This is a genomic window from Methylobacterium planeticum (genome assembly GCF_008806345.1).
Classification (GTDB): Bacteria; Pseudomonadota; Alphaproteobacteria; order Rhizobiales; family Beijerinckiaceae; genus Methylobacterium; species Methylobacterium planeticum.
Map to the genome: position 1 here is coordinate 1 of NZ_VZZJ01000015.1, position 55181 is coordinate 55181.

A 55181-nucleotide genomic window follows, 5' to 3' on the forward strand; every position below is an offset into this window, starting at 1 on the left:
TCGTGCAGCGCACGCCCCGCGGGCGCGTCCTCACCCCCCACGCCTTCCGCCATATGGGGCTGCCCGAGGCCCGGCGCGAGCCGAGCAGCCAGTTCGGACTGTTCGCGGGCGATCCGGACGCGGAGTGAGTCCGCGAGCGTTATGCTAGGCTGCGCCCGCAGCCGCGTGCCGGAGCCCAGGATGTCCGCCAGCCGATCCTTCAGCGTGACCCTCACCGACGACCTCGCCAACCTCGTCCGCGAGAAGGTCGCGGCCGGCGAGTATGCCAGTGCCAGCGAGGTGATCAGCGACGGCCTCGCCGCCCTGCGCGAGCGGGACCGGGCCGTCGAGGATTGGCTGACCGCACGGGTGGGCCCCGCCTATGACCGAATGATGCAGGACCCGTCCGCCGCCATCCCGGCGGATGACCTGCGCCGCCTGTTGAGCGAGGGAAGCGCGGGCACTGAAGCCGGCCGATGACGTCCCGCGTGCGTTTCAGCCCCGAGGCACGGGATGATCTGCTCGCCCTTCGACGCTATATCGCCGGGGAGGCGGGGGCCGCCGCCGCCGCCGCCTTCACGGAAGCGATCGTGGCCTATTGCGAGAGCTTCGCGACCTTTCCCGAGCGTGGACGCCGACGGGACGACATCCGTCCGGGTCTGCGCGTTATCGGATTCCGCCGCCGTGCCACCATCGCGTTCGCGCTGCACGGCACGGACGTCCTCGTCCTCGGCGTGCTCTACGCCGGGCGCGACATCGAACGAGCCCTGCGTGACCATGACCCGTGACGCCGTAATGCCGGATGCCCGGAAGGCCGGTTTCGAAACCTTCGGCTCCAAGGCCCCTGGTGCCGGGACCTCCGGTGTCAAGTCGACCTGCGGAGCGTGGCCGCGCCTGCGCGTGAGCGCCGCGTGACGGCGTTCGACTGGACCGGCGCCCACGCGCTGCCCGTGCGGGTCTATTACGAGGACACCGACTTCTCGGGCTTCGTCTACCACGCGAGCTACCTGCGCTTCATGGAGCGCGGGCGCACCGAGCTGCTGCGGGGGCTGGCCGGCGACCAGTCCGACCTGCACCGGGACGCGGACGGGCTCGTCTTCGTGGTGCGGCGCATGGAGATCGACTATCTCAAGCCCGCCCGCATGGACGACGCGCTCACGGTGCTCACCGGCACGCGCGAATTGCGCGGGGCCTCCATGCACCTGACGCAGGCGGTGCGGCGCGGGGCGGAGATCCTGGTGCGGGCCGAGGTGGTGGTGGCCTGCGTGCGCGAGGGCCGGGCGATCCGCCTGCCCGAATCCCTGCGGCGCGCCCTGTCGCGCCCCGTCGCCGGGCGCAACCAATCCTTAACCTTGCTGGCCCCCTAACTCGTTCGCTCAAGGTGGGGCGCGGAGCTTCGAAGCTCGGCCCTTACTTTCGACAGATTCAACCGCGATTCCCCAGGATATCGCTCGTTGATCTGAGTGGAGCGCGTGGGCCGTCCCGCCGCCGCGGTGCGGCCGCCCGGGGACTTGAGGATCTCGCCATGAACCCAGCTGATGCCATGCAGGCGGCGCAGGCGCCCGTCGCCGACATGACGCTGCTCGGCCTGTTCCTGCAGGCCCATTTCGTGGTGAAGCTCGTGATGCTGGGCCTGCTCGGCGCCTCGGTCTGGTGCTGGTCGATCATCGTCGACAAGACGCTGCTGTTCCGCCGCACCAAGGCGGAGATGGACGCGTTCGAGGACGCGTTCTGGTCCGGCCGCTCCCTGGAGGAGCTCTACCGCTCCTTCAACGACCGCCCGGCCACGGGCCTCGCCGCCCTGTTCGTCGCCGCGATGCGGGAGTGGAAGCGCTCCTTCGAGGGCTCGGGCCGGCAGATCCAGTCCCTGAGCCAGCGCATCGACAAGGTGCTCGACGTCACCATCCAGCGCGAGGTCGAGCGGCTCGATTCGCGCCTCCTGTTCCTCGCCTCGATCGGCTCGGCCGGGCCCTATATCGGCCTGTTCGGCACGGTCTGGGGCATCATGACCGCCTTCACGTCGATCGCGGCCTCGAAGAACACCTCCCTGGCGGTCGTGGCCCCGGGCATCGCCGAGGCCCTGTTCGCCACCGCGATCGGGCTGTTCGCGGCGATCCCCGCGGTGCTCGCCTACAACAAGCTCCAGGCCACCGTGGCGAAGTCGCAGTCGCGCCTCGAGGGCTTCGCCGACGAGTTCTCGGCGATCCTGTCGCGCCAGATCGACGAGCGCCTCTCGGTCGCCGCCTGATCCGCATCCCGGACCGATCCGCCAGCACACGAGGACGAGCCACATGGGCATGGCCCACGGAGCCGCGCAGGGCGGCAAGCGTCGCCGGCGCGGCCGGCGCAGCACCGGCGCCATCAACGAGATCAACATGACGCCGTTCATCGACGTCGTGCTGGTGCTGCTCATCGTCTTCATGGTGGCGGCTCCGATGATGACGGTCGGCGTGCCCCTCGACCTGCCGCAATCCAAGGCGAGCCCGCTCAACTCCGATTCGAAGCCGGTGACGCTCTCGATCCGCCAGGGCGGCCAGATCTTCCTCGGCGAGGACGAGCTCACCGACGACACCATCGTGCCGAAGCTCACCGAGACCGCGAAGTCCGGCTTCGAGGAGCGCGTCTTCGTGCGCGGCGACAAGCGGGTCGATTACGGGCGGGTGGCCCAGGTGATGGCGATCGTGACCGGCGGCGGCTTCAAGAAGGTCGCCCTCGTCACCGAGCCCGACCAGCGGTAACGGGCCCCCGCCGTGGCGTTCTCCTTCGACCGCAGGGAACCGGGTGTCTGGATCTCCGCCGGCCTGCACGCCGCGGTGCTGGTCCTCGCCCTCGTGGGCATCTCGACCGAGGTCCTGCCCGAGGCGCAGGAGGGCGTGCCCGTCGAGGTGATCACCGAGAACCAGTTCTCCGAGATCACCAAGGGCGAGCGCAACGCCGACAAGCCGATGCCGAACGCCGCGACCCGCGCCGACCGCAAGGCCGACACGGTCGAGGAGCGCGAGCCCGAGAACGCCAAGCGCGACGCGCCCGCGGCCCCGACCCGCACCGCCGACATGAAGCTCGCCAACGCCGACGAGATGCCGCTGCGCTCGAACGAGCCCGACCCGGCCGAGGACGCGAAGGCCAAGGCCGCCGAGAAGGCCGCCGAGAAGGCCGAGCAGCAGAAGGCCGCCGCCGCCAAGGCTGCCGCCGAGAAGGCCGAGGCCAGGAAGGCGGAAGCCAAGGCCGAGGCTGCCAAGGCCGAGACTGCCAAGGCGGCCGCCGAGAAGGCGGCTGCGGAGAAGGCGGAGGCCGCCAAGCGCGAGCAGCTCGACAAGCTGATCGAGAAGCAGGAGGCCGAGGCCGAGGCCGCCGAGGCGAAGGCCAGGGCGGAGGCCGCCGCCAGGGCGAAGGCCGACGCGAAGGCCAAGGCGGAGGCCAAGGCGAAGGCGGAGGCGAAAGCGGAGGCGGACGCCAAGGCGAAGGCGGAGGCGAAAGCGGAGGCGGACGCCAAGGCCAAGGAGGCCGAGCGCCAGAAGGAGCTCGCCGAGGCGAAGGCGGAGGCCGAGCGCGAGAAGGCGGAGGCCGCCACCAAGGCCAAGGCGGAGGCCGCCGCCAAGGCGAAGGCCAAGGCGATGGCGGACGCGAAGGCCAAGGCGGATGCCGAGGCCAAGGCGAAGCGTCAGGCCGAGCTCGCCGAGAAGTTCAGCGCCGGCGACATCCGGCAGATGCTCGCCTCGAAGGCGCCCTCGCAATCGACGGGCGCCACCGGCCACGAGGTCCAGCGCACCGCCTCCCTGGGCGCCGCCACCGGTACGGCCCAGAAGCTGTCGCCCTCCTTACGCGACGCGCTGGTGGGCATGTTGCAGCAGCAGATCGAGCGGTGCTACTCGGCCCCGCCGGGCGCCGCGCAGGGCGTCGTCCTGCCGATGCTCGACATCCGCCTGAACCCGAACGGCTCGCTCGCGGCCGAGCCCCGGATCATGCGGGGCGGCGCCAGCGCCGTCGACCAGTCGATCGCGCAGGCCGCGTTGCGCGCGGTGCGGCGCTGCGCGCCCTACAAGATCCCGGCCCAGTACGCGCCGTATTACAACGACTGGAAAGCCATCAACGCGGAGTTCGAGTTCTCGGCGGCCTGAACCGGCCGCAACGGCCTGAACCAGCCGCTCCTCCGGGACATCCCGTCCCAGACAGCTCAGTCCTTCCCGGGAAATCAGCCACAGCCATGCCTCATTGCCCGTTCCCCCGGCGCCGCACCGTCGCGACGCTGCTCGCCGCCCTCGCGCTCGCCCTCTTCGGCGGGATCGCGGGCGGCATGAACCCGGCCCAGGCGCAGCTGCAGCTGCGCATCGGCGGCGGCGCCTTCCAGCCGATGCCGATCGCCGTGACAGACTTCTCCGGCGACCCGAGCCTCGGCAGCCTCGTCTCCAGCGTGGTGACGAACAACCTGCGCCGCTCGGGCTACTTCACGCCCCTCGACAAGGCGAAGTTCCCCGAATCCCCCGCCTTCGACGCGGCGCCGGGCTTCGAGAAGTGGCGCGGGGCCGGGGTGCAGGGCCTCGTGACCGGGCGGGTCTCCCGCGACGGCTCGGGCCGGCTCAAGGTCGAGTTCCGCCTCTGGGACGTGACCTCGGGCCAGCAGATGACGGGCCAGCAATACGCCACCGACCCGGCCAACGCCCGGCGCACCGGCCACCTCGTCTCGGACGCGGTCTACACCAAGATCACCGGCCTCGGCCCCTGGTTCGACAGCCGCATCGCCTTCGTGGACGAGTCGGGCCCCAAGGAGAACCGGCGCAAGCGCCTGATGGTGATGGACCAGGACGGCGCCAACGTGCGGGCGCTGACCACGGGGGAGACCTCGATCGTGGCCCCGCGCTACTCGCCCGCCACCCAGGACATCGCCTTCATGGCGCAGGCGACGGGCCACCAGCCCCGCATCCAGGTGATCAACCTCGAGACCGGCTCGCGCCAGGCGGTGGGCAACTTCGAATCGATGAGCGCGAGCCCGCGCTTCTCGCCGGACGGGCGGCGCCTCGTGCTGAGCGTGCAGCAGGGCGGCAACGCCGACATCGTCACCATGGACCTCGCCTCGAAGGCGCAGCGCCCGATCACCAGCGGCATGGCCATCGACACCTCGCCGACCTACGCGCCGGACGGCTCGCAGATCGTGTTCGAATCCGACCGCGGCGGCTCGCAGCAGATCTACGTGATGGGCGCGGACGGCTCGAACCCGCACCGGATCTCCTTCGGGGAGGGCTCGGCCTCGCAGCCGGCCTGGTCGCCGCGGGGCGACCTCATCGCCTTCACGCGCCAGCGCAAGGGCGGCTTCGCCATCTGCGTGATGAAGCCCGACGGCTCGGGCGAGCGGGTGCTGACGGAGGGCTTCCACAACGAGGGCCCGACCTTCGCGCCGAACGGCCAGTACGTGCTGTTCTTCCGCGATCCGGGCGGCCAGGGCGGCGGCAAGCTCTACATGGTCGACATCACCGGCCGGGTCGAGCAGCCGGTGCCGACCCCCTCCTACGCCTCCGACCCGACCTGGTCGCCGCTGCTGGCCGGGAAGTAGGGACGCGGGGGCAGCTTGCGGGCGCGAGCCGGTCCGGGTCGCCGCCCGCTTCGGCGGGTCGGGTGATCAGGCTCGGCGCCATCGCCCGCAGGGCGCGGGGGATCGCCGCCGGCGTCAGCGGTCACGCCCCGGTCAGGAGCCGGTCGCGGGCCTTCAGGGCCGGGAACAGGCGGCCCCAGAGCAGGGCCACCAGCAGGGTGGCGAGGCCGCCGGCCACCACCGCCGGCACGGCGCCGATCAGCGCCGCGAGCGTGCCGGATTCGAACTCGCCGAGCTCGTTCGAGGCGCCGATGAAGACGGTGTTCACCGCCGAGACCCGGCCCCGCATGGCATCCGGGGTCTCGCCCTGCACGAAGGTCTGGCGCACGTAGACGCTGATCATGTCGGCCGCACCCGTGAGGAACAGGCAGGCCATCGACAGGGGCAGCGAGCGGGACAGGCCGAACACCGCGATCGCGATCCCGAACACCGCCACCGCCTGCAGCATCCGGATCCCGGCCCGGCGCTGCAGGGGCCGGTAGGCGAGGAGGATCGCCATCAGCACGGCACCTGCCGCCGGCATGCTGCGCAGGGCGCCGAGGCCGAGGGGGCCGACATGCAGGACCTCGGCGGCGAAGATCGGCAGCAGCGCGGTGGCACCCCCGAGCAGCACCGCCACGAGGTCGAGGCTGATGGCGCCGAGCACCACCGGCTGGGCCCAGATGTAGGACAGGCCCGCCGACAGGGTCGCCCAGGTCACGGGCGGGCGCTCGGTGACGGGGGCCGGGCGGAAGCGGATCGCCGCCACGAGGGCGCTCGCCAGCGCGAAGCTGAGGGCGGCCCCCCCGAACACCACCGCGGGCCCGAGGGCGTAGAGGAAGCCCCCGAGGGCCGGGCCGAGCACCGAGGCGCTCTGCCAGAGGGAGGCGTTCCAGGCGATGGCGGGGCCGAACAGGTCCCGCGGCACCAGCGTCGGCAGCAGGGCCTGGAGGGCCGGGTTGGCGAAGGCCCGGGCGGTGCCGACCGCCACCACGAGGGCGTAGACGGGCCAGACCGCGCCGCTGCCGAATTCGGCCACCGCGAACAGCGCGAGGCTCGCGGCCGCCTGCACCCCGAAGGCCAGCGCCGCGACGAGGCGGCGGTCGTAGGTGTCGGCCACGTGCCCGGTGATCAGGGCGCAGAGGATCGCCGGCAGGAAGCTCGCGAGGCCGACGAGCCCGAGGGCCAGGGCCGAGCGGGTCAGGTCGTAGACGAACCAGCCGATCGCCACCGCCTGCATCTGGTAGGCGAGGCCGGTGAGGAAGCGGGCGGCCCCGAACAGGCGGAAATCGCCGTTGCGGAAGACGACCCAGCCGGAAGTGGTGCGCGCGAGCATGGCTCGCGTGCTGAACGGCCGAGGTCGCCGCGTCAAGCGCGGAGGCCATTCGCGGAGGCCAGCATCGGCGTTCCGGTCGCGACCTTGCGCCAGTGGGAGCATCGCCGGCGGCATCCGCAGGGTCCGGCGCGCGTCCTCCTCGCCCTGCTCGACAAGAACCCGCTCCTCGTCGAGGAGACGCTCGGTCAGCCCTCCTGACCCCTAATCCTTGGTCGCGGCCGCCTCGGCGCCCGCGCTCCGCCCGCCCGTGATCGGCGCCAGCGGCTCCAGGGCGGCGAGCACCGTGCCCTGGGTCAGGAGCTGCGGCAGGATCGCGGGCTCGGCGCCGGCGCCGTACAGGAGGTAGAGCGGCACGCCGCTGCGGCCGTGGCGCTCGAGGAGGCGGGTGATCTCGGGGTTCTGGTTGGTCCAGTCGCCCTTGAGGTAGGTGACGCCGCGGATCGCCAGGGCGGCGCGGACCGCGTCGGTGGCGAGCGCCGTGCGCTCGTTGACCTGGCAGGTGATGCACCAGGCCGCCGTCAGGTTGACGAAGACGGGCCGTCCCTCCGCCCGCAGGGCGTCGAGGCGGCCCTGCGTGAAGGGCTCGATCCCCTCGGCATGCCGCGCCGCGGCGCCCGCGGCGGCGTCGCGGTCGAGGATGACGGTCAGCCCGCCGACCGCCACCAGGGCGGCGCCCGCGAGGCCGCGGGCGAGGCGCCCCGTGAGCGTCGGAGCCTGGCGCCCGCGCTCCCAGATCCAGGCCGCGAAACCGACGAGGACGAGGCCGATCAGGGCGGAGAACAGCCCCCCGGGCCCGACCTGCTGCGACAGGACCCAGACGAGCCAGGCGACGGTGGCGTAGACCGGGAAGGCGAGGATGCCCTTCAGGGTCTCCATCCAGGCGCCGGGGCGCGGCAGCCGCCGCAGGGCTCCGGGGAAGACGGTGAGGAGCAGGAAGGGCAGGGCGAGGCCGAGGCCGAGGCTCGCGAAGATCGCCAGGGCCGCCGCCGCCGATTGGGTCAGGGCGAAGCCCACCGCCGCGCCCATGAAGGGGGCGGTGCAGGGGGTCGCCACCACGGTGGCGAGCACCCCGGTGAAGAAGGAGCCCTCCAGTCCCGCCCGCCGGGTCAGCCCGTCGCCGATCCCGGCGAGGCCGGAGCCGAGATGCACCACCCCCGACAGGCTGAGGCCCATCCCGAACAGCAGGTAGGCGAGGCCCGCCACCACGATCGGCGATTGCAGCTGGAAGCCCCAGCCGATGCCCGACCCCCCGCTCTTGAGGCCGATCAGCAGGCCCGCGAGCCCCACGAAGGCCGCCAGCACCCCGGCCGTGTAGGCGAGGCCGTGCAGGCGCACCCGCGCCGGGCCCTCGCCGGAATGGCGCACGAGGCTCAGCACCTTGATCGACAGGACCGGGAAGACGCAGGGCATCAGGTTGAGGAGGAGGCCGCCCAGGAAGGCGAGCCCGGCGGCGCCGAGGAGGCTCAGGCCCTCCTCGGGCGCGGGGACCCGCGCCGGCTCCGCGACGGCCGGGATGCCCCCGCCCGCGACCGCGGCGGGCGCCTCGCCGAGGGCGAAGGCCCGCCGCACCGGGCCCGCCTCGGTCTCCTGCTCGACCGAGAGCACCCCGGGCAGGTCGCTCGGGGCGGGGTCGGCCGGGACGGCCCGCGTCAGGGTCAGGCGCAGGCCCTGCGGGTCCAGCGCGAGGTCCTGGGGCGCGGCGTTGTCGAGGGCCGTCTCGGAATAGGGGAAGAAGACCGCCGCGCGCACCCGGTCGAGGCCGGGCGCGTCGAGGCTGAGGACGAGCCGGTCGCCGGCGCTGGCGAGCCGGACGGGCCCCGGCGCCGGCCCCGGCAGGGCCGCGCGGGCCCGGGCGAACAGGGCCGGGTCGGTGGCGCCGGGACTGGCGCCGGGGCTGGCGCCGGCGCCCGCCACCGGCAGGGTCAGGCTGAGATCGGCCGAGCCCGGCACGCATTCCTGGGCGCAGACCAGGTAGGTCAGCCGGCCCGAGAGGCGCGCCGGCTCCGCCGGGTCGAGGCTCGGCGGCGGCGTCACCGTGACGAGGAGCAGGGTCTCGCCCGCGTAGCCGAAGTTCATCAGGGTCGCGACCGGGATGCGCTCGGGCACCGGCCACTGGATCGCCCCGGCCGAGAACCCGGCGGGCAGGGTCCAGGTCACCTCCGGCGGCAGGCCCGAATCGCCGGGATTGCGCCAGTAGACGTGCCAGCCGGGCTTCATCGCGAGGCGCAGGGCGAGGGTGAAGGGCTCGCCCGCCCGCACGGCGGCGGGCTCGGCCACGAGGCTCGCCCGCACGAGGTCGGCGGGCGCTGTCAGCCCCTGCGCCGCGGCGCCGGTGAGGCCGAGGAGGAGGACGAGGAGGGAGAGAAGCCGGGTCATCGGGCCCTTACGCGCGCCGGGCGGGCGCGGTTACGCGGAGGGCGCGAGCTTAGGGGGTTTCCGGGCCGGGCGGAACCGCGGCCCGGGCGGAGCGCGGTCGCAGGGGCGGGAACCCCGCCCCGCCTCACCCGAGCGGGCGCGTCGCCCGCTCCAGCCAGGCCCGCGTCTCCGGATCGAGCTCCGGGCCGAGGACGTCGCGCAGGCGGGCGTGGTAGGCGTCGAGCCAGGCGATCTCGCCCGCGTCGAGGAGGGCGGTCTCGATCAGGCGGCGATCGTAGGGGGCGAGCGTCAGGGTTTCGAAGCCGAGCATCGGCCGCTCGCCGCCCGGGATCGTGCGGGGCTCCACCAGGACCAGGTTCTCGGTGCGGATGCCGTAGGCGTTCGCCTTGTAGTAGCCCGGCTCGTTCGACAGGATCATGCCGGCCTTCAGCGCCACCGTGCCGGTCTTGGCGATGCGCTGCGGGCCCTCGTGGACCGACAGGAAGGCGCCGACGCCGTGGCCGGTGCCGTGGTCGAAATCGAGGCCCGCCTGCCACAGCGGCACCCGGGCGAGCGCGTCGATCTGCGCCCCCGTCGTGCCCTCGGGGAAGACCGCGCGGCCGATCGCGAGATGGCCCTTGAGCACGCGGGTGAAGCGGTCGCGCATCTCCGGGCTCGGCGCGCCGACCGCCACGGTCCGGGTGATGTCGGTGGTGCCGTCGGCGTATTGCGCCCCGGAATCGATCAGGAACAGCTCGCCGTCCCGCACGACCCGGTCGGTCGCGCGGGTCACCCGGTAATGCACGATGGCGCCGTTCGGCCCCGAGCCCGAGATGGTCGGGAAGGAGACGTCCCGCAGGAGGCCGCCCGCGGCGCGGAAATCCTCCAGCGCCTCGACGGCCGCGATCTCGCCGAGGCCGCCCCCGGCCGCCGCCGCGTCGAGCCAGGCGAGGAAGCGGGTCACCGCGACCCCGTCCCGGCGGTGGGCGGCGCGGGTGCCGGCGATCTCGGCTGCGTTCTTGACCGCCTTCATGGCGGTGATCGGGTCGGGGCCGACATCGGCGACGCCGCCCGCCGCCCCGACGAGGTCCTTGAGGGCGGTGGCGCCGGTCGCGGCGTCGAGGCGGATGCGGCCCCTGGCCTGCGCCCCGAGCCCCTCCGCGAAGGCGGCGCGGGGCGCGAGGTCGGCGAGCGGCTCCAGGGCGGCGCGGGCCTCCGGGGTCAGCGCCGGGGAGGTGAGGTAGAGGCGCGGGCGCCCGTCGCGGGGCAGGATCGCGTAGCCGAGCGCCAGCGGGGTGTGGCCGATGTCGCCGCCGCGCAGGTTGAAGGCCCAGGCGAGGTTGTGCGGGTCCGAGATCACCAGGGCGTCGCTGCCGGCCTCCGCGAGGGCGGCGCGGATGCGCGCGAGCTTGTCGGTCGCCGCCTCGCCCGCGAGTTCGATCGGGTGCGCCGCCACCGGGCCCGCCGGGGGCTTCGGCCGGCCGGCCCAGGCAGCGTCGACCGGGTTTTCCGCGACCGGGCGCAGGCTCGCGCCGGCCTTGGCGGCGGCCCGCTCCAGCCGGGCGACGCCGTCCGGCGTATGCAGCCAGGGATCGTAGCCGAGGACCGCGCCGGGGTTCAGCGCCCCGGCGAGCCAGGCCTCCGGCGTCGTCGCGGCGACCGGCACCACCGCGAAGGTGCCGGTCTCGACCTGATCCGGGGCCTGCAGGGTGTAGCGCCCGTCGACGAAGAGCGCCGCCCGGTCGCCGAGCACGATCGCGGTGCCGGCCGAGCCCGTGAACCCCGTCAGCCAGGCGAGGCGCTCGGCGTTGGCGGGCACGTACTCGGATTGGTGCTCGTCGGCGCGGGGCACCACGAACCCGTCGAGGCCGGCCTCGCGCAGGGCGGCCCGGAGCGCCGCGGCGCGCTCGGGGCCCTTGCGGTGGCTCGGATCGTCGAAGGTCTGGAAGCGGCGGCGCGTCATGGCGCAAGGGTTACGTCGCGGGCTGCGCCGCCGCAACCGGGCGGCCCGGCCCGACGCGCGGGCCCTCAGCGCGGGCGGGGGGCGGCGCCGCCGCGCCGGAGCACCAGCGTGGCCCAGCCCTCGATCACGCCCTTCCGGGCGAGGCGCAAGCCCTGGTGGCCGTAGGTCGAGAGGATGCCGGGGACGTCCCGCTCGATCAGGCCGGACAGGACCAGCGTGCCGCCCTCGGCCACGACCGCGGCGAGCGAGGGGGCGAGGCGCTTCAGCGGCCGGGCCAGGATGTTGGCGAAGACCACGTCGAACCGGCGCGGGCGGCGGGCGAGGGGATGCTCGACGCCGGGGCCCCGGTAGAGGCGCAGGTTCGGCCCGAGGCCGTTGAGCCGGGCATTGGCGCGGGCGGTCAGGACCGCCACCGGGTCGAGGTCGCCCGCGATCACGGGGGCGCGGGCGGGCGGGCGCAGGGCGCGGGCCGCCGCGAAGGCGAGGATGCCCGTGCCGGTGCCGACATCGAGCACCCGGGCCGGGCGGCCCCGCTTCAGCACCTCCGCGAGGGCCCGCAGGCAGCCCAGGGTGGTGCCGTGGTGGCCGGTGCCGAAGGCGAGGGCCGCCTCGATCTCGATGGCGAGGTCGTTGACGCGCACGTGCTCGCGGTCGTGGGCGCCGTGGACGAGGAAGCGCCCGGCCCGGACCGGCTTCAGCCCCTCGAGGGAGGCCCGCACCCAATCCTGCTGGTCGATGGTCTGGAAGCTCGCGGCATCGGCCTCGTCGCCGACGACGGGGCGGATCAGGTCGCGGACCATGCCCTCGTCGGGGGCGTCGGCGAAGTAGGCCTCGAGGCGCCAGGTCACCCCGTCCGCGTCCTCGAAGGCCGCCACCGCCGTCTCGGTCGGGTCGAACATCTCGCCGAGGAGATCCGTCATGGCCCGGGCCGAGCGCTCGTCCGTGAGGAGGCGCAGCACGTGGGTCGGGCGATGGGGCGGCAGGCCTTCGAGCATGGGGCGCTCTAGCACCCGCGGGCACGCGCCGCCAGCACGGACGAGAGGCCCCGGCCAGCGCACACGGATGCGGCAAATTGTTTAATCGATAGGCGCTAGCGTGGCTGGAACCGCGTGCCCGATGCCGCGTTCACGCTGGCTTCCACTGCCGCCGCACCCGACGCGCCGGTGCTGCGAGGCCCGGACAGGCACGCGGGTGCGAAGGGTTTCGCGGCGTCGTCCGGCCGGTTCGCCCCGGGAGGGCGTATCGTCCCTGAAGGTTCGTGTAGGCGTCATGACATCCAGCCGCTCCGGCCGCCGCGCTCCGGTCGTCCTCAGCCAGAAGCAGGCGGCCCGGCGGCGCCGCGGACGCGAGGGCGCGCTCGGTGCCGAGGCCCTCGACGCGCCCCTGCCGGGGCCGCTCCTGGTGCTGCTGAGCCGCCTGCACCGGGCCGAGCACGCGCGGCCGGAGGGCCGGCCCGGCGAGGCGCCCTCCCGCGACGAGGACCTAGGCGGCGAGCGGGCGGTCCCACGCTAGGATTCCGGTTGGCCGACAGGAAACCGGCGCTTGTCCGCCCGGCCCATCTCCCTATGATCGCCCCGGATTCCGGCCGGCCCCGGCGGCCCGGCGGCGGCACGAGGCTCGGCCCATGATATCGACGCGACGGTTCTGGCTCGCGGGCGCGCTCGCGCTCCTGCTCGGCATGCCGGCGGCCCGCGCGGAGACGCCCGTCGTGGTCTTCGCCGCCGCGAGCCTCAAGAACGCGGTGGACGATGCCGCCGCGGCCTGGGCCCGGGAGACCGGGCACAGCGCCCGGGTCTCCTACGCGGCCTCGAACGCGCTCGCCAAGCAGATCGAGGCGGGGGCGCCCGCCGACGTCTTCATGTCCGCCGACCTCGCCTGGATGGATTACGCCGAGAAGGCCGGCAGCCTCCGGCCCGGCAGCCGCAGCAACCTGTTGCGCAACGGCCTCGTGGTGGTGGCCCCGAAGGACTCGGCCGTGCGCCTCGACCTCAAGCCCGGCCTGGACCTCGCCGCGGCCCTGGGCGAGGGCCGCCTCGCGGTCGGCAACGTCGAGGCGGTGCCGGCCGGCAAGTACGGCAAGGCCGCGCTCCAGGCCCTCGGCGCCTGGGACGGGGTCAAGGACCGGCTCGCCCAGGCCGAGAACGTGCGCGCCGCGCTCCTGCTGGTGGCGCGGGGCGAGGCGCCGCTGGGCATCGTCTACGCCACCGACGCCGCCTCGGACCCGGGCGTGCGCGTCGTCGCGACCTTCCCGGCCGAGAGCCACCCGCCGATCGTCTACCCGGTGGCGCTCACCGGGGAGTCGCGCAACCCCGAGGCCGCCGCCTTCCTGAGCTACCTGAAGAGCCCGGCCGCCCGGCCCTTCTTCGAGCGCCAGGGCTTCACGGTGCTGGGCGGGGCGGGCGAGAAGTTCTGACCGCCCGGCCCCGATCCGCGCCGTCCCGAGCCGCGCCGTGCCCGGCCTCACCCCCGACGAGTGGACCGCCGTCGCCCTGAGCCTCCGGGTGGCGAGCGTGGGGATGCTCGCGAGCCTCCTGCCGGGGCTGGCGGTGGCGTGGCTGCTGGCGCGGCGGGACTTCCCGGGCCGCGCCCTCCTCGACGGGCTGGTGCACCTGCCGCTGATCCTGCCCCCGGTGGTGACCGGCTACCTCCTGCTCCTCGCCTTCGGGCGCAAGGGCATCCTCGGGGGCTGGCTTTCCGAGATCGGCATCGTCTTCGCCTTCCGCTGGACCGGCGCGGCCCTCGCCTGCGCGGTGATGGGCTTCCCCCTGATGGTGCGGGCCATGCGCCTCTCGATCGAGGCGGTGGACCGGGGCCTGGAGCAGGCCGCCGCCTCCCTCGGGGCGCCGCCGCTCGCGGTCTTCCTCACGGTGACGCTGCCCCTCAGCCTGCCCGGGATCCTGGCCGGGGCGGTGCTGGCCTTCGCCAAGGCGATGGGGGAGTTCGGCGCCACCATCACCTTCGTGTCGAACATCCCCGGCGAGACCCAGACCCTGCCCTCGGCGATCTACACCCTGACGCAGGTGCCGGGCGGGGAGGGGGGCGCGCTGCGCCTGACGCTCATCTCGGTGGGGCTCTCGATGGGGGCGCTCCTCGCCTCCGAATGGCTCGCGCGCCGCGTCGGCCGCCGGCTCGCCGCGTGAGCGTCGCCGCCGACGGCGTCGCCGTCTCCCTGGCGCGGCGCCTCGGCGCCTTCTCCCTCGACGTCGCCTTCACGACGGGGCCGGGGCTCACCGCCCTGTTCGGCCGCTCGGGCTCGGGCAAGACCAGCGTCATCGGCCTGATGGCGGGGCTCGGCCGGCCGGATCGCGGCCGCATCGCGATCGGCGACGAGGTCCTGCTCGACACGGCGCGCGGCATCGACGTGCCGGTGCACCGGCGCCGCATCGCAACGGTGTTCCAGGAGGCGCGCCTCCTGCCCCACCTCACCGTCCGGGGCAATCTCGGCTACGGCCGCTTCTTCGCGCGCCGGCGCCCCGGCCCGGCGGTGTCCACCGGAACGGTGGTGGAGATGCTCGGCATCGGGCATCTCCTGGAGCGCCGGCCGGCGGGTCTCTCGGGGGGCGAGCGCCAGCGGGTCGCGATCGGCCGGGCCCTCCTCGCCAAGCCCCGGCTCCTCCTGATGGACGAGCCCCTGGCCGCCCTCGACGAGGCCCGCAAGGCCGAGATCCTGCCCTATATCGAGCGCCTGCGCGACGAGGCCGGGGTGCCGATCGTCTATGTCAGCCACGCGGTGGCGGAGGTGGCGCGCCTCGCCGGCACCGTGGTGGTGCTGGAGGAGGGCCGGGTCGCCGCCGCGGGCCCCGCCGGCCTGATCCTGCGCCGGGCCGACCTCCTGCCGGCCCATGCGGGCGAGGCCGGCGCCCTCCTCGACATGGTCGTCGCCGCGCAGGACCCCGCGGGCGGCCTGACGCATCTCTCGGGCGCGGCCGGCCCCCTGGTGGTGCCCCACCTCGCCCGGCCGCCCGGGGCCCGGGTGCGGGTCCGGGTTCCCGCCCGCGACGTGCTGGTCGCCACCCAGGCCCCGGCCGGGCTCAGTGCCCGCAACGTGCTGCCGGGCCGGATCGCCGCCCTCGACGCGCGCGGGCCCGCCGTGATGGTCGAGATCGACTGCAACGGGGTCACGCTCGCCGCCCGCCTCACCGGCGCCTCCGTCCTGGCGCTTGGCCTCGCCCCGGGCCTCCCCGTCTTCGCCGTCATCAAGAGCGTGGCCTTCGACCCCACGGAGGTCGGCTCCCGGGCGGTCGAGATCTGACCCGCGGCCCGCGGGGCCCGAAACGACGGTCTGGCGCGAACGGAGGCGCGCCCCACCTCTCCCGTCCGGGAGTGGTCGAATCCGCGATAGCGGAACAGGTGAGGGGTGCGACCTCTCCGGACAGCGCGCTCCCTCACCCCGGCCCGCTCCGCGGGCAAACCTCTCCCGCCCGGGAGAGGGGGCGCGGCGCGACACCCGGGCCAGCCCGGATGTCGCCGCGTCATCTCGGGTTCGACCGCCCTTCCGGAACGACGACCTGGCGTGACCGGCGTGCGCCCACCTCTCCCGTCCGGGAGAGGTCGAGTGCGCGGCACGCGCACCGGGTGAGGGGTGCGACGCATCCGGACAACGCGCCTCCCTCACCCCAACCCTCTCCCGCACGGGAGAGGGGGCGCGGCGCGACAGCTGGGCGCGTTCGCATGTGTGCGCAATCCTCCCGGAGCTGCCCGGGGGAGCCCGGAGCGGCCCCGCACGATCGATCGGATACGCCCGCACAGGCCTCTCCCGCACACTTCGCGGCCTCCGTCGCTTTTCCCCGCGGCGGGCGGCTCCCCATTGGCGGAAATTGGTCTAAACAGCCCCTCGACAGGACCGGGCGCCCGCGCACGGTCGGACGCGTATCGAGAACAGGCGATGACCGGCTTCGACACCCTGCCCCTGACCCGCCCCGCCTCGCAGCTCGTCACCATCTTCGGCGGGTCCGGCTTCCTCGGCCGCCACGTGGTGCGGGCGCTGGCCAAGCGCGGCTATCGCATCCGCGTCGCGGTGCGCCGGCCCGACCTCGCCCTGTTCCTGCAGCCGCTGGGCAAGGTCGGGCAGATCGTGGCCGTGCAGGCGAACCTGCGCTACCCGGACTCGGTCGCCCGCGCGGTCGAGGGCTCGAGCGTGGTGATCAACCTCGTGGGCATCCTGCAGGAGGCCGGCGCGCAGAGCTTCTCCAGGCTCCAGGCCGACGGCGCCGGCGAGATCGCCCGGCAGGCGGCGCGGGCCGGGGCGGCGATGATCCAGGTGTCGGCCATCGGCGCCGACCCGGACTCGGCCTCGGCCTACGCGCGCACCAAGGCGGAGGGCGAGGGGCAGGTCTTCGCCGCCTGCCCGGACGCGATCGTGTTCCGGCCCTCCCTGGTGTTCGGCCCGGGCGACAGCTTCTTCAACCGCTTCGCGAGCCTCGCGCGCGCCCTGCCGGTGCTGCCGCTCGCCGGCGCCGAGACCCGCTTCCAGCCCGTCTTCGTCGGCGACGTCGCCGAGGCGATCGCCCGCGCGGTCGAGGGGCGGGTGCCGGCCGGCAAGGTCTACGAGCTCGGCGGCCCCGAGATATCCACCCTGGAGCACCTCGTCCGCTACATGCTGGAGACGGTGCAGCGCCGCCGCGCCGTGGTGGCGCTGCCGCTCCCGGCCGCCAAGATCCAGGCCCGGATCATGGAGATCGCCAACACCCTGACCCTCGGCCTGTTGCCGGACGAGCTGAAGCTGACCCGCGACCAGGTGATCCTGCTCCAGACCGACAACGTGGTCTCGGAGGCCGCCAAGGCCGAGGGGCGCAGCTTCGAGGCGCTCGGCATCCTCCCGACCGCCGCCGAGGCGGTGGTGCCGGGCTACCTCTGGCGCTTCCGCAAGGCCGGCCAGTTCGCCACCGGGCGCGGCACGGAGAGCCAGGCCGAGATCCCCGACACCCTCACGCACGCGCCCCTCGATCCCGGCTCGCAGCACCGCCCGGGCCGGGCCAGCGGCCCCGCCATCGGGCCGGACGCCGCCAAGCCGAGCCAGATGGGCACCCGCTGGGGCAGCCGGCGCTAGCCGCTCAGCGGATCCGCTCGGGCCGGGCCGGCGCCGGCAGGGCGCCGCGCCGGCTCAGGCCCTTGTGCAGATGCACCATCAGGGCGATGCCGAAGAGCGGCGTCAGCAGGTTGACCACCGGCACCACCATCAGGCCGGCCAGCAGGCAGCCCGCCGCGATCGTGGTCGCCCCGTAATGCTTGCGCATCGCCGCGGCCTCGGGGAGCGGCCGGAACCGGGCCGCGGCCATCTCGAAATATTCCCGGCTGAGGAGGTAGGCGTTGGCGGCGAAGAAGGCCACGACGCCCACCACCGGCACGAAGAACAGGATCAGGGCCGCGAGGTTGACGAGGAGCGCGAGGCCGGCGAAGCGGAGGGCGTAGAACATGGCCGGCCCGAAGGGCAGCGCCCGGCCGGGGGGCTCCCCCGGGAAGTCGGTGCGCTCGACGATCTCGGCCGCGTCGTCGAGGAAGAAGCTCGCCACCAGGATCGACACCGCCGGCATGATGTAGGCGAGGGCCACGAACAGCCCGGCCCCGGCCAGGAAATACGCCAGCGTGTCGAGGAACGGGTAATCCGCCGAGATGTGGTGGCTCGCCTGGAACCACTGGATCAGGCGCGTCAGCCCGAACCAGATCAGCACCAGGAGCCCGACGGTGAGCGCCAGCGACTTCCACAGGATGGCGCGGAGCGGCGGCGAGAACACCTGCCGCAGGGCGGCGAAGGCCGCTTGGATGAGCATGATGGTCCTCTCCGCTGATGCCCCGCAGGGTTAAAGAGGAGGCCGACCCCCTCGCGCAAGCCCGATCTGCGCGCCGGATCGTCCGGGGCCGACCCCGCCCGGGGGTCGAGCCGCCGATGCCGGCCCCGCGCCCCGCCGGACCGTGACAAGAGCCCCCGACAGGAACCGAGAATGCCAACGCCGCCCGCGCACGCCCACCACCGCCCGAGCCACCGGCCCCGCCTCGCCCCCCTGCCCGCCGATCCCGACGTCGTGGTGATCGGGGCGGGGGCGGCCGGGATCGCGGCGGCGCGGCGCCTCGTCGCGCGGGGCCGCAGCGTCGCGGTGCTGGAGGCCCGCGACCGGGTCGGGGGCCGCGCCGTCACCACGCTGCTGCGCGGGCACGCGGTCGATCTCGGGGCGCATTGGCTGCATGCGGGCCCGATCAACCCCCTGGTCCGGCTCGGCCGGGCCCGGGGCGAGCCCCTGCGCCGGGCCGCGCAGGAGAGCCATGTCTGGGTCGGGCGCCGGCCCGGGCGCCCGGACGAGGCCGCGGCCTCCGCCCGCGCCTTCGCGCTGGCCGACCGCGCCATGACGGCGGGTGCCGCGGAGGCCGGCCCGGACCGGCCGGCCGCGGGCGCGCTGCCGCCGAGCCTCGGCCCCTGGGGGGCGCGGGTGGCGCTGGTCCACGGCCTCGTCTCGGGGCTGCCCCTGCGGGAGGTCTCGCTCCACGACTTCCCCAGCATGGAATACGGCGACAACTTCTTCATGGCGGGCGGCTACGGCGCGTATCTCGGCCGCCTCGCCGACGCCCTGCCGATCGCCCTCGGCAGCCCCGTCACGCGGATCGACTGGTCGGGGCCGGGGGTGCGGGTCGAGACCGGGGCGGGCCGGACGATCGAGGCCCGGAGCGCGATCGTGACGCTGCCCGTGATGGTGCTGCGCGAGGCGGTCGCCTTCGCGCCGGCCCTGCCGCCCGGGACCCGGGCGGCGATCGACGGCTTCCGCACCGGCATCTACGAGCACGCGGTGCTGCACTGGCCGTCGAGTCCGTTCCGGGGCGCCGACCGGCTCGCCAGCATCGTGGGCGGGCGCCACCACCCGCCCGGCCTGCTGGCGCGGCTCGACGGCACGCCCTTCCACTACTTCGAGCTCGACGCGCCCTCGGCCGCCGCGATCGACGCCCGGGGCGGCGGGGCGGACGCGGTGCGGCGCTTCGTGCGGGCGGTGCTGGCCGAGCATTTCGGCCATGCCCGCCTGCACGACCTCGCGATTCCCGCCGTCAGCGAATGGCGCGGCGACCCCTGGTCGCGGGGCTCCTGGGCGGTGGTGCCGCCGGGCCATGCGGGGGCGCGCCAGGCCCTGCAGGCCCCCGTCGGCGGGCGGATCTGGTTCGCCGGCGAGGCCCTGTCGCGCCTGCAATGGGGCACGGCCGGGGGCGCCTACGAGGAGGGGACCCGGGCGGCCGACGCGGCCGCGGACGCGCTCTGAGCCGCCGCCCCCGGGCCTTGCGGCGCGGGGCCCGGGATGCCACGCCTCCCGGGCAGCGGCGCGGCGGCGCGGGTGGGAGCACGCGGCATGAACGGGATCGAGGCGATCGGCTATCTCGGCACGGTGCTGACCGTCGCGGCCTCGGCCATGAGCACCATGATCCCCCTGCGCATCGTCGCCCTGATGGCGAGCGTGGCGGTGATCACCTACGGGTTCCTGATCGGCAGCATGCCGGTGGTGCTGACCGAGGCGATCCAGATCCCCTTCAACGCCTTCCGGCTCTACCAGATGGTACGCCTCGTCCGGGACGCGGAGCGGGCGGCGGACGGGGACCTGTCGCTCGACTGGCTGAAGCCCTTCGGGCAGGGGCGCCGCTTCCGGGCCGGCGAGACCCTGTTCCGCGAGGGCGAGCCGGCGACCGAGCTGTTCTACGTCGAGAGCGGGCTGTTCCGCATCCCGGAGCACGCGATCGCGGTCGGGCCCGGCGCCATCGTGGGGGAGCTCGGCATGCTCTCGCCCGGGAACCTCCGCACCGGCTCCCTCGTCTGCGTGGCGGATGGCAGCGCCCGCTGCATCGCCTATTCGGAGGTGAGGCAGCTCTACTACCAGAACCCCGAATTCGGCTTCTACTTCCTGAAGCTCACCAGCGAGCGGCTGTTCCAGAGCGCGCGCCGGCAAGGTCCGGGGCAGGGTGCAGGTCAGGTTGCAGGTCAGGGGCGGGTGCCCGCCGGGACCGGGATGCTCTGAGGGACCCTCACGGCTCCTGGCGCATGAAGCTGTCCGGCGTGCCGGTGCCCTCGGTGACGAAGCGGATGTCGCGGGGCTCGCGCCGGGGCGTGTCGACGGAGAGGAACACCACCGGCTCCTCCAGGATCTCCGGCACGGAATGGACGACGCCGCGCTTGAACACCACGAGCTTGCCGGCCCCGACCTCCACCGGCGCGTCGTCGCCGAACCGCATGCGGCAGCGGCCGGAGAGCACGTAGAGGTACTCGTCGCAGCTCGCATGGGTGTGGGGCGGCGTCGGCCGGTAGACCCGGAACACCCGGGCGCTCGCCGCCGCGTCCTCGGTGAAGCGGTGGTCGGCCACCATCGTGTCGGAGGTCTCGGGCAGCCCGGCCACCGCCGCGGCGACGTCGAAGACCGCGTGGGCCAGGGGGGCGGCGGACCTGCGTGCGGGGCTCTCGGGTAAAGGGGTCTCGGTGTCGGGCCGCATCGCGTCGTCCTCCTGCGCCCCGGTCCGGCCTCAGAGCATGCTCGGCAGGATCCGGTCCGGCGGGCGGTGGCCGTCCATGAAGGTCTTGATGTTGATGATGACCTTCTCGCCCATGTCGACGCGGCTCTCGAACGTGGCCGAGCCCATATGGGGCAGGAGCACGACCTTGCCGTTGCGGGCGAGCTTGACGAGGCGGGGGCTCACCGCCGGCTCCTGCTCGAACACGTCGAGGCCGGCCGCCGAGATCTCGCCGGCCTCGATCAGGCGGGCGAGGGCGTTCTCGTCGATCACCTCGCCGCGGGCGGTGTTCACCACGATCGCCTCGGGCTTCAGGAGCTTGAGGCGGCGGGCCGAGAGCAGGTGGTAGGTGGCGGGGGTGTGCGGGCAGTTCACCGACACGATGTCGACCCGCGCCAGCATCTGGTCGAGGGATTCCCAGTAGGTCGCGTCGAGGTTGTTCTCGATCGGGGCCGGCACCCGGCGGCGGTTGTGATAGTGGATCTGCAGGCCGAAGGCCTTGGCGCGGCGGGCGAGCGCCTGGCCGATCCGGCCCATGCCGACGATGCCGAGGCGCTTGCCGGTGATGCGGCGGCCGAGCATCCAGGTCGGCGACCAGCCCGTGCTCCAGTCGTCGTCCGGGATGATGCGGGCGCCCTCGGTGACCCGGCGGGCCACCGCCAGGATCAGCGCCATGGTCATGTCGGCGGTGTCCTCGGTCAGCACGCCCGGCGTGTTGGTGACCGTGATGCCGCGCTCCAGGGCCACCCCGACATCGATGTGGTCGACCCCGTTGCCGAAATTCGCGATCAGCCGCAGGTTCGGGCCGGCCTGGGCGAGGAGGCCGGAATCGATCTCGTCGGTGACGGTGGGCACCAGCACGTCGGCCTCGCGCATCGCCGCGGCCATGGCCTCCTGCGAGAGCGGCTTGTCGTCGTGGTTGAGCCGCGTGTCGAAGAGCTCGCGCATGCGCGTCTCGACCGCGTCCGGCAGGCGCCGCGTCACCACAACGAGCGGCTTGCGCTTCAACGACGACATGACCCCTCCCCCGCCGGCGATTGAGCTTCTGGCGCCCGGCACGGCCGCATCTGGCGTCCGGCACGGCCGCATCGCGGGGCCTGCCCCCGTCCGTCGGCCGGCGGACCGGGCGGCGGGTCGGTTTCAGGCTCCGTTAACCAGCTTCCGCCAGACAAGTCCGGACGGCGCCGCGCCCATCCGAGAACGGGCCTCCGGCCTCTCTACCAGAGAGGGGGCGGAACACAATGTGGGTTTCGATTCTCGGTGGGTTTCGATTCTCGGTGGGTTTCGGCGCTGGGTGGGTTTCAGGTCCCGGCGAGCCCGGGGATCCGCGCGGCGCGACGCCGAGGGCCGATGCGCCGGCCGTGATTCGGTCGTGCGGGATGAGGAGGGATACGATGCGCCGGACGGCAGGTCTCGTGGTCGGTCTCGCCGCGCTCGCGGCCCTGGCAAGCTCCGGCGCCCCGGCATCGGCCGCCCCGGCGCCGCTCCCGGACGTGGCGGTCGGCCCCGTCACCAAGCTGCCCCTGCCGCGCTATGCCAGCCTCAAGACCGACCGGGTGAACCTGCGCGAGGGTCCCTCGAAGGACCACCGCACCCTCTGGGTGTTCCAGCGCGCGGGCCTGCCCGTCGAGATCGTGGCGGAGTTCGAGACCTGGCGCCGGATCCGGGATTCGGAGGGCACGGAGGGCTGGGTGCTGCACTCGCTCCTGTCGGGGCGGCGCACCGCCATCGTGATCGCCCCGAAGGGGGCCGACAAGGCCGCGCCGATCTCCCTGCGGGCCCGCGCCGACGAGGGCGCCGAGGACGAGGCGCGCCTCCAGGCCGGCGTGCTCGGCAGCGTCAAGAGCTGCACCGGCAGCTGGTGCCGGCTGATCGTGGCCCTGCCGGGCAAGCGCGGTGACGTCGACGGCTACATCCGCCAGGACCGGCTCTGGGGCGTCTACCCGAACGAGAGGGTCGACTGAACGCGAGAAGGCCCGGTCTCGCGACCGGGCCTTCTCGCCGCGATATCGACGTCTGGTGCAGATCAGGCCTGGCGGTTGCCGCCGCGGCGGCGCAGGCGCACGATGACCTCGACGCCGGCGATCTCCATGCCGGGGGGCGCCTCGGGCAGCGAATCCACCGTGATGCCGCAATCGGGCATGTCCAGCACCTGACCCTCGTCCTCGAGGTAGAAGTGGTGGTGCTCGCTGGGGTTGGTGTCGAAATAGGCCTTCGACCCGTCGAGGGCGAGCTGGCGCAGCAGACCGGCTTCCGTGAACTGGTGCAGGGTGTTGTAGACGGTCGCGAGGGAGACCGGCACCTTGGCGCGCATGGCCTCGTCGTAGAGCATCTCCGCCGTCAGGTGGCGGTCGCCGCGCCCGAACAGGAGCCAGCCGAGGGAGAGGCGCTGGCGCGTCGGGCGCAGGCCCGCGCGGCGCAGGCGGTCCCGCAGGTCGGAGAGGGGACAGCCGCGGCGGCCGGCAGCCCCGGCGGCCTCGCCCGGGAGGGAGGAGGACCGCGCGTTGAGGACGGCCTGCAGGGGCACCAGATCTGACATCGGCGGGACTGAACGCTCGCGAACGGACGGGAATTTGGGACGTAGTATATTGGACGCGCCGCCCTGCTGCAACCCAAGCCCTGCCGCAAACCAAGCCCTGCCGCAACCCAAGCCCTGCCGCGGCGTCCCGCGTCCGACCCAGGAGGAGACCCGCGTGACGCGCACCGACACCTCGCCCGCCTCCGTCCGTGAGGATGGCCGCCACGCCCGGGACCGGGGCGACCCCGCCGACGCCAACCCGCACCCGCCGGGGAGCGCCGAGCACGACCTCTGGCGCCGGGGCTGGGAGAGGCCCGACGACGAGGGCAACGCGGCCGGGAAGGCGGCGCGCGGCGGCGAGGGCTGAGCCCCGGCCCGTCGCTCAGCCTCCCGGGTCAGGTCTCCCGGGTCAGGTCTCCCGGGTCAGGTCTCCCGGGTCAGGTCTCCCGGGTCACGTCTCCCTGGCGGCGAGGGGGATCAGCCCGGCGAGCACCGCGATCGGCAGGGCGAGGCAGCCGAAGGACAGGGCCGCCACCCCGAAGGCGCCCGCGACGGCCCCGGCCGCGAAGGCCGCCACCGCCGGAAGCATGCGGCCGAGCCGCCCGCGCGCGGCCGCCCCCGCTCCGCCCGGGGCCGCCCCGAGGCGCAGCACGTCCACGGCGTCGATCACCGCCTGGGTCACGTTCACGGTCATCACCGTGGTGGCGGCGAGATGCGCCAGGGAGAGCCGCGCGATGGCGTTCTGGACGCCCATCGCGGCGACCCCGAGCATGCCGACCACGATCGCGTCGAGCCCGTCCGCCGCGCGCAGCGGCGTCAGCGCGAGGCCGACGCCGCAGAACAGCCCGAGGAGCAGCGCCTGCAGGCCGAGGAGCCAGCGCAAGGGGGCGATGCCCCGCCGCTCCAGCGCCAGGGCGATCAGGCGCGTCGCCGCCACCGCGATCACGAAGGCCGGCAGGGCCAGGAGCTTGGCGATGACCCCGCTCGAGGTCGAGACCAGCTCCGCCCCGATCAGCACGAAGTTCCCGGTCACGTGCGAGGTGAACAGGCCGAACAGGGCGACGAAGCCCGCCGCGTCGACGAAGCCGGCCACGAAGCCGAGGCCGATCCCGGTGGCGAGGTCCCGGCGGGCCCGCGACCCCGCGGCGGGCGGCGAAGCGACTCCCTTGGCGGAGGGCGAGGATGCCGGGATGGAGGATCGCGCGGTCAGGGCCAGGAACTCCCGCGGGGCTGTCGGTCGCTCGGCCGCGCCCGGATCCGGCGCGGCCACGGCGCCACGCATGCAGCCCGGAGATCAGAAATGCAATTTCAAAGCGGAGAAGGCGGCGCGGCGCCCCGACCGGCCCCTCCGGCGCGGCCGGATCCGAGGGGCCCGGGAGGGCCCGGCTTTGATGGCGCTTGCCCCCTGTGCTAACGAGGCCGCGGTTTTGCCCCGCGGTGCGGCCGGCCGATCGGCGACCCCGCGCGGCCCGCATCCCCCTCAAGCCGAGGACCGACCCGACTTCATGCCCTCCGACTCCGACCAGACCGCCCCGCAAGCCCCCGCCCGGGCATCGCGCTACAGCTACGAGGACCTGCTGGCCTGCGGGCGCGGCGAGCTGTTCGGGGCCGGCAACGCGCAACTGCCCCTGCCCCCGATGCTGATGTTCGACCGCATCACCTCGATCGGCACCGAGGGGGGCGCCCACGGCAAGGGCCATGTCCGGGCCGAGTTCGACATCCGGCCGGACCTCTGGTTCTTCGGCTGCCACTTCAAGGGCGATCCGGTGATGCCGGGCTGCCTTGGCCTCGACGCCCTCTGGCAGCTCGTCGGCTTCCATCTCGGCTGGCTCGGGGCGCCGGGCCGCGGCCGGGCGCTCGGCGTCGGCGAGGTGAAGTTCACCGATCAGGTGCTGCCCAGCGTCAGCAAACTCGTCTACAATGTCGACCTCAAGCGCGTGCGGCAGGGCAAGCTCGTCCTCGGCATCGCCGACGGCACGGTCGAGGCCGACGGCAAGCGCATCTACGAGGCCCAGGACCTGCGCGTCGCGCTGTTCCAGTCCTGAGGCCCCACGGGGCCGCGGAGCGCGGCCACAGGGCCGCGGAGGGCGGCCAAAGGGCCGCGCCTCGATGAGGATCGGCCCGCCCCGGATTGGCCTCCCGAGATCGTGCGGGGCCGAACGCCCGCCCTGCGGGCACGGGACCCCTGCCCGGGCGCCGGTTGAGATTAGGCCCGCGCCGTCCTACGTGACCGGAGCGCGACGCGCGGGCAAGCGTCGCGGCGGAGAAGACAGGTTTTCATGCGCCGTGTCGTGATCACCGGGATGGGCATCGTCTCATCCATCGGCAACAACACCCAGGAGGTCCTGGCCTCGCTGCGCGAGGCGAGGTCCGGCATCGTCCGCTCGGCCTCCTACGCCGAGCACGGCTTCCGCAGCCAGGTCGAGGGCGCGCCGACCCTCGATCCGGAGGGCGTGGTCGACCGGCGCGCCATGCGCTTCCACGGCGGCGGCACCGCCTGGAACCACGTGGCGATGGATCAGGCGATCCAGGATGCGGGCCTCGAGGCGGGGGACGTCTCCAACGACCGCACCGGCATCATCATGGGCTCGGGCGGCCCCTCGACCCGGGTCATCGTCGAATCCGCCGCCATCGCCCGCGAGAAGGGCCCCAAGCGCGTCGGCCCCTTCGCGGTGCCGAAGGCGATGTCCTCGACGGCCTCCGCCACCCTGGCGACCTGGTTCAAGATCAAGGGCGTCAACTACTCGATCTCCTCGGCCTGCGCGACCTCGAACCACTGCATCGGCAACGCCGCCGAGGTGATCCAGGGCGGGCGCCAGGACATCATCTTCGCGGGCGGCTGCGAGGACCTCGACTGGACGCTCTCGGTCCTGTTCGACGCCATGGGCGCCATGTCGTCGAAGTACAACGACACCCCGTCCCGGGCCTCCCGCGCCTACGACGCCAACCGCGACGGCTTCGTCATCGCGGGGGGCGCCGGCGTGCTGGTGCTGGAGGAATTGGAGCATGCCCGGGCCCGCGGCGCCCGGATCTACGGCGAGATCGCCGGCTACGGCGCGACCTCGGACGGCCACGACATGGTGGCCCCCTCGGGGGAGGGCGCGGTGCGCTGCATGCGCCAGGCGATCGAGGGCCTGAAGGGCGCGCGCATCGACTACATCAACCCGCACGCCACCTCGACGCCGGTCGGCGACGACAAGGAGATCGAGGCGATCCGCGAGGTCTTCGGCCGGGGCGAGGCCTGCCCGCCGATCTCGGCCACGAAGTCGCTCACCGGCCACTCCCTCGGCGCCACCGGCGTGCAGGAGGCGATCTACGCGCTCCTGATGATGCAGAACGGCTTCCTCTGCGAGAGCGCCCATATCGACGAGCTCGACCCGGCCTTCACCGACATGCCGATCCTGCGCGAGCGCCGGGACAACGTGCCGCTCGGCCACGTCCTGTCGAATTCCTTCGGCTTCGGCGGCACCAACGCGACCCTGGTGCTGAAGCACATCGACGCCTGAGCCCGGACGAGACCTGAAGAAACGGTTTCGCCCGGCCCCGCCCCGGGGTCGGGCGGAACCGAAATATCGAGACTGCGTTTTTCCGGTAACAGATTCGGGAAATCGCGCAGATGCTCTGGCTCGTCCTCGGGACCCTCGGCGGCCTCACCCTCGCGGGGATCGCCGGCATCTACGCGAAGCAGGTCCTGATCGACGACGCGAAGTCGGAGACCGAAGGGTACTTCTGAGGCGATTCCAAGCCCGGCCGCACCCCCAAGCCCGGCCGCGCCCTCAAGCCCCCGCCATAACCCCGAACCCTGCCTCCGGGCGGGGTTCTTCGTTGGGGGCCCGGCCCGCATTGGACATGCGTGCAACCTCCGCGTTAAGGCTCAGCCCCCCAATCGACCCCGCCCTGGCGCGGGGTCGCGCAGCAATCGAGGCGGAGCCGCATGACGGGACTGATGACGGGCAAGCGCGGCCTGATCATGGGGGTGGCCAACGATCACTCGATCGCCTGGGGCATCGCCAAGACCCTCCACGACCACGGCGCGCGGCTCGCCTTCACCTATCAGGGCGAGGCCCTGGGCCGGCGCGTCGGCCCCCTCGCGGCCCGGCTCGGCTCGGACATCGTGCTGCCCTGCGACGTCGAGGATCTGGCCTCTGTGGACGCGGCCTTCGCGGGCCTCGACGAGCGCTTCGGCGGCGAGCTCGACTTCGTGGTCCACGCCATCGGCTTCTCCGACAAGGCGCAGCTCAAGGGCCGCTACGTCGACGTGACCACCCGCGAGAACTTCTCCCGCACCCTGGCGATCTCGTGCTTCTCCTTCACGGAGATCGCGCAGCGCGCCGCCAGGCGCATGAAGGGCGGCGGCTCGCTCCTGACCCTGACCTATGGCGGCTCGACCCGGGTGATGCCGAACTACAACGTCATGGGCGTCGCCAAGGCCGCCCTCGAGGCCTCGGTGCGCTATCTCGCGGCCGATCTCGGCCCCGACGGCATCCGGGTCAACGCCCTCTCGGCGGGCCCGATGCGGACGCTGGCGGGGGCCGGCATCGCGGATGCCCGCCTGATGTTCAACCACCAGAAGGCCCACGCGCCGCTGCGGCGCACCGTCAGCCTCGCGGAGGTCGGCGGCTCGGCCCTCTACCTCCTCTCCGACCTCTCGGGCGGGGTCACCGGAGAGGTCCACTTCGTCGATTCGGGCTACAACATCATCTCGATGCCCCGCCCCGACGTGCTCCAGGCGCAGGACGCGGCGGGCGTCGTCGGCGACGTCTGAGGAGAGCCTTCGGGCGGGGGATCCCGGCGCGGGGGATCCCGGCGCGGGGGATCCCGGCGCGGGGCGCGCGATGGGGCGGAGCGCGGGCCGGCCGGTCCGTGTGGCAGATTGTCGGGACGCATCGATCCGGCCCGCCGCGACGCTATCTCGCGGGGATCCCCCCAGAGCCCCAGAGCCCCAGAGTCCCAGAGCCCCTTGTCCAAGCCCATCAGCGACTACGCCATCATCGGCGACACCCACTCGACCGCCCTGGTCTCCCGCGATGGCTCGATCGACTGGCTGTGCTGGCCGCGGCACGATTCGCCGGCCCTGTTCCTGCGCCTCCTCGACGAGGCCCGGGGGGGCGCCTGCAGCCTCGACTGGGAGGGCCTGACCGGCACGGAGCGCCGCTACCTGCCGGGCACCAACGTGCTCGAGACGACCTTCACCACCCGCACCGGCCGCGCCCGCCTCAGCGACGCGATGCCGGTGAACCCGCCCGCCGCCGAGCCCGAGGAGGGACCGGACAGCGAGGGCGACAGCCGCCTGATCCGCCTCGTCACCTGCGAGGCCGGCACCGTGACGGGCCGGTTCCGGACGCGCCCGACCTTCGATTACGCGCGGCGCCCCTGCACGCCGGTGCTGCAGGCCGGCACGGTGCTGTTCGAGGCCGGCGACCAGCGCCTGCGGGTCTGCGCCTCGCACCCGCCCCGGATCGAGGGCGACGCCGCCGAGACGGCCTTCACCCTGCGGCGGGGCGAGACCGCCTACCTGATCCTCACCCACGGGGAGGACGGGCGATCGGCCGGGATCGAGGATTTCGCCGCCGGGCAGGACTGCCTCGCGCGCACGGTGGCCTATTGGGAGCGCTGGAGCGCCCGCTGCACCTATGACGGCCCCTACCGCGAGGCGGTGCTGCGCTCGGCCCTCTGCCTCAAGCTCCTCACCTACGCGCCGAGCGGCGCGATCGTGGCCGCCGCGACCGCGGGCCTGCCCGAGGCGGTGCCGGGCAACCGCAACTACGATTACCGCTTCACCTGGATGCGCGACGCGAGCTTCACGGTGACGGCCTTCGTGATGCTCGGCTACGTGCGCGAGGCCTCCGAGTTCCTGCGTTTCCTGCGCGAGGCGGATGGCAGCTTCGGCCGCGACACGCGCCTGCTCTACGGCATCGCCGGCGACATGCTCCCCGAGGAGGCGCTGACCCACCTGGCGGGGTGGCGCGGCACCGGGCCGGTGCTGATCGGCAACGCCGCCGCGGACCAGGACCAGCACGACATCTACGGCGAGCTGATGCGGGCCCTGTGCGGCTTCCTCGAGGCGGTGGATTACGACCCGCCCGAGAAGGTCAACGACCGCCTGCCCGAGGTCCTGGAGAACCTCACCGCCCGGGCCCTCGCCTGCCGCGACGTGCCGGACCAGGGCATCTGGGAGCTGCGCACCGAGCCGCGCCACCAGGTCCACACCAAGGCGATGATCTGGGTCGCCCTCGACAACGCCGTGCGCATCGCCCGCAAGATCGAGGGCGTGCCCCCGGGGCGGATCGCCGAGTGGGAGACGGCCGCCGCCGAGATCCGCGCCGACTACCTCGCCCGCGCCTGGAACCCCGGGAAGCAGGCCTATGTGGGCAGCTACGAGAGCGACGACCTCGACGCGGCGGTGATGCGGGTGGCGCTGTTCGGGGCGATCGACCCGCGCGATCCCCGCATGCTCTCGACCGTGCGCGCCATCGAGCGGGAGCTCGGCGCGGGCGACCTGATTCACCGCTACCGGATGCCGGACGGGCTCGAGGGCCGGGAGGGCACCTTCACGGCCTGCGCCTTCTGGCGGGTCGGCTGCCTCGCGCTCGCGGGCCATACCGGCGAGGCGACGGCGATCTTCGAGCGCCTGCTCGCGCGGGGCAACGATGTCGGGCTCTTCGCCGAGGAGATCGACCCGTCCACGGGCGAGCAGCTCGGCAACACGCCCCAGGGCTTCACCCACATGGCGCTGATCAACGCGGCGATCCGCCTGAAGGGCTGCCTCGCCGCGTTCGGCCTCGTCGGGGCGGAGGAGGCCGGGGCCCGCGACGCGGGGGCCGGGGCGGCGCAGGCCGCCGAGTGAGGCGCCCCGCCGGTCGGGCCGCCCGCCGGTCAGACCGCCCGCCGGTCAGGCCGCGCGCGAGGAGGTCGGCCGGTCCTGGACGAGATCGAGGATGTCCTGCCAGCGGGACAGAAAGGCGTCGACGCAGGACGGGTCGAAATGGCTGCCGCGGTGCTCCACGAGGTAGCCGCGGGCCTTCTCCAGCGGCCAGGCCGCCTTGTAGACCCGCTCCGAGATCAGCGCGTCGAACACGTCCGCCACCGCGATGATGCGCCCCGGGAGCGGGATCGCCGTGCCGGCGAGCCCCTGCGGGTAGCCCTTGCCGTCCCAGCGCTCGTGGTGGGTCAGGGCGATCTCGGAGGCGAGTTGGAGCAGGCGCGAGGGGCTGTCCTGCAGCATCCGGTGGCCGCGCTCGGCGTGGCGCTGCATCTCCTTGCGCTCCTCCGCGCTCAGGGGGCCGGCCTTGAGCAGGATGCTGTCGGGGATGCCGATCTTGCCGATGTCGTGCATGGTCGAGGCCAGGGCGATGTCGTTGGCCTCGCGCTCGGAGAGGCCGAGGCCCTCCGCGATCGCGATGGCGCAGCCGGCCACCCGGGTGAGGTGGTCGCCCGCGTCGTCGTCGCGGAACTCGGCCGCGAGCATCAGGCGCTGGATGATCTCGCGCTCGCGCGCCTCGGATTCCGCCACCACCTCGGCGACGTGCCGCGTCATGGCCCGGGTGACGCGCTCGGCCTCGTGCCGGGCCTGCGACAGCGCGATCAGGGCGCCGGCCCGCATCTGAAGCTCGACGGGGTCGAGGGGCCGGATCAGGACCTCCGTCGCCCCGAGGGCGCAGGCCGCGCGGCGGACTGCGCCGGCCTCGCCCGAGGCCACGAGGAGGATCGGCGTGCGGGCATGGTCCTTGAGCGCGCGCAGGCTCAGGACGATCTCGGGGCCGCCGAGGCTGTCCCCGTCGACGACCATCAGGCCGACCGGCCAGCCCGCGAGCTCGCCGATCTCCTCGGGGCCGAACATCTGGATCTCGATCCGGACCGGGATCCCGGTCTGCGCCCCGCCCTGCGCCTCCGGGTCCCGGCCGAGGGCCCGCAGAGACGGGAGCAGCGGCTCGGACGCGGAGGCGGCGACGACCGCGATCAGGACCGGCTCCGGCTCCGGCGCGCAGGACCCGGCGGTCTGCCCGGGGGTCGCACGCTCGGTGGATTCACGATCTGCGCCCATGCGATCCAACTTTTTGCTTCAGGGTGAACTATGCGGCTCAGGCGTTAAGCGAGCTTGAAATGCCGCAAGTCCGGCCGGGCTCGGATTCGCGCCGTGCGGAGCGAAATTTGCGGAGTTTGCGCCGGAGCTGAGCGATATTGGCCAGACCGCGCCCGGCCGGCACGTCGGCTCCCGGCGAATCATCCGGGCTCAGATGTCGAATTGCGGCGGCAGCGGCTCGGGCCGGACCGCCTGCAGGCCCTCGGCCCGGCGGCACAGGTCCTCGACGCTGACGGCGTCGAGGGTGGCGAGGAAGGCCGCGTGGGCCGCCTGGATCGTCGGCTCCACGAGGGCGGCGATCAGGGCCGAGGGCGCGCCCTCGCCGGCCTCCTCGCCGCCGGCCGCCGCGCGGGCGATGTCCCCGAGGCTGATGCGGCGGCGCTCGCGGGCGAGCTCGTAGCCGCCGCGCGGGCCGCGCACGCCCTTCAGCAGCCCGTGGCGGACGAGGGCCTGCAGCACCGTCTCGAGATGGCGCGGCGGCAGGCCGTGGCGGGCGGCGAGCATCCGGGCGTTCACGGGCTGCGGCCGGGCGTGGAGCGCGATGTCCACCACCGCCGCCGCCGCGAGGCGCAGCCGCCCGGCCGGGAGGGGGATCGCCGGCGCGGGCGGCGGGGACGCGGGATCGGGGCGCATGGGCGCGATGCTACGCTGTTCGGACGCGGAATGCGCGCCGGCCCGCATCCGCCCTCACCGGCGCCCGCTCGACCCGAAGCCGCCGCTGCCGCGCCGGCGATCCCCCTCCCGGCCGGGCCGCGGCTCCGCGTCCGCGACGATGCGCAGGCGCGGCCGGGTCACCCGGGTGAAGACGAGCTGGGCGATGCGGTCCCCGGGGGCGATGGCGATGGCGGGGCCGGGGGCCGGGTTGCGGTTCCAGGCCGAGACCAGGAGCGGGCCCTCGTAATCGGCATCGATCACGCCGGTGCCGTTGCCGAGCACCAGCCCCTCCCGGTGGCCGAGGCCGGAGCGGGGGAAGACGAGGCCGCACCAGGCCGGATCGCCGATCATCACGGCGATCCCGGCGGGGATCAGGGCGGGGGGGCCCTGCGGCGCCAGCTCCAGCGGCGCGTCGAGGCAGGCGTGCAGGTCGAGCCCGGCGGCGGCGTCCGAGCCCCAGCGCGGGAAGCCCCAGCCCGGGAGCCGGCCGTCGAGGAGGCGGATCGCAACGTCGAGGGGCGGCTCGCTCACGGGTGGCGCGCGGCGATGGCGTCCGCCATGCCGAGGAGGCGGCGCGCCTCCTCGGCATGCAGCCGCTCGACCATGCGGCCCCGGAAGCCGATCGCGCCGCGCCCCTGGTTCTCCGGCGCCGCGAAGGCGGCCAGGAGGTCGCGGGCCTCCGCGACCTCCGCCTCGGTCGGGCCGAACGCCGCGTTCGCCGCCTCGATCTGGCTCGGATGGACCAGCATCTTGCCGTCGAAGCCGCAATCGCGCCCCTGCTCGCACTCGGCCCGGAAGCCCTCGGCGTCGTGGAAGGCGTTGTAGATGCCGTCGATGATGTCGATCTCGTATGCGCGGGCGGCGGCGACCGCGCTCATCAGCCAGGGCATCAAGGCCGGGCGGCCCGGCACGCCGAGGCGCACGCGGCTCGCCTTGGCGAGGTCGTTCGGCCCGAGGACGAGGCCGGCGAGGCGGGTGTCGACGTCCCGCGCCGCGCTCGCGATCGCGCCGATTTCCAGGATGGCGAGGGGGCTCTCGATCATCGCCCAGACGCGGGTGCGGGCCGGGGCGCCGAGCCGGCGCAGGCGCGAGCCCACCGCCACCAGGGCATCCGGCCCGTTGACCTTCGGCACCAGGATCGCGTCGGGCCCGGCCGGCGCGATGGCGGCGAGGTCCGCCTCGCCCCAGGGGGTGTCGAGGGGGTTGACCCGCACCACGACCTCGCGCCGCCCGAAGACGCCGCCGCGCACGGCGGCGACGACGCCCGCGCGGGCCGTCTCCTTGGCCTCGGGCGCCACCGCGTCCTCGAGGTCGATCATCACGACGTCGGTGGGCAGGCCCTGGGCCTTCTCGAGCGCGCGCGGGTTCGAGCCCGGCATCGAGAGGACGCTGCGACGGGGACGAATCTCGGTCATGTGGGAAGACCCCTCCTCGTGCCCGGCTGCCCGGGCGCCCGCACGTCCCGGATGCCGGAAGATCCGGCGAGCCGCTCTGTCCGGGCGCCGCATTTGCGGGCGACGCAGACGCCGATACCGTCCCGGCTACCCCGAGACAAGGATCGAGACTCGGATCGAGACTCGGATCACGACTCGGATCACGACTCGGATCGGGGATCGGGGGAGACGGGATGGCGCGCTGGATCGCCGGGCTCGACGGGTGCCGGGGCGCCTGGGCCGGGGCCCTCCTCGACCTCGACGATCCGGGCCGCTTCCGCACCGGCCTGTTCGCCAGCGTGGCGGCATGCCTGGACGGGCCCGAGGCGCCGCTCAGTGTCGGCATCGACGTGCCGATCGGCCTGCCGGACCGGGTGATCGGGGGCGGGCGCGGCGCCGACCGGGCGGCCCGGGCGGTCCTGGGGGCGTCCGGCCGCGCCAGCGTCTTCCCGGTGCCCCCGCGCGCGGCGGTCTATGCCGAGACCTACGAGGCCGCCAAGGGATTGTCGCGGGCCCACAGCGATCCGCCCTTCGCGCCCTCGATCCAGTGCTGGAACATCCTGGCCTCCGTGCGGGCGGTCGACGGGCTGCTGCGCGGCCGGCCCGAGCTCCGGTCGCGCCTGCACGAGGTCCATCCCGAGATCGCCTTCCGGTGCCTCAACGCCGGCGCGGCCCTCCCCCGCAAGAAGGGGCCGGAGCGCGCGCAGGGCCTCGCCGCGCGCGGGCGGCTCCTGCGCGCCGCCGGGCTCCCGGAGGCCCTGGTCCTGGCCCGCCCCCGGGGCGCGGGGGCCGACGACCACCTCGACGCGCTCGCGGGCCTCGTCGTCGCCCGCGACATCCTGCTCGGCCGGGCCGTCCCCCTGCCCGACCCGCCGGAGCGGGACGCCCACGGCCTGCCGGTGGTGATCTGGGCACCGGCCGCCCGCGCGTGATAGGTCTGCCGCGTCAGCGACCCGAGCGGAGACGACATGGCCCCCAGCGAACTTCCCGTCCGCCACATCGCCCGCGCCCTGGTCTTCGATCCGGCCGACCGGCTCCTGCTCATCGCCTACGAGTCGGTGCGCCCGATCGATCCGGACAAGCCCGGCGACCGGACCTTCTGGTTCATGCCCGGCGGCGGGCTGGAGGCCGGGGAGAGCCATGTCGAGGGCTGCCGGCGCGAGCTGTCGGAGGAGATCGGCGTGGACGGGGCCGAGATTGGCCCCGAGGTCGCGACCTGCGACGGGCCCTTCCACCTGTTCACGACCGCGCGGGACGCGCGGGAGCGCTACTTCCTGGTGCGGCTGCCCGACGACCGCATCGACACGAGCCGCCTTGCCGAGACCGAGGACAACCCGGTGCTGGGCACCCGCTGGTGGACCCTCGCCGAGCTGGCGGAGAGCCGGGAGCGCATCGAGCCGGCGGGCCTCGCCGGGCTCGCGGCGCGCCTCGTCGCCGGGGATATCCCGCCGGCGCCGGTCACGTTGTCGTGGCGCGACGCTTGAGTCGGGCACCGCTCCGGGACATGGGAGTTGGCGACGTTGACCCGTGACCCGGCCGCCGGAGGTGAACCGACATGTTTCCTGACAAGCTGACCGAAGGCTACCGCGCCTTTCTGGAGAACCGCTTCCCGAGCGAGAGCCGGCGCTACGCCCAGCTCGCCAGGACCCAGGACCCAGACGTGCTGGTGATCGGCTGCTGCGACAGCCGGGTCTCCCCCGAGGTGATCTTCGATGTCGGGCCCGGCGAGTTGTTCGTGATCCGCAACGTCGCCAACATCGTGCCGCCCTGCGAGACCGGCGGCGAGTACCACGGCACCTCGGCGGCGATCGAGTTCGCCGTGCAGGCCCTCGCGGTGACGCACATCGTGGTGCTCGGTCACGCCACCTGCGGCGGCATCAAGGCCTACGCCGACAAGGCCAAGCCCCTCTCCCCGGGCAACTTCATCGGCAAGTGGGTCTCGCTGGTGAAGCCCGCCGAGGAGAAGGCGGGGGATTCCTCGGCCCCCGACTACCTCACCCGCATGGAGCACGCGATGGTGAGCCAGAGCATCGAGAACCTGATGACCTTCCCGTTCATCCGCGAGCGGGTCGAGGCCGGCACGCTGCACCTGCACGGCGCCCATTTCGGCGTCGCCTCGGGCGACCTCCTGGTGCGCAACGCCGAGACCGGCGATTTCGCCCCGATCACCGATGCCGCCGGCCAGCGCCTCAGCCCGGCCACGCTGATCCGCTGCACCTGACGCCGCCCGCGCACGAAAACGGCGGGCCTGGGGCCCGCCGTGTCCGGTCGGGGCTCGCCGGAGGGGATCCTCCGGCGGCCCGGGATCGCGCCGGTCCGCTCAGCGGGCGCCGGGCAGGCGCTGAGCCATCGCGTAGTGCTCCTGGAGCACCGGCAGGGCCTGCTGGGCGTAGTTGCGCAGGGCCGGATTCGGGCCCGACGAGGCGTAGGCCTGCGTCATGCCGATCGTCATCTGGTGGGCCGCCAGCTGCTGCTGACCGTAGAGGCGGTCGAAGCGGGCGCCGGGCGGGGTCTGGGACAGCTCGGCGAGCATCGCCTGCTGCTCCGGGTTTGGCGGCACGATGGTGGTGCCCGCCGTGGTGTCGACGTCGCCCGTGGCGTAGCCGGCACCGACCGCCGCGCCGCGCTGCGCGCCCGAGCCGAGGCCCTCGAGACCGCCGACCGGACCGCCCGAGAGGGTGCCGCCGACGACGCCGGCCGCCGCGCCCGTGGCCGCGCCGACCGCGCCGCCCGCCACCGCGAGGGGCGCGCCGATCAGGCCGTCGACCGGGCCGCCGCGGGCTGCCACGTAGTTCCGCTCGCCGCCCGCGAGGGCGACGTTGGCGGCGCGGTGGTCACGGATCGCGTGCTGGGCGAAGTTGCGCACGGCCGGGTTGCGCGACTTCGACAGCGCGATCTGGCTCGACTGGATCTCGAAGGCGTTGGCCTGCATCGCCTGGAGGCGGAAATCACCCGTGCCCTGGGCCATCGCCGGGGTCGAGACGGCGGCCAGGAGTGCGGACATGGCAACGTATTTCTTGAACATATCGAACCTCGATGAATGGTTGTCGGGGTACTGTTCCGGCCCGGACGACGCATGATCAATCAGGTCATGATCAGTCGGTGCCGCGGAAAGCACTTCTGGCCGTCAACGGGGCGAGCCGGGCTTTGTTCCTAGAGAATTTGGGGCTTATTTCCTTGGACTTGACCGGTTTGAGCGCAGGCTTGACCTTATCACGCGCGCCGCTGGTGCCTCGCGGTCCGCGCGTCGCGGTTGCGGGACCGTCGGCGTGAAGCTCATCCTCGTCCAGATCCTGCGGGGTGGCGCCGCCCTGCTGGTGGCGACCCACCACGCCCAGCACGAGGCGGGCCTGCTCGCGGCCCGGACCGGCCAGGCCTTCGCCCCGAGCGCGCTCCTGCCCTGGGCCGCGGGCGTCGACGTGTTCTTCGTGATCTCGGGGTTCATCATCGTGCATGCCGCCGCGCCCCTCTACGGGCAGCCGGGGGCGCGGGCGCACTTCCTCGCCCACCGGGTCGCCCGGGTGGTGCCGCTCTACTGGCTCGTCACCGCCCTCTATCTCGCGCTCGCCCTGGCGGCGCCGGGGATGCTCGGCGCCGGCGGCGCCGACCTCCTCGAGCCCGGCTACGTCGCGGCCTCGTTCCTGTTCTGGCCGGCCCTGCGGCCGGACGGGACGCCCCAGCCCCTCTACACCCTCGGCTGGACCCTCAATTGCGAGATGTTCTTCTACGCCCTCTTCGCCCTGGGCCTCGGCTGGCGCCGGCGCGGGGCGGTGGCCTGGATCCTCGCCGCCCTCGGCCTGCTCACCCTGGTGAACGCCCTCGCGCCCGGCCTGCCGCTGCCGCTCGCCTTCTGGACGAACCCGATCATCCTCGAATTCGCCCTCGGGGCTGCCCTCGGCCTCGCCCGCGCGGAGGGCGCGCGGCTCCCGGGCCCGGCCCGGCTCGGCCTGGCGCTCGCGGGGGTGGCGGGCCTCGCCCTGGCGGAGCCGCTCCTCGGCGCCGCCACGGGGTTCGGGCGCCCCCTCGGCCACGGGGTGCCGGCCGCCCTCCTGGTGGCCGCGGCGGCCCTCGGCCGGCCGCGCCGGGTGGACGCGCCGATCCCCGCGCCCCTGCTCTGGGCGGGCGCCGTCGGGGACGCCTCCTACGCCCTCTACCTCGTCCATCCCTTCGTGCTGCGCGGGGCGCGGGAGGCGATCCTGCGCCTCGGCCTCGCGCCCGGGCTCGGGCCCTGGGGCAGCCTCGCCCTGATGCTCGCCCTGACGGTGCCGGCGGCGCTCCTCGTCCACCGCCTCGTCGAGCGCCCGCTGACGGCCCGCGCCCGCGCCCTCCTCGACCCCGCCCCCCGCGGGATCGTGCCGGCGCGAAAAACCGTGTGAGCGCGAGCCCGGTGCGAGTTCCCCGGCGGCCCAAACGGCACTAGCCTCTCGGAAGGCCTGCGGGGCGGCTGCAGAATGATGGTGAGGTGAGGCGATGAAGACCCTGCTCGTTCCGGTCGCGCTCCACGACGCGCTCCCCTCCGTCTTCGAGACCGCGATGCTGACGGCGCGCCGCTTCGGCAGCCTGATCGAGGGCGTCTCCCTGCGCCCGGCGCTCGCCGAGTACGTCCCCGTCGACATGGTGGGGGGCATGACCTGGCTGCGCGACGAGGAGGCCGACCGCGTCGAGGCCGAGGAGGCGGGCACCCGCTTCGTCGCCGCCATGGAGGGCGCCGGCGTCCCGCGCCACGCCCGCGACGGAGTCTGCCTGCCCGAGAACGTGGCGGGCGCTGGCCCCCGCTACCGCTGGCGCCAGGACGTGCCGGCGGGAGACGCCTTCCTCGGCCAGTATGCCCGGCTGTTCTCCGCCACGGTGGTCGGCCGCCCCGGCTCCGACGACGGCTCGCCCCGGATGACCACCTTCGAGACAGCCCTGTTCGAGGGCGGGCGCCCGATCCTGCTCGCGCCGCCGACGCCGCCGGCGCGCCTCGGCGAGGCGATCCTCGTCGCCTGGAACGGCTCCACCGAGACCGCCCGGGCGGTCGCCTTCTCGATGCCGTTCCTGCGCGCGGCCCAGCGCGTGCTGGTGATCAGCGTCGAGGGCGGCACCGTGCCGGGCCCGAGCGCCGAGGACCTCGCCCGCTCGCTCGCCTGCGAGGGCGTCGAGGCGAGCTGGAAAGCCCTGCCGGCCGGCCGGCGGACGCCGGGGGAGACCTTCCTGTCCGAGGCCAAGGATTTCGGCTGCGACCTCCTGATCAAGGGCGCCTACACCCAGAGCCGCCTGCGCCAGATGATCTTCGGCGGCCCGACGAGCCACCTCCTCGCCCATGCCGACCTGCCGGTGCTGATGGCGCATTGAGCCGCCCCCGGGCACCGGCGCGATCACCCGGCGGGTCGCCGCCATCGGGCGCGGCACGCGGCCGCACGGCAGCATCGCGCCGCCCCTCGGGGCCGGGTCGGCGGCCGGCGCGTGGTGCGCTCGGGCGGACCCTCCGGGCGGAACCTTGGCGTCCCGTGCCCGGTTGCCGCACGCCCGGCTCCGCGCTGGCTTCCCGGCCGGCCCGCGGAGCGCCCCCGGAGACCTGCACGCGTGATCCTCGGCACCCTCATCCGGCGGGCGGCCCCCGCCTTCGCCCTCCTGACCGCCCTCTCCCCCCTGACCGCCCTCGTGGCGAATGCCGCGGCCGAGCCGGCCCCGACCCGCTACAGCGGCACCATCGTGACCCGCGACGACGACCAGCTGGTCCTGCGCACCCACGGGGGCGCCCCCGTGACGATGCGGCTCTCGCGCGGCACCACGCTCCTCTCCGTGACCGACGCCAAGGTCCGCGACATCAAGCCCGAGAGCTACCTGAGCGCCCTCACGGTCCCGGCGGCCGGCGGCGGGCTGACGGCCCGGGGGGTGACGCTCTACGCCCCGTCGCTGCGGGGTTTCCTCGCCGGCCACCGCCCCTGGGACGCGTCCGGGTCCGAGAGCCTGACCGCCGGCTGGGTCGACGGCCTCGCGGGCGGGGACGCCCGCACCGTCTCCCTCCGGTTCGAGGGCGGCGGGCGCCGCGTCACGGTGCCGGCCGACACCCGCCTGACCCAGGCGGTGCCGGGAGAGAAGGCGCTCCTCGTCGAGGGGGCCGAGGTGGTGGCCCGGGCCCATCCAGGCCCCGCGGGCGCCCTCGAGGCGGACCTCGTCGTGGTCGGCCGCCGGGGCGCGGTGCCGACCCTCTGAGGATCGGGCCCACCGGACGGTTCGGCCGGGACGGGCTCCTCGGAACGCCGAACCGCGCTACATGCTGGCGCGATGCAGCCCGATCCCGCCCCCGCCGCGTTCGCCCTCGACCCGCGCCTCGCCGCCGACACCGTGCCGGTCGGCGATCTCGCCCTCTCGCAGGTTCTCCTGATGGACGATGCCCGCTTCCCCTGGCTGATCCTGGTGCCGCGGCGTCCGGGCGCCAGCGAGATCACCGATCTCGGCGCGGCCGATGCGGCCGACCTCTGGGGCGAGATCCGCCTTGCCGCGGGCGTGATGCTGGCGCTGTCGCGGCCCGACAAGGTCAACGTCGCGGCGCTCGGGAACGTGGTGGCGCAGCTCCACGTCCACGTCGTCGGGCGCTTCCGCTCCGATCCGGCCTGGCCCGGCCCGGTCTGGGGCCACGGCGCGGCCCGGCCCTACCCGCCGCACGCCCGCGCGCAGCTCGTCGAGCGCGCCGCCGCCCTGTTCGCGGCGGCCTGAGGCGATGGCGGAGGATTTCCTCGCCGGGCTCGGCTACGCCCAGAGCCGGCTCCAGCGCCACTTTGGCGAGCAGGACGAGGCCGCGATTCCCGGCCTGGATGCGCCCGGCGCCCGCTTCGTGCTGCTCGCGGGGGACCGGGTCGTGCTCACCCGCCCGGGCAGCTCCCTCCTCGACGGGGAGACGGCCGCGCGGGCGCCGGAGCGCGCCTTCACGCTGTTCCTCGGGCGCCTCGACGGGGACCCGGTCTTCGCCGCCGCGATCCCCCCCGAGGCCGCCGACGGCTTCGAGGCGGATCGCGCCTTCCGCACCCTCGACCTGCGCTCGATCGCGGCCGAGGACGCCGTGGCGGCGCACGAGCTCGGGCTCCTCGCCACCGCGAAGTCGCTCCTCGCCTGGCACGCCCGCCACGGCTTCTGCGCCAATTGCGGCACCGCCACGCTCCTGCGGGCCGGCGGCTTCCGGCGCGAGTGCCCGACCTGCGAGGCGCACCACTTCCCCCGTACCGACCCGGTGGTGATCATGCTGATCCGCCGGGGCGACGCCTGCCTGCTCGGCCGCTCGCCCCGCTTCAAGGAGGGGATGTATTCCTGCCTCGCGGGCTTCCTCGAGCCCGGCGAGACCATCGAGGCGGCGGTGCGCCGGGAGACCTTCGAGGAGACGGCGATCCGGATCGGCGCGGTGGCCTACCACGCCTCGCAGCCCTGGCCGTTCCCGTCCTCGCTGATGATCGGCTGCATCGCCGAGGCCGAGAGCGAGGCCATCACCATCGACCCCGCCGAGCTCGCGGACGCCCGCTGGTTCCACCGCGACGCCGCCGCCGCCATGCTGGCCGGCACCCACCCCGAGGGCTACGGCGTCCCCCCCGCCATGGCCATCGCCCACATCCTGATCCGCGCCTTCGTCGAGCGGCGGGCCTGAGGCGCACCCTCTCCCGGACGGGCGAGGTGGGGCGAGCCGCCATCCGGACGGAGTCGTTGTCCCGAGGTGGGCGCGGGTGCCGCGACGCGCCCCCTCTCCCGTCCGGGAGAGGGTTGGGGTGAGGGGTGCGACCTTTCCGGAGAGGTCGCACCCCTCACCCGGTCGGCTGTCGCCGACTCGACCTCTCCCGGACGGGAGAGGTGGGGCGGGCCGCCGTCCGGAGTGAGTCGTGGTCCCGAGGTGGGCGCGGGTGGCCCGACGCGCCCCCTCTCCCGGACGGGAGAGGGGGGCGGGCCGCCCTCCGCGCCACGGGGTTCCGGAGTGCTGGCCGGCGAACTGGGCATGGCGCCCGCGCGCGTCGGAACCGGGGCGGGGGCGCGACGAGCTCCCTCACCGGCTCCCCGGGCCTCCGGCCAGTCCCGCCAGGGTGAACAGGTCGACCGAGAGCTTGGCGCCGACCACGACGGCGTCCGGGATGTTGCGGGGGCGGTAGGGGAAGCGGGTCTGGTCGGGGTTGAGGATGTATTGCAGGTTCGGCGTCAGGCGGATCGCCGGGGCGACCTGGATGCCGTAGTTCAGCTCCATCATCACCTGCCGGGTCGGGATCGGCCGGTTGATGCCGAGGGAGGCCTGCGCCAGGGTGATGCTGCTCAGCGCCAGCGGGCTGAACGTCTGCGTGTTGATGACGAAGCCGACCGTGTCGTAGGGGCGGCCCGCGAAGGTGCCGGTCTGCAGCGCGCCGATCTCCAGGAAGTAATCCTCGGTGAGGCGGCCCGAGATGCCCGCCATGGCGACGCCGAACAGCGTCAGGCCCTGGGGGGCGCTCGGGTCGGGGCGCCAGACCATCTGGTCGAAGCGGGCATAGACGCCGGAGCGTCCGAACCGGGTGAGGCCGTTGAGGCCCGTCAGCACCGCGGCGCGGCCGGTGATGTCGCGCACGGGGTCGGTGTAGTCGGAGGCGTCGTACCAGCCGCCGATCCCGTAATTGCGCGGCAGCCCGTCATTGGCGAAGGTGGTGGAGTAGCCGAGCTCGAACGGCACGATCGCGCCGGTGGCCCCCTTCGTCGAGACATCGAAGCCGTTGTCGCCGGGCTGCTGGTGCAGCGGGTTCACCTCGTAGGCGCCGACATGGACGAACACCGTGTCGGTGAGCCAGGCCTTGGCGTGGCCGCCCCAGCTCGAGACCGGCCAGAAGGTGAAGTTCGAGGTCTTGAAGACGAAGGTCGGGTTTCCGCAGGCGGAATTCGTCTGGAAGTTGCAGTAGATCGGCGAGTTCAGGAAGGCGATGTTGGCCACCAGCCGGCCGACCTCGATGTCGAGCCGCTCGTCGAACAGCTTCTGCTGGTAGCTGAACAGGGTCAGCCGGGTGGTCTGGCCGCCGCCGAAGATCTCCTGCACCGAGGTGTTGTTCCCGATGAAGTCGTTGGACAGGCTGCGCCCGTGCCGGTTCGTGAGCGCGATGTGGAGCGAGGCGCCGTCGATCCCGGCGAGCCGCTTCAGGTCCGCGTCGAGGCCGAAGAAGACCTGGCCCGCCCAGGCCGAGCCCTGCCGGATGCCGCCGACCGGGTTGATGGCGCCCTGGCCGGTGTAGTTGAGGAGCAGGCTGATCCCGGTGCCGAGGTCGAGGGTGCCGGGCGGCAGGGTCGCGGGCGTGGCGCTCTGGCCCAGGGTGTCGGCCGCCTCGGCCGCCGAATCGGCACCCGAGAAGCCTTGTCCCGAGAACCCTTGCCCCGAGAACCCTTGCCCCGAGAACCCTTGCCCCGAGAAGCCCTGACCGTCAGCGGGCGGCGGGGCGGAGCCGGCAAGCCGCGCGCCGGGGCGCGCCACCATCGCCGGCACCGCGATGCCCCCCGCCGTCTCGGAGGCGCCCTGCGCCCGGATCCCCGAGATCCGGGGGTCCTCCGCGCCCCACGCCCCCGCCGCGCCGAAGCCCAGCGCCGCCAACGCGATCCACCCCGCTTTCATGGTCCGTCCCCCATTTTTTCAATCATGGAAACGTGTCTTGACTGACCCGATCTGCGCCGAGTCGCGGATATTGCCGGAACTTGAATAAAAGTTGCTCAAAGCCCGGGCGATAGACTTGTATTCGCAAGACTAGACCGGGCGGCGGATCCCTGTCCGTGTCCGGTTTCCCTCAGACGGCGCGTTTCTTGAGGAGGCCGACCAGCAGGGCGGTCACGACCGTGCCGGCCACCAGGGCGATCACCGCGCCGGCGACGTTCGTCACCGCGTTCGGGATCGGCAGCACGAACAGGCCGCCATGGGGCACCTTCAGCTCGACCCCGAGGCTGAGCGCGAGGGCGCCGGCGATGGCCGAGCCCGCCACCATCGCGGGGATGACCCGGAGCGGGTCCGCCGCCGCGAAGGGGATCGCCCCCTCGGTGATGAAGGCCGCGCCGAGGACGGCCGCCGCACCCCCGGCCTCGCGCTCGGGCTTGCTGAAGCGGTTGGGGAAGAGCCGGGTCGCGAGGGCGATGCCGAGCGGCGGGGTCATGCCGCCGATCATCACGGCGGCCATCGGGGCGGTGACGCCCGAGGCGATCAGGGCGGCCGAGGAGGCGTAGGCGGCCTTGTTGATCGGGCCCCCCATGTCGACCGCCATCATGCCGCCGAGCACGAGGCCGAGCACCAGCGCGCTCGCGCCCTGCATGCCCCGGAGCCAGCCGGTCAGCGCCGTCAGGACCGCCGCCACCGGCACGCCGACGACGTAGACCATCAGCAGCCCGGTCACGAGGGTGGCGAGCAGGGGCAGGATCAGGACGGGCTTGAGCCCCTCGAGGTTCCGGTGCAGCCGGATGTGCCGGTTGAGGAACGAGACGGTGTAGCCGGCGATGAAGCCCGCCGCGATGCCGCCGAGGAAGCCCGCCTGGAGGTTCGCCGCCAGCATGCCGCCGATCATGCCGGGCGCGATGCCGGGCCGGTCCGCGATCGAGTAGGCGATGTAGCCCGCGAGCGCCGGCACGATCAGCGCGAAGGCGCCCTTGGCGCCGATCTCGCCGAGGGCGTAGCCGAGGGTGCCGGCATTGCCGGGCGCCATGGCGTCGATGCCCCCGAACGCGAAGGCGAGGGCGATCAGCAGGCCGCCCGCCACCACGAAGGGCAGCATGAAGGAGACGCCGGTCATCAGGTGCTTGTAGGCGCCGGCCTTCCGCTCGGCCGCCGCCGGACGCGCCGGCCCCTCGGCCTCCGCCTCGGCCGCCTGCGGGCGCGCCTCCGCGAGGGCCGTGGCGATCAGGCCCTTGCCGTCCCGGATCGCCGCCTTGGTGGTGGTGGCGTAGACCCGCTTGCCGGCAAAGCGCCCCCGGTCGACCCCCGTATCGGCCGCGATCAGCACGAGGTCGGCCGCCGCGATCTCGGCCGGCGTCAGGGCGTCGCGGGCGCCGACCGATCCCTGGGTCTCGACGCGCACGGCGTGGCCGAGCGCGGTGGCGGCGCTCTGGATGCCCTCGGCCGCCATGAAGGTGTGGGCGATGCCGGTCGGGCAGGAGGTGATGGCCACGATCCGGGCCGGGGCCGCCGCACCGGCGGGCGCCCCGGCAGGCTCCCCTCCGGTGGCCGTCCCGCCGGTGGGCGCCTCGCCGGCGCCGCCGAGGACCCGGTCGATCACCGCGTTGACGTCGGTCAGGACCTCCTCGATCGCGACCCTGGCCCGGCGCAGCGCCCCGAAGCGGCCCTCGCCGAGATCGCCGGAGCCGACGAGCAGCACCGCCTCGGCGCCGCGGATCGCGGAATCGGGCAGCGGGTTGCCGCTCGTGCCGGGGCCGCGCAATTCCAGCGCGATCGGCTGGTTGCGCCGCCCCGCCGCCTTGCGCAGGGCCTCGACGGCGAGCACCGCATGGGTCGAGAGGTCGCCGCCTCCCACCACCGCCAGCAGCTGTGCCATGGTGTTCTCCTCGGGGTTTTTCGGATGTTTCGCGGGGGCGGCCGGGGGCCTCAGGCCGCGGGCGCGGCGCGCCTCACGGCGCCACGGCCTCGATCCGGATGGTCTCGGCGAGCGCCCGCACGGTGTCGCGCCCGGGCAGGTTGGCCCCGGGCTGGGTGAGCTTTCCGGCCGCGAAGGCGAGGGCGAGGCGGGCCACGTCGGGCAGGGGCGCGCCGGCATGGAGCCCGGCCACGAGCCCGGCCACCAGGGCATCGCCCGCGCCCACCGTGCTGGCGACCCGCAGGGCGGGCGGCTGCGCGTGCAGCATCTCGGTGGCGCTGACGAACAGCGCGCCCTCAGGCCCGAGGGAGACCACCACGAGGGGGATGCCGCGGGCCTGCAGCGCCCGGGCCGCCGTCACCACCTCGGGGAGCGTCGCGAGGGGATGCCCCGCCCAGTCCTCCAGCTCGTGCCGGTTCGGCTTGATCGCGTAGGGCAGCGCCGCGGGGGCCGCCGCGAGCGCGACCGCGAGGGCCGGCCCGGAGGCATCGAGCACCACGCGGGCGCCCCGCGCCTTGAGGAGGTCGCCGAGGCCCGCATAGACCTCCGGCGGCACCCCGCGGGGCAGGCTGCCGGCGAGCACCGCGAGGGCCCCCGGCGCCGTCATGTCGGCGAGCACCGCCCGCACCGCGTCGAGGGTGCCGGGGCTGATGGCGAGGCCCGGCAGGTTCACGTCGGTGGTGTCGCCGCGGCTCTCGTCGAGGAGCTTGAGGTTCGTGCGGGTCTCCCCCGGGATCCAGACGAAGCGGTCGTCGATGCCCTTCTGGAGGAGCAGCTGCTCGAAGGGCGCGGCGTTGTCCTGGCCGAGGATGCCGGTGGCGGCGACCGGCACGCCCCAATCGGCGAGGCAGCAGGCGACGTTGACGCCCTTGCCGCCGGCATCGTTGCGCACCGCGGAGGCCCGGTGCACCGCCCCCGGGGTGAGCCGGGCCAGGGTGACGGTCTGGTCGATCGCCGGGTTGAGGGTGAGGGTGACGACGGCGCTCACGCGAGACCTCCGTCGAGGGCGCGCACCGCGGCGGCATCCTCCTGGGCGCAGGCCCGGGCGGCGAGCGCCTTCAGCTCCGCCATCTCGGAGGCCCGCAGCCGCGCCTTGACGCCGGGCAGGTCGCGGGGCGTCATCGAGAGCTCGTGGACGCCGAGGCCGGCGAGCAGGCCCGCCCCGAAGGGGTCTCCCGCGAGGCCGCCGCAGACGCCGACGAAGCGCTTGTGCCGGGCCGCGCCCTCGCAGGTCATGTGGATCAGCCGCAGCACCGCCGGGTGCAGGCTGTCGGCCTCCGGCGCCAGCTCGGTGTTCTGGCGGTCGATGGCCAGGGCGTACTGGGTCAGGTCGTTGGTGCCGATCGAGAAGAAGTCGCAGTGGCGGGCGAGCATGTCGGCCTGGATCGCGGCCGCCGGCACCTCGATCATGATGCCGAGGGGCACCGGCGGCGCGCCGACCGCGCGGCGGATGCGCTCGCAGGTCTCGCGCAGGCGCAGGACCTCCGGCACCGAGGTGATCATCGGCATCATGATCGAGAGCGGCGCGTCCTTGCCGGTCGGCGCCCCCGCGGCGACGCAGTCCCGGGCGGCCCGGTAGAGGGCGCGCAGCTGCGGCTCCATCAGGTCCGGGCGGCGCAGGAGCAGGCGGGCGCCTCGCACCCCGAGGAAGGGGTTCTCCTCCCTGGGGAGCTGCAGGTGCGCCACCTGCTTGTCGCCGCCGATATCGAGGGTGCGCACGATCAGGGGACGGCCGTCGAGGGCCCGCAGCATGGCGCGGTAGGTCTCGAACTGGTCGTCCTCGCTCGGCGTGTCGCCCCGCTCCAGGAACAGGAACTCGGTGCGCATCAGGCCGACGCCCTCGGCCCCCTGGTCGAGGGCGAAGGGGACCTGCTCGGGGTTGTTGACGTTGGCGCCGATCGCCACGGCGTGCCCGTCGCGGGTGCGGGCCGGCAGCGCCCGCTCGCGGGCCTCCGCCTCGGCCTTCGCGCGCTGGCGCTCGCGCCACTCCGCCGCCGAGGCGATGTCGGCCGGGCTCGGGTCGAGGTAGAGGCGCCCCGTGGTGCCGTCGAGGATCGCGGTGGCGTGGTTGCGCAGCCCGAGCAGGCCGGCGCCCCCCGCCACCATGGCGGGGATGCCGAGCGTGCGCGCCAGGATCGCGGTGTGCGAGGTCGGCCCGCCCTGGGCGGTGGCGAGGCCGATCACCCGGGCCGGGTCGAGCCCGGCCGTGTCCGAGGGGGCGAGGTCGGGGGCGATCAGGATGCAGGGCTGGTCCGGCAGGTCGTGCCCGCTCTTGAGGGCCGGGTCGATCTGCGCCAGCACCCGGCGGCCGACGTCGCGCAGGTCGGCGGCGCGGCCGGCCAGGACCGGGTTTCCCAGCGCCGAGAGCTGGCCGGCGAGGCGCTCCACCGCCCGGTTCCACGCGAAGGCGACGCCGTGGCCCTCCACCATGAGCTGGCAGGCGAGGGTGATCAGGTCGGTGTCGGCGATGAGCTCGCCCTGCGCCCGGAAGATGCCCGCATCGGCCTTGCCGAGGCGCCGCTCGGTGTCGTCGGCGAGCGCCCGGAGCTGGTCCCCGGTCGCGGCGAGGGCCGCGTGCAGCCGGTCGCCGCCGCTCGTCAGGGGCTCGGGCTCGTCCGGCACCGCGACCTCGGTGGCGGCCAGGACGTGGACCGGCGCGATGGCGATGCCCGGGCTCGCGCCGATGCCGGGCAGGATGCGGGGGGCGTCGGCCGGGTTCCAGCCCGCCACCGGCGCGCTGGCCCGGGCGGCGGCCTCCGCGGCGCGCTGGGCCGCCGCCTTCTCGCCGGCGCTGAGCGCGGTGACCGCGGCGCACATCCGGGCGAGCGCGCCGGCCTCGTCGTCGCCCTCGGTGGAGATCACGATCCCGTCGCCGCAATGCAGGCCGAGCTGCAGCAGGGCGATCAGGTTCTTGGCATCCGCCACCTGGCTGCCGTGGCGGACCTGGATTCGGGCCGGGCAGGCGCGCGCGGTCTCGACCCAGTGGGCGGCGGGGCGGGCGTGGAGCCCGGTCGGGTAGTCGACGCTCCAGTCGAAGCGCTGGCGCAGGTCGCTCGCCGGGCCGGACGGGCTCGGGGCCGCCGCGTCCTCGCTCAGCGCCTCGGCGATGTCCTCCTGGCGGGTCGTGGTGCGCAGGCGCTCGAGGCGGGCCTCGTCCTGGATCAGGCGGGTGAGGCGGCGCAGCACCGTGATGTGGGTGTCGGACTGGGCCGCGATGGCGACGACGAGATGCGCCATCTGGCCGTCGTGCCAGGGGATGCCCGCGGGGACCTGCAGCACCGCGAGCCCGCTCTCGCTGACGAGGTGGCGGTCGTCGACCATGCCGTGCGGGATGACGACGCCGTGGCCCAGATAGGTGTTCGCCACCTCCTCCCGGCGCAGCATGCTGTCGCCGTAGGCCGGGTCGATGCAGCCGGCCGCGATCAGGAGCTGCGCCGCCTCGCGGATGGCGGAGTCCTTGTCCTTCGGCGCGGTCGCCGTGCGGACGAGGAGGCGGGGCGTCAGAAGCGGTGTCGGTGCGAGCATGGCGTGCTCCTCCCGGCGGAGTGTCGGATTCGTTGTTGTGGCCACTGAAAACGTTTTCAGTATTTGTGTCAACCGATCATCGTGGTCACGCATCCGTGAAGGCTTGCCGCCCTGCGCGGCGCGTGCCACAACTCCTCGTATGAGCCTGCAAACGTTTCCCGTCCCATGAGTGTCGGCATCCGCGATGTGGCCCGGGCGGCGGGCGTCTCGACCGCGACGGTCTCGCGCGCCCTCGGGCGCGGGCCGGTGAGCGACGCCCTGCGCGAGCAGGTCGAGGCGGCGGTGCGGGCGACCGGCTACCGGCCGAACCTCTCGGCCCGGCGGCTGCGCTCGCAATCGACCCAGACGATCGGGCTGATCGTGGCCGACATCCGCAACCCGTTCTTCACGGCGGTCAGCCGCGCGGTGGAGGATGCGGCCTACCAGGCCGGGATGCGGGTGATCCTGTGCAACACCGACGAGGATCCGACCCGCGAGGCGATGTACCTGCGGCTGATGCAGGAGGAGCGCGTCACCGGGGTGATCTTCGCGCCGACCCGGGCCACCGCCAAGGAGCTGCGCGCCGCCGAGATCGACTTCCCGGTGGTGTTCATCGACCGGGCCGGGCCCCCCGGCGCCCATGACAGCGTCGTGCTCGACAACGCGGCGGCGGCGGCCGCGCTCGTCGACCATCTGGTTGAGCAGGGGTTCCGGCGGATCGGCGGCCTGTTCGGCTCGACGAGCTCCACCGCGCAGGAGCGCCGGGCCGGCTACGAGGCCGCGATGGCCCGCCACGGCCTCGCGCCCGCCGGCCGCGCGGTGCTGCCGAACGCGGCCGCCGCCGAGGCCGAGGCGACGCGCTGGCTCGGCGAGCCCGGGCGGCCGGAGGCCCTGGTCCTCTCGAACGGCCTGATCCTGATGGGGGCGCTGCGGGCCGCCCGCGCCCGCGCGCTCCCGGTGCCCGGGGCGCTGGCGCTGGCGGGCTTCGACAACGAGCCCTGGACCGACCTCGTCGACCCCGGCCTCACGGTGATCGAGCAGCCCGTGGCGGAGATCGGCGCGCAGGCGATGCGCCTGCTGTTCGACCGCCTGAAGGCCCCCGACCAGCCGGTGCGCAAGGTGGTGCTGAGCGGGCGCCCCGTCCTGCGGGGCTCGACCCGCCGCGCGTCTCCCGGCCCGGACCGCGCCTGAGCCTCAGGCGCGGGCCTCGCGCCCGCCGAGCCGCAGCAGCACCGCCACGGGGATGAGCCCGACCAGCACGATCAGGGCCGCCGCCACGGTGCCGTCCTCGTAGGTGCCCCGCGCGGCCTCGCCGTAGAGGTGCGTCGCCAGGGTCTCGACGTTGAGGGGGCGCAGCAGGAGCGTCGCGGGCAGCTCCTTGACGCAGTCGACGAAGACCAGGAGCGCGCCGCTCATCAGGGCCGGCCAGGTCAGGGGCAGCTGCACCCGGGCGAGGGTGGACAGGGGCCCGCGGCCGAGGAGGCGCGCGGCGTCCGGCAGGCTGCCGGGCACCCGCGCGAGGCCGGCCTCGCAGGTGCCGATCGCCACCGCGAGGAAGCGCACGAGGTAGGCGACCACGAGGGCGCCGCCGGTGCCGAGCCCGATCAGCGCGGGGGCGGCCCCGAACATCGCCGTCGCGGCGGCGGCGACGGCCGAATCGGCCAGCGCCAGGGGCCCGAGGAGGCCGATCGCCAGGATGGTCCCGGGCAGGGCGTAGCCGAGGCTCGCGACCCGGATCAGCCCGGGGCCGAGGCGGCGCGACAGCAGCCGGGGGCTCGCCGCCACGAGGAAGCCCACCGCCCCGGCGATCAGGGTCGCGGTGCCGGCGTACAGGATCGTGCTGAGGATCTCCCCGGGCAGGCGCTCGGGCAGGCCGGTGCGGGCGATGCGGCCGAACGCCGCCTGGGCGAGGTAGGCGGCCGGGATCAGGAAGCCGAGGGCGACGGGGGCGAGGCAAAGCGCCAGGGCGAGGCCCGCCTGCGCGCCGCGCAGCGGCCGGCGCGCCAGGGTGCGGGGGCGCTGGGCCGCGCCCGCGAAGCCGCGCCCGCGCCGGGCCCAGCGCTCGGCCGCCACGAGGCCGACCACCACGACGAGCATCACCAGGGCGATCTGGGCCGCCCCCGCGAGGTCCTGCCGGTTGACCCAGGTGGCGTAGACCTGGACCGTCAGGGTGCGCACCCCCAGGAACTCGGCCGCCCCGATGTCGTTCAGGGCCTCCATCAGGGCGAGGCTCACCCCGAGCGCGATGGCGGGCCGCGCCAGCGGCAGCGCCACCCGGGCGAAGACGCCCGCCGGGCCCCGGCCGAGGGTTCGGGCGGCCTCGATCAGGTTCCCGGCCTGCATCAGGAACAGGGCCCGGGTCGGCAGGTAGACGTAGGGGTAGAGCACGAAGCCGAGGAGCAGGATGCAGCCCGGCAGCGAGCGCAGTTCCGGGAAGGACAGGTCGCGCGGGCGCGCCAGGCCGAGCAGCGCGCGCAAGGCCCCCTGCACCGGCCCGAGCGGGTGCAGCAGGTCGAGATAGGCGTAGGCCACGATGTAGGTCGGCACCGCGAGCGGCAGCAGCAGCCCGACCTCGAGGAGGCGCCGCCCCGGGAACTCGTAGGCCGCCACGAGCCAGGCCGTGCCGGTGCCGGTCACCGTCACCACGAGGCCGACCCCGAGGAGCAGCCCCGCGGTCTGCGCCAGGGCCTGCGGCAGCACGTAGGCGAGGAGATGCGGCCAGAGCTCGCCCGACCCCTGCAGCGCCTCGAGCGCCAGCGACACCAGCGGGCTGAGCACGAGCCCGCACAGGGCCAGCGCCGCGAGAGCCCAGGGGAGGCTCGCACGACGCGCCCCCTGTCGTGTGCGGGCGAGGTCGGGCGCTCCGCCCTGCCGTTCCGGGGCGTGGGCACCGCGACCGGCCCCCTCTCCCGTGCGGGAGAGGGTTGGGGTGAGGGGTGCGCGCTCTCCGGATATGTCGCATCCCTCACCCGGTGCGCGTGCCGCGCACTCGACCTCTCCCGGACGGGAGAGGTGGGGCGCTGCGCCCTGCCGTTCCGGGGCGTGGGCACCGCGACCGGCCCCCTCTCCCGGCCGGGAGAGGGTTGGGGTGAGGGAGGCGCCTTGTCCGGAGAGGTCGTATCCCTCACCCGGTGCGCGTTCCGCGCACGCGACCTCTCCCGGACGGGAGAGGTGGGGCGCCGCCATCCGCGCCGCATCGTCACTCCGGGGCGTCGGCGGGCGCGCGTCCTCGTCCGGTCGCGCGGGCGGCCCTGCGCTCGGCACCGGTGCGGTCATGGCGGCGGGCGGTTCACTGGTCGAAGCCGACCTTGTCGACGAGGAGGCTCGCGGCCTTGCGGTTGCGGGCGATCTCGGCGACCGGGACGGTGTCGATGGTCAGCGGGCCGAGGGCGGTCAGGAGCGGGTCGACGGGGGCGCCGGCCTTGACCGGGTACTCGTAGTCGGTCTTGGCGTAGAGGCCCTGGGCCTCGTCCGAGACGAGGTATTCGAGGAGCTTGACGGCCTCGGCCTTGTTCGGGGCATTCCTGGCCACCGCCGCGCCCGAGACGTTGACGTGGGTGCCCCCGCCCGAGAAGGTCGGCAGCACCACCCGGATCGCCTCGCCCCACTTCTGCTGCTCGGGGCCGCCGCGGCCGGAGCGCATCAGCCCGACATAGTAGGAATTGCCGAGGCCGAGCTCGCAGCTCTCCGCCAGGATGTCGCGGGCGACGTCCCGGTCGCCGCCCGCGGGCTTCTTGGCGAGGTTCGCCTTGACGCCGCGCAGCCACGCCTCGGTCTTCTCCGCCCCGTGCTTGACGAGGTGATGGGCGATCAGCGCCGTGTTGTAGGGGTGCTGGCCCGAGCGCAGGCAGAGCTTGCCCTTCCATCTCGGGTCGGCGAGGTCCTCGTAGGTCAGCGCCGTCAGGTCGGCGAGGTCCTTGGCGTCCGCGTAGGCCACGCGGGCCCGGGTCGAGAGGGCGAACCAGCGGCCCTCGCCGTCGCGGAGCGCGGCCGGGACGGCGGCCTCGAGGGCGGCGGATTGCACCGGCTGGGCGAGGCCCCGGTCCACGATGTCGACGAGGTTGCCGATATCGACCGTCATCAGCACGTCGGCATTGGCGCGGGCGCCCTCGGCGGCGACGCGCTCGGCGAGGCCCTTCTCGACGAAGACGGTGTTCACCGTGGTGCCGGTCCTGGCCGTGAAGGCATCGAGGAGCGGGCGGATCAGGCCCGGCTCGCGGGTGGTGTAGAGGTTGACCTCCGCGGCCTCGGCCCCGGCGGCGCCGAGCGCCAGGGCGAGCATCAGCCCGGCGCTCCCCATGAGATCCCGCAGGCCTCGACCAGACGAGACCCGACCAGACATGACCCGACCCGACATGACGCCTCTCTCCGCACGTGTTGTGGCAAGGTTCAAGGCGGATCGCGGCCGGAAATGCAAGCGCGAAGTCTTAGAGTTATTACAATTAAAAACAATAACGCCGGAAATCCGCGAAGATCCCGTCTTGCCGGCACTGTCGCGATTTTAATCCGGCTCGTCCGCAAAAATAAACGTGCCGGCATCCTTGCGGCACAGACCCACGGCGTCGCCGGCCCGGCGCGCGTCCTCGGCCGGGACCGCGAGGACGAGGGGCTCGGCGAGGCCCTCGACCGCGATCGCGAGGCGGGCCTCGGCCCCGAGGAAGCGGCGGCCGAGGACGCGCCCCGTCAGGCCCGCGCCGGCGGGGCCGAGGCGGATCGCCTCCGGGCGCAGGCAGACCCGCGCGGGCGCGGCCTCCGGGAGGCCCGGCGCCGGCAGCGGGCCGAAGGGGGTGTCGACCCGCCCGCCCCGGCAGCGGCCCGGCATCTCCACGAGGTCGCCGAAGAAGCGGGCGGCGAAGCGCGAGACGGGGCGCTCGTAGAGGTCCGCCCCGGTGCCGGCCTGGACCACGCGCCCGTCCCGCATCAGGGCGATGCGGTCGCAGAAGGCGAGGGCCTCCTCGGGATCGTGCGTGACGAGGAGCGTCGTGGTGCCGGCGGCCCGCACCACCGCGAGGGTGTCGGCCCGGACCCGGTCGCGGGTGCGCCGGTCGAGGTTCGAGAACGGCTCGTCGAGGAGGAGGATGCGCGGGCCTGGCGCCAGCGCGCGGGCGAGCGCCACCCGCTGCCCCTCGCCCCCCGAGAGGGTCCCGGGATAGCTGGCCGCCCGGTGCCCGAGGCCGACCTGCGCCAGGCGCGCCGCCGCGATGCCCTCCGCCTCGCGCCGGGGCAGGCGGTTGAGGCCGAAGCGCACGTTCTCGGCGACGCTCAGGTGCGGGAACAGGGCGTAGTCCTGGAACATCAGCCCGACGCCCCGCGCTTCGGGGGGCGTCTCGGGATCGATCCGGCGCCCGTCGAACCGGATCTCGCCGCGGTCGGGGCGTTCCAGCCCCGCCACGATCCGCAGCAGGGTGCTCTTGCCGCAGCCGGAATCCCCCAGGAGGCCGAGGATCTCGCCGGGCCACGCGGTCAGGCAGACGCGATCGAGGGCACGCACTGGCCCGAACCGGCAGCCGATCCCGGACAGCGCCAGGCGGGCCGGCGCGTCCGCGTCGGCGGGGGCGGCGATCGCCGGGGCGGGCGGCGCGGGGGCATTCGGCGTGGGGGCATTCGGCGTGGACATGGCGCCGGTCCATAGCGCATGGACGGCGCGAGGCAATGCGGGGGCGCCCTCGGACGGGGGCGCCGATCCCTGCCGTTGGACGCGAGCCCCGCCCGATGCTCTAAGCCTCGGGGATGGGGCGGATCGGGGGCAGCGGAGCGGCAGGTGCGGCGGGCGGGCTCGCCCGCTTCCTCCTGCTCTACGGCGCCCTCTACGGGGCCTATGGCAGCCTGTCGCCGGTGCTGCCGAACGTGCTCGCCGCGCGCGGCCTGTCGCCCACCGAGATCGGGTTCGTGCTCTCGGGCGCGACCCTGACGCGCCTCGTGGCCGGGCCCCTCGCCGGGCGCGCGGCCGACCGGCGGGGCGCGGCGCGGCCGATCCTTGCGCTGGGAGCGGGGCTCGCCGGGGTCGCGGCCCTGGCGCATCTGGCCGGCCACGGCTTCCCGGCGCTGCTCGCCCTCGGGCTCGCCTACGCGGTGGCGACCGCCCCGCTGGCGCCCCTCGCCGACGCCCTGGCGCTCGCCGCCGCGGGGGGCGGCCGGGCCTTCGAGTACGGATGGGTGCGGGGGGCGGGCTCGGCCGCCTTCATCGGCGCGACGAGCCTCGTCGGCGCGCTGATCGCGGCCTACGGCCTCGCGGCGGCGCTGGTGACGGGCGGCCTCCTGTTCCTCGCCACCGGGCTCGCCGCCGGCTTCCTGCCCGCCGGGGCGCCGGGGAGGGAGCCCGAAGGCATGCCCGTCTCCGGCCCGTGGCAGGGCTTCGCCGAGCTCCTGCGCCAGCCGGCCTTCCGGCGCACCGTCCTGGTCGCGGCCCTGGTGATCGGGGCGCACGCGCTGCACGACGCCTTCGCGATGCTCCTCTGGCGCGGCGCCGGGATCGGGGCCGGGGCCGCGGGCCTGCTCTGGTCGGAGGCGGTGGCCGCCGAGGTGCTGGTGTTCCTCCTCGCCGGCCCCTGGCTGCTCGCCCGGATCGGGCTGCGCGGCGGCCTGGTCCTGGCGGCCCTCGCGGGGGCCTTGCGCTGGGCCGTCATGGCCGGGACGACGGCGCTGCCCTGGCTCGCCGCGGTGCAGCTCCTGCACGGGCTGAGCTTCGCGCTCCTGCACCTCGCCTGCCTCGGCCTGATCGAGCGGGTGGTGCCGCCCCGGTTGCGCGCCACGGCCCTGACCCTCTACGGCAC

At 74.4% G+C, this 55181-nt stretch carries 51 protein-coding genes and 1 pseudogene (1 of these 52 running past the window's edge); 31 read left to right on the plus strand and 21 right to left on the minus strand.

Features of this window, described 5'->3' with window-relative positions; translation table 11 throughout:
• The 8 genes and pseudogenes from F6X51_RS28655 to tolB form a co-directional block, all read left to right on the plus strand.
• Window positions 1–128 (plus strand): annotated as a pseudogene (locus F6X51_RS28655) (Holliday junction branch migration DNA helicase RuvB); the annotation flags it as partial.
• Between the two features lie 52 nt (window positions 129–180).
• Complete coding sequence (locus F6X51_RS16790) at window positions 181–459, plus strand: ribbon-helix-helix domain-containing protein (RefSeq protein WP_150964830.1); 279 nt, start codon at window positions 181–183, stop codon at window positions 457–459.
• Window positions 456–767 carry a type II toxin-antitoxin system RelE/ParE family toxin gene (locus F6X51_RS16795; protein WP_150964831.1) on the plus strand — a complete coding sequence of 104 codons (312 nt, stop codon included), beginning with the start codon at window positions 456–458 and terminating at the stop codon, window positions 765–767. The genes F6X51_RS16790 and F6X51_RS16795 overlap by 4 nt, the downstream gene beginning before the upstream one ends.
• A 123-nt stretch (window positions 768–890) precedes the next feature.
• Complete coding sequence (ybgC, locus tag F6X51_RS16800) at window positions 891–1346, plus strand: tol-pal system-associated acyl-CoA thioesterase (protein ID WP_150964832.1); 456 nt, start codon at window positions 891–893, stop codon at window positions 1344–1346.
• Window positions 1347–1504: 158 nt separating this feature from the next.
• A complete protein-coding gene (gene tolQ, locus F6X51_RS16805) occupies window positions 1505–2227 on the plus strand; it encodes a protein TolQ (RefSeq protein ID WP_150964833.1) in 723 nt (240 codons plus the stop codon).
• Window positions 2228–2270: 43 nt separating this feature from the next.
• Window positions 2271–2717 carry an ExbD/TolR family protein gene (locus F6X51_RS16810; RefSeq protein ID WP_150964834.1) on the plus strand — a complete coding sequence of 149 codons (447 nt, stop codon included), beginning with the start codon at window positions 2271–2273 and terminating at the stop codon, window positions 2715–2717.
• Between the two features lie 12 nt (window positions 2718–2729).
• Window positions 2730–4097, plus strand: coding sequence for a cell envelope integrity protein TolA (gene tolA, locus F6X51_RS16815; RefSeq protein WP_150964835.1), 1368 nt, complete (start codon window positions 2730–2732; stop codon window positions 4095–4097).
• A gap of 86 nt (window positions 4098–4183) precedes the next feature.
• Window positions 4184–5527 (plus strand): Tol-Pal system beta propeller repeat protein TolB, encoded by a 1344-nt coding sequence (gene tolB / locus F6X51_RS16820; RefSeq protein ID WP_150964836.1) that lies wholly within the window; start codon window positions 4184–4186, stop codon window positions 5525–5527.
• 121 nt (window positions 5528–5648) lie between these two features.
• Here tolB and F6X51_RS16825 read toward each other — a convergent pair whose 3' ends face one another.
• The 4 genes from F6X51_RS16825 to F6X51_RS16845 form a co-directional block, all read right to left on the minus strand.
• The gene (locus F6X51_RS16825) at window positions 5649–6881 is read right to left on the minus strand and encodes an MFS transporter (RefSeq protein WP_150964837.1); all 1233 of its coding nucleotides are present in this window, start codon (window positions 6879–6881) and stop codon (window positions 5649–5651) included.
• 201 nt (window positions 6882–7082) lie between these two features.
• Entirely contained in the window at window positions 7083–9257 is a 2175-nt protein-coding gene (locus F6X51_RS16835) for a protein-disulfide reductase DsbD family protein (protein WP_150964838.1), read from the minus strand.
• Window positions 9258–9381: 124 nt separating this feature from the next.
• Entirely contained in the window at window positions 9382–11199 is a 1818-nt protein-coding gene (locus F6X51_RS16840) for an aminopeptidase P family protein (RefSeq protein ID WP_150964839.1), read from the minus strand.
• Between the two features lie 65 nt (window positions 11200–11264).
• Window positions 11265–12194 (minus strand): 50S ribosomal protein L11 methyltransferase, encoded by a 930-nt coding sequence (locus F6X51_RS16845; protein ID WP_150964840.1) that lies wholly within the window; start codon window positions 12192–12194, stop codon window positions 11265–11267.
• Between the two features lie 274 nt (window positions 12195–12468).
• On the opposite strand from F6X51_RS16845, the gene F6X51_RS16850 reads away from it, so the two are divergent.
• The 5 genes from F6X51_RS16850 to F6X51_RS16870 all read left to right on the plus strand — a co-directional run bounded on the left by F6X51_RS16850 (window position 12469) and on the right by F6X51_RS16870 (window position 17248).
• Window positions 12469–12711 carry a hypothetical protein gene (locus tag F6X51_RS16850; RefSeq protein ID WP_150964841.1) on the plus strand — a complete coding sequence of 81 codons (243 nt, stop codon included), beginning with the start codon at window positions 12469–12471 and terminating at the stop codon, window positions 12709–12711.
• A gap of 112 nt (window positions 12712–12823) precedes the next feature.
• The gene (gene modA, locus F6X51_RS16855; RefSeq protein WP_150964842.1) at window positions 12824–13612 is read left to right on the plus strand and encodes a molybdate ABC transporter substrate-binding protein; all 789 of its coding nucleotides are present in this window, start codon (window positions 12824–12826) and stop codon (window positions 13610–13612) included.
• Between the two features lie 37 nt (window positions 13613–13649).
• Window positions 13650–14339, plus strand: coding sequence for a molybdate ABC transporter permease subunit (gene modB / locus F6X51_RS16860; protein ID WP_150964843.1), 690 nt, complete (start codon window positions 13650–13652; stop codon window positions 14337–14339).
• Complete coding sequence (modC, locus tag F6X51_RS16865) at window positions 14300–15451, plus strand: molybdenum ABC transporter ATP-binding protein (protein ID WP_150964844.1); 1152 nt, start codon at window positions 14300–14302, stop codon at window positions 15449–15451. The genes modB and modC overlap by 40 nt, the downstream gene beginning before the upstream one ends.
• A 633-nt stretch (window positions 15452–16084) precedes the next feature.
• The gene (locus tag F6X51_RS16870) at window positions 16085–17248 is read left to right on the plus strand and encodes a complex I NDUFA9 subunit family protein (protein WP_150964845.1); all 1164 of its coding nucleotides are present in this window, start codon (window positions 16085–16087) and stop codon (window positions 17246–17248) included.
• Between the two features lie 4 nt (window positions 17249–17252).
• On the opposite strand, the gene F6X51_RS16875 is transcribed toward F6X51_RS16870, so the two are convergent.
• Window positions 17253–17969: a sulfate transporter family protein gene (locus F6X51_RS16875; RefSeq protein WP_150964846.1), complete on the minus strand. Its 717-nt coding sequence runs from the start codon at window positions 17967–17969 to the stop codon at window positions 17253–17255.
• Window positions 17970–18140: 171 nt separating this feature from the next.
• On the opposite strand from F6X51_RS16875, the gene F6X51_RS16880 reads away from it, so the two are divergent.
• Both F6X51_RS16880 and F6X51_RS16885 read left to right on the plus strand, forming a co-directional pair.
• A complete protein-coding gene (locus tag F6X51_RS16880; RefSeq protein ID WP_150964847.1) occupies window positions 18141–19439 on the plus strand; it encodes a flavin monoamine oxidase family protein in 1299 nt (432 codons plus the stop codon).
• Window positions 19440–19526: 87 nt separating this feature from the next.
• Entirely contained in the window at window positions 19527–20186 is a 660-nt protein-coding gene (locus F6X51_RS16885) for a Crp/Fnr family transcriptional regulator (RefSeq protein ID WP_150964848.1), read from the plus strand.
• A 7-nt stretch (window positions 20187–20193) separates the two neighbouring features.
• Here the strand turns inward: F6X51_RS16885 and F6X51_RS16890 are convergent, their stop codons facing one another.
• Both F6X51_RS16890 and F6X51_RS16895 read right to left on the minus strand, forming a co-directional pair.
• Complete coding sequence (locus F6X51_RS16890) at window positions 20194–20655, minus strand: cupin domain-containing protein (RefSeq protein ID WP_150964849.1); 462 nt, start codon at window positions 20653–20655, stop codon at window positions 20194–20196.
• Between the two features lie 30 nt (window positions 20656–20685).
• Window positions 20686–21690, minus strand: a complete 1005-nt coding sequence (locus F6X51_RS16895; protein WP_150964850.1) for a 2-hydroxyacid dehydrogenase — start codon at window positions 21688–21690, stop codon at window positions 20686–20688.
• A 377-nt stretch (window positions 21691–22067) separates the two neighbouring features.
• On the opposite strand from F6X51_RS16895, the gene F6X51_RS16900 reads away from it, so the two are divergent.
• Complete coding sequence (locus F6X51_RS16900; RefSeq protein ID WP_150964851.1) at window positions 22068–22637, plus strand: SH3 domain-containing protein; 570 nt, start codon at window positions 22068–22070, stop codon at window positions 22635–22637.
• Window positions 22638–22699: 62 nt separating this feature from the next.
• Here the strand turns inward: F6X51_RS16900 and irr are convergent, their stop codons facing one another.
• Entirely contained in the window at window positions 22700–23212 is a 513-nt protein-coding gene (irr, locus tag F6X51_RS16905; protein ID WP_150964852.1) for a Fur family transcriptional regulator Irr, read from the minus strand.
• 154 nt (window positions 23213–23366) lie between these two features.
• Between irr and F6X51_RS16910 the strand changes: the two genes are divergently transcribed.
• Window positions 23367–23558 carry a ribosome modulation factor gene (locus tag F6X51_RS16910; RefSeq protein WP_150964853.1) on the plus strand — a complete coding sequence of 64 codons (192 nt, stop codon included), beginning with the start codon at window positions 23367–23369 and terminating at the stop codon, window positions 23556–23558.
• Window positions 23559–23642: 84 nt separating this feature from the next.
• On the opposite strand, the gene F6X51_RS16915 is transcribed toward F6X51_RS16910, so the two are convergent.
• The gene (locus F6X51_RS16915; RefSeq protein ID WP_150964854.1) at window positions 23643–24473 is read right to left on the minus strand and encodes a YoaK family protein; all 831 of its coding nucleotides are present in this window, start codon (window positions 24471–24473) and stop codon (window positions 23643–23645) included.
• A gap of 223 nt (window positions 24474–24696) precedes the next feature.
• Here F6X51_RS16915 and fabA point away from each other — a divergent pair, with 223 nt between their 5' ends.
• From fabA to F6X51_RS16935, 4 genes are all read left to right on the plus strand, one after another.
• Entirely contained in the window at window positions 24697–25236 is a 540-nt protein-coding gene (gene fabA, locus F6X51_RS16920) for a 3-hydroxyacyl-[acyl-carrier-protein] dehydratase FabA (protein WP_150964855.1), read from the plus strand.
• A 234-nt stretch (window positions 25237–25470) separates the two neighbouring features.
• Entirely contained in the window at window positions 25471–26697 is a 1227-nt protein-coding gene (gene fabB / locus F6X51_RS16925) for a beta-ketoacyl-ACP synthase I (protein WP_150964856.1), read from the plus strand.
• 428 nt (window positions 26698–27125) lie between these two features.
• Window positions 27126–27956 carry an enoyl-ACP reductase FabI gene (gene fabI, locus F6X51_RS16930; protein WP_150964857.1) on the plus strand — a complete coding sequence of 277 codons (831 nt, stop codon included), beginning with the start codon at window positions 27126–27128 and terminating at the stop codon, window positions 27954–27956.
• A gap of 195 nt (window positions 27957–28151) precedes the next feature.
• Complete coding sequence (locus F6X51_RS16935) at window positions 28152–30038, plus strand: glycoside hydrolase family 15 protein (RefSeq protein WP_150964858.1); 1887 nt, start codon at window positions 28152–28154, stop codon at window positions 30036–30038.
• 45 nt (window positions 30039–30083) lie between these two features.
• On the opposite strand, the gene F6X51_RS16940 is transcribed toward F6X51_RS16935, so the two are convergent.
• The 4 genes from F6X51_RS16940 to F6X51_RS16955 form a co-directional block, all read right to left on the minus strand.
• Entirely contained in the window at window positions 30084–31235 is a 1152-nt protein-coding gene (locus tag F6X51_RS16940) for an HD-GYP domain-containing protein (RefSeq protein WP_150964859.1), read from the minus strand.
• Window positions 31236–31424: 189 nt separating this feature from the next.
• Window positions 31425–31907: an RrF2 family transcriptional regulator gene (locus F6X51_RS16945; protein WP_150964860.1), complete on the minus strand. Its 483-nt coding sequence runs from the start codon at window positions 31905–31907 to the stop codon at window positions 31425–31427.
• A gap of 54 nt (window positions 31908–31961) precedes the next feature.
• Window positions 31962–32459, minus strand: coding sequence for a dUTP diphosphatase (gene dut, locus F6X51_RS16950; RefSeq protein WP_150964861.1), 498 nt, complete (start codon window positions 32457–32459; stop codon window positions 31962–31964).
• A complete protein-coding gene (locus F6X51_RS16955) occupies window positions 32456–33343 on the minus strand; it encodes an HpcH/HpaI aldolase/citrate lyase family protein (RefSeq protein ID WP_150964862.1) in 888 nt (295 codons plus the stop codon). The genes dut and F6X51_RS16955 overlap by 4 nt, the downstream gene beginning before the upstream one ends.
• A gap of 212 nt (window positions 33344–33555) precedes the next feature.
• On the opposite strand from F6X51_RS16955, the gene F6X51_RS16960 reads away from it, so the two are divergent.
• The 3 genes from F6X51_RS16960 to F6X51_RS16970 all read left to right on the plus strand — a co-directional run bounded on the left by F6X51_RS16960 (window position 33556) and on the right by F6X51_RS16970 (window position 35582).
• On the plus strand, window positions 33556–34293 hold the full coding sequence (locus F6X51_RS16960; protein ID WP_150964863.1) for a DUF429 domain-containing protein: 738 nt from the start codon (window positions 33556–33558) through the stop codon (window positions 34291–34293).
• A gap of 36 nt (window positions 34294–34329) precedes the next feature.
• On the plus strand, window positions 34330–34845 hold the full coding sequence (locus tag F6X51_RS16965) for an NUDIX hydrolase (protein ID WP_150964864.1): 516 nt from the start codon (window positions 34330–34332) through the stop codon (window positions 34843–34845).
• A gap of 71 nt (window positions 34846–34916) precedes the next feature.
• Window positions 34917–35582: a carbonic anhydrase gene (locus F6X51_RS16970; RefSeq protein ID WP_150964865.1), complete on the plus strand. Its 666-nt coding sequence runs from the start codon at window positions 34917–34919 to the stop codon at window positions 35580–35582.
• 99 nt (window positions 35583–35681) lie between these two features.
• On the opposite strand, the gene F6X51_RS16975 is transcribed toward F6X51_RS16970, so the two are convergent.
• Window positions 35682–36386 (minus strand): DUF4142 domain-containing protein, encoded by a 705-nt coding sequence (locus tag F6X51_RS16975; protein WP_150964866.1) that lies wholly within the window; start codon window positions 36384–36386, stop codon window positions 35682–35684.
• Window positions 36387–36630: 244 nt separating this feature from the next.
• Here F6X51_RS16975 and F6X51_RS16980 point away from each other — a divergent pair, with 244 nt between their 5' ends.
• The 5 genes from F6X51_RS16980 to nudC all read left to right on the plus strand — a co-directional run bounded on the left by F6X51_RS16980 (window position 36631) and on the right by nudC (window position 40982).
• Window positions 36631–37737, plus strand: coding sequence for an acyltransferase family protein (locus F6X51_RS16980; RefSeq protein WP_150964867.1), 1107 nt, complete (start codon window positions 36631–36633; stop codon window positions 37735–37737).
• Window positions 37738–37831: 94 nt separating this feature from the next.
• A complete protein-coding gene (locus tag F6X51_RS16985) occupies window positions 37832–38695 on the plus strand; it encodes a universal stress protein (RefSeq protein WP_150964868.1) in 864 nt (287 codons plus the stop codon).
• A 231-nt stretch (window positions 38696–38926) separates the two neighbouring features.
• Window positions 38927–39559, plus strand: coding sequence for a hypothetical protein (locus tag F6X51_RS16990; protein ID WP_150964869.1), 633 nt, complete (start codon window positions 38927–38929; stop codon window positions 39557–39559).
• 72 nt (window positions 39560–39631) lie between these two features.
• On the plus strand, window positions 39632–40063 hold the full coding sequence (locus F6X51_RS16995; protein WP_150964870.1) for an HIT domain-containing protein: 432 nt from the start codon (window positions 39632–39634) through the stop codon (window positions 40061–40063).
• A gap of 4 nt (window positions 40064–40067) precedes the next feature.
• Window positions 40068–40982, plus strand: coding sequence for an NAD(+) diphosphatase (gene nudC / locus F6X51_RS17000; protein ID WP_150964871.1), 915 nt, complete (start codon window positions 40068–40070; stop codon window positions 40980–40982).
• Window positions 40983–41372: 390 nt separating this feature from the next.
• On the opposite strand, the gene F6X51_RS17005 is transcribed toward nudC, so the two are convergent.
• The 4 genes from F6X51_RS17005 to ptsP form a co-directional block, all read right to left on the minus strand.
• On the minus strand, window positions 41373–42947 hold the full coding sequence (locus F6X51_RS17005; RefSeq protein ID WP_246696853.1) for a carbohydrate porin: 1575 nt from the start codon (window positions 42945–42947) through the stop codon (window positions 41373–41375).
• Between the two features lie 169 nt (window positions 42948–43116).
• The gene (locus F6X51_RS17010) at window positions 43117–44865 is read right to left on the minus strand and encodes a fructose-specific PTS transporter subunit EIIC (RefSeq protein ID WP_150964872.1); all 1749 of its coding nucleotides are present in this window, start codon (window positions 44863–44865) and stop codon (window positions 43117–43119) included.
• Between the two features lie 73 nt (window positions 44866–44938).
• Entirely contained in the window at window positions 44939–45892 is a 954-nt protein-coding gene (pfkB, locus tag F6X51_RS17015; RefSeq protein ID WP_150964873.1) for a 1-phosphofructokinase, read from the minus strand.
• Window positions 45889–48429: a phosphoenolpyruvate--protein phosphotransferase gene (gene ptsP, locus F6X51_RS17020; RefSeq protein ID WP_150964874.1), complete on the minus strand. Its 2541-nt coding sequence runs from the start codon at window positions 48427–48429 to the stop codon at window positions 45889–45891. Before ptsP ends, pfkB begins: the two co-directional genes overlap by 4 nt.
• Before the next feature lie 165 nt (window positions 48430–48594).
• Here ptsP and F6X51_RS17025 point away from each other — a divergent pair, with 165 nt between their 5' ends.
• Window positions 48595–49599, plus strand: coding sequence for a LacI family DNA-binding transcriptional regulator (locus F6X51_RS17025; RefSeq protein ID WP_150964875.1), 1005 nt, complete (start codon window positions 48595–48597; stop codon window positions 49597–49599).
• A gap of 3 nt (window positions 49600–49602) precedes the next feature.
• Here the strand turns inward: F6X51_RS17025 and F6X51_RS17030 are convergent, their stop codons facing one another.
• From F6X51_RS17030 to F6X51_RS17040, 3 genes are all read right to left on the minus strand, one after another.
• On the minus strand, window positions 49603–51186 hold the full coding sequence (locus F6X51_RS17030) for an ABC transporter permease (protein ID WP_407658584.1): 1584 nt from the start codon (window positions 51184–51186) through the stop codon (window positions 49603–49605).
• Window positions 51187–51697: 511 nt separating this feature from the next.
• Window positions 51698–52690: an extracellular solute-binding protein gene (locus F6X51_RS17035; protein WP_407658585.1), complete on the minus strand. Its 993-nt coding sequence runs from the start codon at window positions 52688–52690 to the stop codon at window positions 51698–51700.
• Between the two features lie 219 nt (window positions 52691–52909).
• Window positions 52910–54025 (minus strand): ABC transporter ATP-binding protein, encoded by a 1116-nt coding sequence (locus F6X51_RS17040; RefSeq protein ID WP_150964877.1) that lies wholly within the window; start codon window positions 54023–54025, stop codon window positions 52910–52912.
• A gap of 113 nt (window positions 54026–54138) precedes the next feature.
• Between F6X51_RS17040 and F6X51_RS17045 the strand changes: the two genes are divergently transcribed.
• Window positions 54139–55181: the 5' portion of an MFS transporter gene (locus tag F6X51_RS17045; protein ID WP_150964878.1), read on the plus strand. Its footprint extends 145 nt past the window's final position; 1043 of the gene's 1188 nt are visible here — the first part of the coding sequence; it begins with the start codon at window positions 54139–54141; the stop codon falls past the right edge of the window.

Excerpts from the sequence above, each read along its gene's own strand:
- F6X51_RS16995 (WP_150964870.1), top strand. The coding sequence starts at position 39,632 with ATGCAGCCCGATCCCGCCCCCGCCGCGTTCGCCCTCGACCCGCGCCTC.
- F6X51_RS16895 (WP_150964850.1), bottom strand. The coding sequence starts at position 21,690 with ATGTCGTCGTTGAAGCGCAAGCCGCTCGTTGTGGTGACGCGGCGCCTG.
- irr (WP_150964852.1), bottom strand. The coding sequence starts at position 23,212 with ATGTCAGATCTGGTGCCCCTGCAGGCCGTCCTCAACGCGCGGTCCTCC.
- F6X51_RS16840 (WP_150964839.1), bottom strand. The coding sequence starts at position 11,199 with ATGACGCGCCGCCGCTTCCAGACCTTCGACGATCCGAGCCACCGCAAG.
- F6X51_RS16870 (WP_150964845.1), top strand. The coding sequence starts at position 16,085 with ATGACCGGCTTCGACACCCTGCCCCTGACCCGCCCCGCCTCGCAGCTC.
- F6X51_RS16810 (WP_150964834.1), top strand. The coding sequence starts at position 2,271 with ATGGGCATGGCCCACGGAGCCGCGCAGGGCGGCAAGCGTCGCCGGCGC.
- F6X51_RS16970 (WP_150964865.1), top strand. The coding sequence starts at position 34,917 with ATGTTTCCTGACAAGCTGACCGAAGGCTACCGCGCCTTTCTGGAGAAC.
- F6X51_RS16790 (WP_150964830.1), top strand. The coding sequence starts at position 181 with ATGTCCGCCAGCCGATCCTTCAGCGTGACCCTCACCGACGACCTCGCC.
- F6X51_RS17005 (WP_246696853.1), bottom strand. The coding sequence starts at position 42,947 with ATGAAAGCGGGGTGGATCGCGTTGGCGGCGCTGGGCTTCGGCGCGGCG.
- F6X51_RS16945 (WP_150964860.1), bottom strand. The coding sequence starts at position 31,907 with ATGCGCCCCGATCCCGCGTCCCCGCCGCCCGCGCCGGCGATCCCCCTC.
- F6X51_RS16875 (WP_150964846.1), bottom strand. The coding sequence starts at position 17,969 with ATGCTCATCCAAGCGGCCTTCGCCGCCCTGCGGCAGGTGTTCTCGCCG.
- F6X51_RS16940 (WP_150964859.1), bottom strand. The coding sequence starts at position 31,235 with ATGGGCGCAGATCGTGAATCCACCGAGCGTGCGACCCCCGGGCAGACC.
- F6X51_RS16845 (WP_150964840.1), bottom strand. The coding sequence starts at position 12,194 with ATGCTCGAAGGCCTGCCGCCCCATCGCCCGACCCACGTGCTGCGCCTC.
- F6X51_RS16900 (WP_150964851.1), top strand. The coding sequence starts at position 22,068 with ATGCGCCGGACGGCAGGTCTCGTGGTCGGTCTCGCCGCGCTCGCGGCC.
- fabB (WP_150964856.1), top strand. The coding sequence starts at position 25,471 with ATGCGCCGTGTCGTGATCACCGGGATGGGCATCGTCTCATCCATCGGC.
- F6X51_RS17025 (WP_150964875.1), top strand. The coding sequence starts at position 48,595 with ATGAGTGTCGGCATCCGCGATGTGGCCCGGGCGGCGGGCGTCTCGACC.
- F6X51_RS16880 (WP_150964847.1), top strand. The coding sequence starts at position 18,141 with ATGCCAACGCCGCCCGCGCACGCCCACCACCGCCCGAGCCACCGGCCC.
- F6X51_RS16965 (WP_150964864.1), top strand. The coding sequence starts at position 34,330 with ATGGCCCCCAGCGAACTTCCCGTCCGCCACATCGCCCGCGCCCTGGTC.
- F6X51_RS16975 (WP_150964866.1), bottom strand. The coding sequence starts at position 36,386 with ATGTTCAAGAAATACGTTGCCATGTCCGCACTCCTGGCCGCCGTCTCG.
- F6X51_RS16885 (WP_150964848.1), top strand. The coding sequence starts at position 19,527 with ATGAACGGGATCGAGGCGATCGGCTATCTCGGCACGGTGCTGACCGTC.
- tolB (WP_150964836.1), top strand. The coding sequence starts at position 4,184 with ATGCCTCATTGCCCGTTCCCCCGGCGCCGCACCGTCGCGACGCTGCTC.
- F6X51_RS16960 (WP_150964863.1), top strand. The coding sequence starts at position 33,556 with ATGGCGCGCTGGATCGCCGGGCTCGACGGGTGCCGGGGCGCCTGGGCC.
- nudC (WP_150964871.1), top strand. The coding sequence starts at position 40,068 with ATGGCGGAGGATTTCCTCGCCGGGCTCGGCTACGCCCAGAGCCGGCTC.
- fabA (WP_150964855.1), top strand. The coding sequence starts at position 24,697 with ATGCCCTCCGACTCCGACCAGACCGCCCCGCAAGCCCCCGCCCGGGCA.
- fabI (WP_150964857.1), top strand. The coding sequence starts at position 27,126 with ATGACGGGACTGATGACGGGCAAGCGCGGCCTGATCATGGGGGTGGCC.
- F6X51_RS16890 (WP_150964849.1), bottom strand. The coding sequence starts at position 20,655 with ATGCGGCCCGACACCGAGACCCCTTTACCCGAGAGCCCCGCACGCAGG.
- modA (WP_150964842.1), top strand. The coding sequence starts at position 12,824 with ATGATATCGACGCGACGGTTCTGGCTCGCGGGCGCGCTCGCGCTCCTG.
- tolQ (WP_150964833.1), top strand. The coding sequence starts at position 1,505 with ATGAACCCAGCTGATGCCATGCAGGCGGCGCAGGCGCCCGTCGCCGAC.
- F6X51_RS17010 (WP_150964872.1), bottom strand. The coding sequence starts at position 44,865 with ATGGCACAGCTGCTGGCGGTGGTGGGAGGCGGCGACCTCTCGACCCAT.
- modC (WP_150964844.1), top strand. The coding sequence starts at position 14,300 with ATGGCTCGCGCGCCGCGTCGGCCGCCGGCTCGCCGCGTGAGCGTCGCC.
- F6X51_RS16825 (WP_150964837.1), bottom strand. The coding sequence starts at position 6,881 with ATGCTCGCGCGCACCACTTCCGGCTGGGTCGTCTTCCGCAACGGCGAT.
- ptsP (WP_150964874.1), bottom strand. The coding sequence starts at position 48,429 with ATGCTCGCACCGACACCGCTTCTGACGCCCCGCCTCCTCGTCCGCACG.
- F6X51_RS17040 (WP_150964877.1), bottom strand. The coding sequence starts at position 54,025 with ATGTCCACGCCGAATGCCCCCACGCCGAATGCCCCCGCGCCGCCCGCC.
- F6X51_RS17035 (WP_407658585.1), bottom strand. The coding sequence starts at position 52,690 with ATGCTCGCCCTGGCGCTCGGCGCCGCCGGGGCCGAGGCCGCGGAGGTC.
- F6X51_RS16795 (WP_150964831.1), top strand. The coding sequence starts at position 456 with ATGACGTCCCGCGTGCGTTTCAGCCCCGAGGCACGGGATGATCTGCTC.
- F6X51_RS16835 (WP_150964838.1), bottom strand. The coding sequence starts at position 9,257 with ATGACCCGGCTTCTCTCCCTCCTCGTCCTCCTCCTCGGCCTCACCGGC.
- F6X51_RS16915 (WP_150964854.1), bottom strand. The coding sequence starts at position 24,473 with ATGCGTGGCGCCGTGGCCGCGCCGGATCCGGGCGCGGCCGAGCGACCG.
- F6X51_RS16850 (WP_150964841.1), top strand. The coding sequence starts at position 12,469 with ATGACATCCAGCCGCTCCGGCCGCCGCGCTCCGGTCGTCCTCAGCCAG.
- F6X51_RS16955 (WP_150964862.1), bottom strand. The coding sequence starts at position 33,343 with ATGACCGAGATTCGTCCCCGTCGCAGCGTCCTCTCGATGCCGGGCTCG.
- F6X51_RS16985 (WP_150964868.1), top strand. The coding sequence starts at position 37,832 with ATGAAGACCCTGCTCGTTCCGGTCGCGCTCCACGACGCGCTCCCCTCC.